This window comes from Achromobacter sp. Root170, assembly GCF_001428165.1.
GTDB classification, from domain to species: Bacteria; Pseudomonadota; Gammaproteobacteria; order Burkholderiales; family Burkholderiaceae_B; genus Achromobacter; species Achromobacter mucicolens.
In genome coordinates, this window is record NZ_LMHN01000015.1 from 55,378 (window position 1) to 110,902 (window position 55,525).

General features: G+C 65.7%; 56 protein-coding genes (2 of these 56 running past the window's edge). 36 read left to right on the forward strand and 20 right to left on the reverse strand.

What is annotated here, in order from left to right; all coding sequences use genetic code 11:
* The 5 genes from ASD87_RS14645 to ASD87_RS14665 form a co-directional block, all read left to right on the forward strand.
* Window positions 1–2,010 carry the 3' portion of a ligase-associated DNA damage response DEXH box helicase gene (locus ASD87_RS14645; protein ID WP_056322875.1) on the forward strand. It extends 453 nt beyond the left edge of the window, so 2,010 of the gene's 2,463 nt are visible here — the last part of the coding sequence; its start codon lies beyond the left edge, outside the window; the stop codon is at window positions 2,008–2,010.
* Complete coding sequence (gene pdeM, locus ASD87_RS14650) at window positions 1,994–2,665, forward strand: ligase-associated DNA damage response endonuclease PdeM (protein ID WP_056322877.1); 672 nt, start codon at window positions 1,994–1,996, stop codon at window positions 2,663–2,665. Before ASD87_RS14645 ends, pdeM begins: the two co-directional genes overlap by 17 nt.
* A 72-nt stretch (window positions 2,666–2,737) precedes the next feature.
* Window positions 2,738–3,781 carry an acyl-CoA/acyl-ACP dehydrogenase gene (locus ASD87_RS14655; RefSeq protein ID WP_056322880.1) on the forward strand — a complete coding sequence of 348 codons (1,044 nt, stop codon included), beginning with the start codon at window positions 2,738–2,740 and terminating at the stop codon, window positions 3,779–3,781.
* A complete protein-coding gene (locus tag ASD87_RS14660; protein ID WP_056322883.1) occupies window positions 3,769–4,371 on the forward strand; it encodes an SAM-dependent methyltransferase in 603 nt (200 codons plus the stop codon). The genes ASD87_RS14655 and ASD87_RS14660 overlap by 13 nt, the downstream gene beginning before the upstream one ends.
* Window positions 4,368–5,105 carry a glycosyltransferase family 2 protein gene (locus tag ASD87_RS14665; RefSeq protein WP_082586286.1) on the forward strand — a complete coding sequence of 246 codons (738 nt, stop codon included), beginning with the start codon at window positions 4,368–4,370 and terminating at the stop codon, window positions 5,103–5,105. Before ASD87_RS14660 ends, ASD87_RS14665 begins: the two co-directional genes overlap by 4 nt.
* Here the strand turns inward: ASD87_RS14665 and ASD87_RS14670 are convergent.
* Window positions 5,048–5,578: a CinA family protein gene (locus ASD87_RS14670; protein ID WP_056322886.1), complete on the reverse strand. Its 531-nt coding sequence runs from the start codon at window positions 5,576–5,578 to the stop codon at window positions 5,048–5,050. The genes ASD87_RS14665 and ASD87_RS14670 overlap by 58 nt on opposite strands.
* Window positions 5,579–6,153: 575 nt before the next feature.
* Between ASD87_RS14670 and ASD87_RS14675 the strand changes: the two genes are divergently transcribed.
* The 4 genes from ASD87_RS14675 (at window position 6,154) to ASD87_RS14690 (ending at window position 8,982) form a co-directional block, all read left to right on the forward strand.
* On the forward strand, window positions 6,154–6,900 hold the full coding sequence (locus ASD87_RS14675) for a BON domain-containing protein (RefSeq protein WP_056322888.1): 747 nt from the start codon (window positions 6,154–6,156) through the stop codon (window positions 6,898–6,900).
* Window positions 6,897–7,094, forward strand: a complete 198-nt coding sequence (locus tag ASD87_RS14680) for a hypothetical protein (protein WP_082586287.1) — start codon at window positions 6,897–6,899, stop codon at window positions 7,092–7,094. The genes ASD87_RS14675 and ASD87_RS14680 overlap by 4 nt, the downstream gene beginning before the upstream one ends.
* 34 nt (window positions 7,095–7,128) lie before the next feature.
* Complete coding sequence (locus tag ASD87_RS14685) at window positions 7,129–7,368, forward strand: hypothetical protein (protein ID WP_369818539.1); 240 nt, start codon at window positions 7,129–7,131, stop codon at window positions 7,366–7,368.
* A 222-nt stretch (window positions 7,369–7,590) separates the two neighbouring features.
* Complete coding sequence (locus ASD87_RS14690; protein WP_056322891.1) at window positions 7,591–8,982, forward strand: FAD-binding oxidoreductase; 1,392 nt, start codon at window positions 7,591–7,593, stop codon at window positions 8,980–8,982.
* A gap of 18 nt (window positions 8,983–9,000) precedes the next feature.
* Here ASD87_RS14690 and ASD87_RS14695 read toward each other — a convergent pair whose 3' ends face one another.
* From ASD87_RS14695 to ASD87_RS14715, 5 genes are all read right to left on the reverse strand, one after another.
* Window positions 9,001–10,224, reverse strand: a complete 1,224-nt coding sequence (locus ASD87_RS14695; RefSeq protein WP_056322893.1) for a PepSY domain-containing protein — start codon at window positions 10,222–10,224, stop codon at window positions 9,001–9,003.
* A 7-nt stretch (window positions 10,225–10,231) separates the two neighbouring features.
* Complete coding sequence (locus ASD87_RS14700) at window positions 10,232–12,622, reverse strand: TonB-dependent receptor (RefSeq protein WP_056322896.1); 2,391 nt, start codon at window positions 12,620–12,622, stop codon at window positions 10,232–10,234.
* A gap of 99 nt (window positions 12,623–12,721) precedes the next feature.
* On the reverse strand, window positions 12,722–13,645 hold the full coding sequence (locus ASD87_RS14705) for a FecR domain-containing protein (protein WP_056322897.1): 924 nt from the start codon (window positions 13,643–13,645) through the stop codon (window positions 12,722–12,724).
* Window positions 13,638–14,150, reverse strand: a complete 513-nt coding sequence (locus ASD87_RS14710) for a sigma-70 family RNA polymerase sigma factor (RefSeq protein ID WP_056322900.1) — start codon at window positions 14,148–14,150, stop codon at window positions 13,638–13,640. Before ASD87_RS14710 ends, ASD87_RS14705 begins: the two co-directional genes overlap by 8 nt.
* 123 nt (window positions 14,151–14,273) lie before the next feature.
* A complete protein-coding gene (locus tag ASD87_RS14715) occupies window positions 14,274–15,083 on the reverse strand; it encodes an IclR family transcriptional regulator (RefSeq protein ID WP_056322902.1) in 810 nt (269 codons plus the stop codon).
* A 131-nt stretch (window positions 15,084–15,214) separates the two neighbouring features.
* Between ASD87_RS14715 and ASD87_RS27195 the strand changes: the two genes are divergently transcribed.
* The 3 genes from ASD87_RS27195 to ASD87_RS14730 are packed head-to-tail and all read left to right on the forward strand — an operon-like array spanning window position 15,215 to window position 19,163.
* Complete coding sequence (locus ASD87_RS27195) at window positions 15,215–16,036, forward strand: enoyl-CoA hydratase/isomerase family protein (RefSeq protein ID WP_056322905.1); 822 nt, start codon at window positions 15,215–15,217, stop codon at window positions 16,034–16,036.
* Entirely contained in the window at window positions 16,033–18,138 is a 2,106-nt protein-coding gene (locus tag ASD87_RS14725) for an acetate--CoA ligase family protein (RefSeq protein ID WP_056322907.1), read from the forward strand. The genes ASD87_RS27195 and ASD87_RS14725 overlap by 4 nt, the downstream gene beginning before the upstream one ends.
* 32 nt (window positions 18,139–18,170) lie before the next feature.
* Window positions 18,171–19,163, forward strand: coding sequence for a tripartite tricarboxylate transporter substrate binding protein (locus ASD87_RS14730; RefSeq protein ID WP_056322910.1), 993 nt, complete (start codon window positions 18,171–18,173; stop codon window positions 19,161–19,163).
* A 31-nt stretch (window positions 19,164–19,194) separates the two neighbouring features.
* On the opposite strand, the gene ASD87_RS14735 is transcribed toward ASD87_RS14730, so the two are convergent.
* A complete protein-coding gene (locus tag ASD87_RS14735; RefSeq protein ID WP_056322914.1) occupies window positions 19,195–19,638 on the reverse strand; it encodes a DUF695 domain-containing protein in 444 nt (147 codons plus the stop codon).
* Between the two features lie 215 nt (window positions 19,639–19,853).
* Between ASD87_RS14735 and ASD87_RS14740 the strand changes: the two genes are divergently transcribed.
* A complete protein-coding gene (locus ASD87_RS14740) occupies window positions 19,854–20,366 on the forward strand; it encodes a hypothetical protein (protein ID WP_235512709.1) in 513 nt (170 codons plus the stop codon).
* A gap of 54 nt (window positions 20,367–20,420) precedes the next feature.
* Here ASD87_RS14740 and ASD87_RS14745 read toward each other — a convergent pair whose 3' ends face one another.
* Both ASD87_RS14745 and ASD87_RS14750 read right to left on the reverse strand, forming a co-directional pair.
* A complete protein-coding gene (locus ASD87_RS14745) occupies window positions 20,421–22,880 on the reverse strand; it encodes a cation-translocating P-type ATPase (protein WP_056322916.1) in 2,460 nt (819 codons plus the stop codon).
* A gap of 11 nt (window positions 22,881–22,891) precedes the next feature.
* On the reverse strand, window positions 22,892–23,317 hold the full coding sequence (locus ASD87_RS14750) for a universal stress protein (protein ID WP_056322919.1): 426 nt from the start codon (window positions 23,315–23,317) through the stop codon (window positions 22,892–22,894).
* A 256-nt stretch (window positions 23,318–23,573) separates the two neighbouring features.
* Here ASD87_RS14750 and ASD87_RS14755 point away from each other — a divergent pair, with 256 nt between their 5' ends.
* Window positions 23,574–23,999, forward strand: a complete 426-nt coding sequence (locus ASD87_RS14755) for an Hsp20/alpha crystallin family protein (RefSeq protein ID WP_056322922.1) — start codon at window positions 23,574–23,576, stop codon at window positions 23,997–23,999.
* Between the two features lie 15 nt (window positions 24,000–24,014).
* Window positions 24,015–24,545, forward strand: coding sequence for a universal stress protein (locus tag ASD87_RS14760; protein ID WP_056322924.1), 531 nt, complete (start codon window positions 24,015–24,017; stop codon window positions 24,543–24,545).
* Between the two features lie 31 nt (window positions 24,546–24,576).
* Here ASD87_RS14760 and ASD87_RS14765 read toward each other — a convergent pair whose 3' ends face one another.
* Complete coding sequence (locus tag ASD87_RS14765) at window positions 24,577–25,419, reverse strand: L,D-transpeptidase (protein WP_056322927.1); 843 nt, start codon at window positions 25,417–25,419, stop codon at window positions 24,577–24,579.
* Between the two features lie 243 nt (window positions 25,420–25,662).
* On the opposite strand from ASD87_RS14765, the gene ASD87_RS14770 reads away from it, so the two are divergent.
* The 3 genes from ASD87_RS14770 to ASD87_RS14780 are packed head-to-tail and all read left to right on the forward strand — an operon-like array spanning window position 25,663 to window position 27,899.
* Window positions 25,663–26,295 (forward strand): hypothetical protein, encoded by a 633-nt coding sequence (locus ASD87_RS14770; RefSeq protein WP_056324522.1) that lies wholly within the window; start codon window positions 25,663–25,665, stop codon window positions 26,293–26,295.
* Window positions 26,295–26,792, forward strand: a complete 498-nt coding sequence (locus ASD87_RS14775; RefSeq protein WP_056322930.1) for a universal stress protein — start codon at window positions 26,295–26,297, stop codon at window positions 26,790–26,792. The genes ASD87_RS14770 and ASD87_RS14775 overlap by 1 nt, the downstream gene beginning before the upstream one ends.
* 3 nt (window positions 26,793–26,795) lie before the next feature.
* Window positions 26,796–27,899, forward strand: a complete 1,104-nt coding sequence (locus ASD87_RS14780; protein ID WP_056322931.1) for an NAD(P)-dependent alcohol dehydrogenase — start codon at window positions 26,796–26,798, stop codon at window positions 27,897–27,899.
* A gap of 103 nt (window positions 27,900–28,002) precedes the next feature.
* Here the strand turns inward: ASD87_RS14780 and ASD87_RS14785 are convergent, their stop codons facing one another.
* On the reverse strand, window positions 28,003–28,902 hold the full coding sequence (locus ASD87_RS14785) for a LysR family transcriptional regulator (RefSeq protein WP_056322933.1): 900 nt from the start codon (window positions 28,900–28,902) through the stop codon (window positions 28,003–28,005).
* 212 nt (window positions 28,903–29,114) lie between these two features.
* Between ASD87_RS14785 and ASD87_RS14790 the strand changes: the two genes are divergently transcribed.
* From ASD87_RS14790 to ASD87_RS14825, 8 genes are all read left to right on the forward strand, one after another.
* Window positions 29,115–29,789, forward strand: coding sequence for an RraA family protein (locus tag ASD87_RS14790; RefSeq protein WP_056322936.1), 675 nt, complete (start codon window positions 29,115–29,117; stop codon window positions 29,787–29,789).
* Window positions 29,786–31,003: an aminotransferase class I/II-fold pyridoxal phosphate-dependent enzyme gene (locus ASD87_RS14795; protein WP_056322938.1), complete on the forward strand. Its 1,218-nt coding sequence runs from the start codon at window positions 29,786–29,788 to the stop codon at window positions 31,001–31,003. Before ASD87_RS14790 ends, ASD87_RS14795 begins: the two co-directional genes overlap by 4 nt.
* Window positions 31,004–31,051: 48 nt before the next feature.
* Complete coding sequence (locus ASD87_RS14800; protein ID WP_056322942.1) at window positions 31,052–31,879, forward strand: ABC transporter substrate-binding protein; 828 nt, start codon at window positions 31,052–31,054, stop codon at window positions 31,877–31,879.
* Between the two features lie 28 nt (window positions 31,880–31,907).
* Entirely contained in the window at window positions 31,908–32,609 is a 702-nt protein-coding gene (locus tag ASD87_RS14805; RefSeq protein ID WP_056322945.1) for an amino acid ABC transporter permease, read from the forward strand.
* Between the two features lies 1 nt (window position 32,610).
* The gene (locus ASD87_RS14810) at window positions 32,611–33,327 is read left to right on the forward strand and encodes an amino acid ABC transporter permease (protein ID WP_056322947.1); all 717 of its coding nucleotides are present in this window, start codon (window positions 32,611–32,613) and stop codon (window positions 33,325–33,327) included.
* Window positions 33,324–34,049: an amino acid ABC transporter ATP-binding protein gene (locus tag ASD87_RS14815; RefSeq protein ID WP_056322950.1), complete on the forward strand. Its 726-nt coding sequence runs from the start codon at window positions 33,324–33,326 to the stop codon at window positions 34,047–34,049. Before ASD87_RS14810 ends, ASD87_RS14815 begins: the two co-directional genes overlap by 4 nt.
* Before the next feature lie 61 nt (window positions 34,050–34,110).
* Window positions 34,111–34,848 carry a hypothetical protein gene (locus ASD87_RS14820; RefSeq protein ID WP_056322952.1) on the forward strand — a complete coding sequence of 246 codons (738 nt, stop codon included), beginning with the start codon at window positions 34,111–34,113 and terminating at the stop codon, window positions 34,846–34,848.
* Between the two features lie 129 nt (window positions 34,849–34,977).
* Window positions 34,978–35,874 carry an oxidoreductase gene (locus tag ASD87_RS14825; RefSeq protein ID WP_056322954.1) on the forward strand — a complete coding sequence of 299 codons (897 nt, stop codon included), beginning with the start codon at window positions 34,978–34,980 and terminating at the stop codon, window positions 35,872–35,874.
* A 124-nt stretch (window positions 35,875–35,998) separates the two neighbouring features.
* On the opposite strand, the gene ASD87_RS14830 is transcribed toward ASD87_RS14825, so the two are convergent.
* The 4 genes from ASD87_RS14830 to ASD87_RS14845 all read right to left on the reverse strand — a co-directional run bounded on the left by ASD87_RS14830 (window position 35,999) and on the right by ASD87_RS14845 (window position 38,952).
* Complete coding sequence (locus ASD87_RS14830) at window positions 35,999–36,634, reverse strand: hypothetical protein (RefSeq protein ID WP_175236381.1); 636 nt, start codon at window positions 36,632–36,634, stop codon at window positions 35,999–36,001.
* A gap of 48 nt (window positions 36,635–36,682) precedes the next feature.
* The gene (locus ASD87_RS14835; protein WP_056322956.1) at window positions 36,683–37,189 is read right to left on the reverse strand and encodes a hypothetical protein; all 507 of its coding nucleotides are present in this window, start codon (window positions 37,187–37,189) and stop codon (window positions 36,683–36,685) included.
* Between the two features lie 144 nt (window positions 37,190–37,333).
* Window positions 37,334–37,921: a TetR/AcrR family transcriptional regulator gene (locus ASD87_RS14840; RefSeq protein ID WP_056322958.1), complete on the reverse strand. Its 588-nt coding sequence runs from the start codon at window positions 37,919–37,921 to the stop codon at window positions 37,334–37,336.
* 161 nt (window positions 37,922–38,082) lie between these two features.
* A complete protein-coding gene (locus ASD87_RS14845) occupies window positions 38,083–38,952 on the reverse strand; it encodes a LysR family transcriptional regulator (protein WP_056324524.1) in 870 nt (289 codons plus the stop codon).
* A gap of 147 nt (window positions 38,953–39,099) precedes the next feature.
* Between ASD87_RS14845 and ASD87_RS14850 the strand changes: the two genes are divergently transcribed.
* The 6 genes from ASD87_RS14850 (at window position 39,100) to ASD87_RS14875 (ending at window position 45,867) form a co-directional block, all read left to right on the forward strand.
* Window positions 39,100–40,554: an MFS transporter gene (locus ASD87_RS14850; RefSeq protein WP_082586292.1), complete on the forward strand. Its 1,455-nt coding sequence runs from the start codon at window positions 39,100–39,102 to the stop codon at window positions 40,552–40,554.
* Between the two features lie 79 nt (window positions 40,555–40,633).
* Entirely contained in the window at window positions 40,634–41,374 is a 741-nt protein-coding gene (locus tag ASD87_RS14855) for an SDR family NAD(P)-dependent oxidoreductase (protein ID WP_369818552.1), read from the forward strand.
* A gap of 303 nt (window positions 41,375–41,677) precedes the next feature.
* Window positions 41,678–42,562 carry a LysR substrate-binding domain-containing protein gene (locus tag ASD87_RS14860; RefSeq protein WP_056322962.1) on the forward strand — a complete coding sequence of 295 codons (885 nt, stop codon included), beginning with the start codon at window positions 41,678–41,680 and terminating at the stop codon, window positions 42,560–42,562.
* 148 nt (window positions 42,563–42,710) lie between these two features.
* Window positions 42,711–43,928, forward strand: coding sequence for a CaiB/BaiF CoA-transferase family protein (locus tag ASD87_RS14865; RefSeq protein WP_056322965.1), 1,218 nt, complete (start codon window positions 42,711–42,713; stop codon window positions 43,926–43,928).
* 15 nt (window positions 43,929–43,943) lie between these two features.
* Entirely contained in the window at window positions 43,944–44,804 is an 861-nt protein-coding gene (locus ASD87_RS14870) for an enoyl-CoA hydratase-related protein (protein ID WP_056322967.1), read from the forward strand.
* Between the two features lie 79 nt (window positions 44,805–44,883).
* A complete protein-coding gene (locus tag ASD87_RS14875) occupies window positions 44,884–45,867 on the forward strand; it encodes a tripartite tricarboxylate transporter substrate binding protein (RefSeq protein WP_056322970.1) in 984 nt (327 codons plus the stop codon).
* A gap of 58 nt (window positions 45,868–45,925) precedes the next feature.
* Here ASD87_RS14875 and ASD87_RS14880 read toward each other — a convergent pair whose 3' ends face one another.
* The 5 genes from ASD87_RS14880 to ASD87_RS14900 are packed head-to-tail and all read right to left on the reverse strand — an operon-like array spanning window position 45,926 to window position 50,150.
* A complete protein-coding gene (locus ASD87_RS14880; RefSeq protein WP_056322972.1) occupies window positions 45,926–46,951 on the reverse strand; it encodes a tripartite tricarboxylate transporter substrate binding protein in 1,026 nt (341 codons plus the stop codon).
* 56 nt (window positions 46,952–47,007) lie between these two features.
* Window positions 47,008–47,781, reverse strand: coding sequence for an SDR family NAD(P)-dependent oxidoreductase (locus ASD87_RS14885; RefSeq protein ID WP_082586293.1), 774 nt, complete (start codon window positions 47,779–47,781; stop codon window positions 47,008–47,010).
* Window positions 47,778–48,497, reverse strand: a complete 720-nt coding sequence (locus ASD87_RS14890) for an SDR family NAD(P)-dependent oxidoreductase (RefSeq protein ID WP_056322975.1) — start codon at window positions 48,495–48,497, stop codon at window positions 47,778–47,780. Before ASD87_RS14890 ends, ASD87_RS14885 begins: the two co-directional genes overlap by 4 nt.
* Before the next feature lie 12 nt (window positions 48,498–48,509).
* Complete coding sequence (locus ASD87_RS14895; RefSeq protein WP_056322978.1) at window positions 48,510–49,406, reverse strand: oxaloacetate decarboxylase; 897 nt, start codon at window positions 49,404–49,406, stop codon at window positions 48,510–48,512.
* Between the two features lie 21 nt (window positions 49,407–49,427).
* The gene (locus ASD87_RS14900) at window positions 49,428–50,150 is read right to left on the reverse strand and encodes a GntR family transcriptional regulator (protein ID WP_056322981.1); all 723 of its coding nucleotides are present in this window, start codon (window positions 50,148–50,150) and stop codon (window positions 49,428–49,430) included.
* Window positions 50,151–50,447: 297 nt separating this feature from the next.
* Here ASD87_RS14900 and acnA point away from each other — a divergent pair, with 297 nt between their 5' ends.
* The 4 genes in view from acnA to ASD87_RS14920 are tightly spaced (at most 33 nt apart) and all read left to right on the forward strand, a layout consistent with a single transcriptional unit that may run on beyond the window.
* Window positions 50,448–53,141, forward strand: a complete 2,694-nt coding sequence (gene acnA, locus ASD87_RS14905; protein WP_056322983.1) for an aconitate hydratase AcnA — start codon at window positions 50,448–50,450, stop codon at window positions 53,139–53,141.
* Between the two features lie 30 nt (window positions 53,142–53,171).
* A complete protein-coding gene (locus ASD87_RS14910; RefSeq protein ID WP_056322986.1) occupies window positions 53,172–54,533 on the forward strand; it encodes a dihydroorotase family protein in 1,362 nt (453 codons plus the stop codon).
* A 33-nt stretch (window positions 54,534–54,566) separates the two neighbouring features.
* Window positions 54,567–55,295: an isochorismatase family protein gene (locus tag ASD87_RS14915; protein WP_056322987.1), complete on the forward strand. Its 729-nt coding sequence runs from the start codon at window positions 54,567–54,569 to the stop codon at window positions 55,293–55,295.
* Between the two features lie 22 nt (window positions 55,296–55,317).
* Window positions 55,318–55,525: the 5' portion of a GTP-binding protein gene (locus ASD87_RS14920; protein ID WP_056322990.1), read on the forward strand. It continues 794 nt past the right edge of the window; 208 of the gene's 1,002 nt are visible here — the first part of the coding sequence; the start codon lies at window positions 55,318–55,320; its stop codon lies beyond the right edge, outside the window.

The following is a 55,525-nucleotide window of genomic DNA, read 5'->3' on the forward strand; positions in this document are numbered from 1 at the left end:
TTTCGCGCGTTGCGCTGCATTGTGGTGGACGAATGGCACGAGCTGCTGGGCAACAAGCGGGGCGTGCTGTTGCAGCTATGCCTGGCGCGCGTTCGGAAGCTGTCGCCGGCCGCAAGGACCTGGGGGCTGTCCGCCACGCTGGGCAATCTGGAGCAGGCGCGGGCGGTGCTGCTGCCGCAGGCGCCGGACAGCGCGCTGGTGGCGGGCGCCAAGCCGCGCAAGATCCAGATCTCGACCTTGCTGCCGGAACGCAGCCGCGCGCTGCCTTGGGCGGGCCACCTGGGGCTGTCGCAGCTCGAACGCGTCTTCAAGCGCCTGTTCGACGTGCGCGCGACGCTGCTGTTCACGAATACCCGGGCGCAGGCCGAGCTGTGGCATCGCGCGCTGGAATCGATCTGGCCGGAAGCCCCGGGCACGCTGGCCCTGCATCACGGCTCGCTGGATCCCAAGCTGCGCGCCGGGGTCGAGCAAGGGCTGCGCGACGGCACGGTGCGCTGCGTGGTCGCGACGTCCAGCCTGGATCTGGGCGTGGATTTCCCGGCGGTGGACCAGGTGCTGCAGATCGGCAGCCCAAAGGGCGTGGCGCGCCTGTTGCAGCGGGCCGGCCGCGCCAAGCATCGGCCGGGCGAATCGGGCAACGTCGTCTGCGTGCCGGCGCAGGCGCTGGAACTGATCGAATATGCCGCGGCCCGCCAGGCGATTGCGCGCGGCGAGATCGAATCGCGCATGCCGCCCATCGGCAGCCTGGACGTGCTGGCCCAGCACGCCGTGACGCTGGCGCTGGGCGGCGGGTTCGACGCCGCCGAACTGTACGAGGAAGTTCGCGGCACGCATGCCTACGCCACGCTCGACGCTGCAACGTGGCAGGCCGTGCTGGACTTCATCGTGCAAGGAGGGCGCGCGCTGGCAAAGTACCCGGACTACCACCGCGTGGTGCGCGACGAGGATGGCTGCTACCGCGTGCACGACCGGCGCATCGCCTTCCGTCATCGGTTGTCCATCGGCACCATTACGTCCGACGGCGCGGTGGCGGTGAAGTATCTGCGGGGCGGCAGTCTGGGGTCCGTCGAGGAAGGGTTCCTGGCGCGTCTGCGGCGCGGCGACCGCTTTCAGTTCGCCGGCCGCACGCTGGAGCTGGTGCGGCTGGAGGGCATGGTCGCCTACGTGCGCCGCGCAAAGGCCGGCGACGGGCCCGTCGCGACGTGGCAGGGCGGCCGCATGCCCTTGTCGACGCAGTTGGCGAGCGAAGTGGAAAGCCTGTATTCCCATCCCGGCGACCATCCAGAAATGCGTGCGGTCGGGCCGCTGCTGCGGATTCAGGAAGCGGCCAGCGCGCTGCCCGACCACGGCCGGCTGGTGGCCGAGCTCATCAAGACGCGGCGCGGCACGCATCTGTTCCTGTTTCCGTTCGCCGGCCGCGCCGTGCACGAGGGCATCGCCGCGATGGTCGCGCTGCGCTGGGGCCGGCGCCAGCCCAACACGATTTCCTACACCGTCAATGACTACGGCCTGATGCTGACCTTGGCCGAACCCGCCGCGCTGGACGACGCGCTGCTGCGCGCGCTGCTCAGTCCCGACAACATGGCCGAGGACCTGCGCGAGGGCGTGAATCTTGGCGAAATGGCGCGCCGCCAGTTCCGGGAGATTGCCCGCGTTGCCGGCCTGCTGACGCCGTCGTTGCCGGGGCAGGCGGCGCGCTCGCTGCGGCAGGTGCAGGCGTCCAGCGGTCTGCTCTACGACGTGCTGCGCCGCTACGATCCCGATCACCTTCTGCTGGCGCAGGCGGAGCGCGAAGTCTTTGAATTGCAACTGGAGGCGCCGCGCCTGCTGGCGGCGCTGCAAGACTGCCAGCGCCGCGATCTGGCCTTGTGCGAACCGCGCGCGCTCACGCCGCTGTCGTTCCCGCTGTGGACCGAAAGCCTGCGTGGACAGCTCAGCACCGAGACTTGGCAGGCGCGTGTCAAGCGCGCCGCCGAGCGACTGGAGAAGCGTTATGCACGCGTCGCCTGACGCAGGCCTGGCGATGGCGCTGGCGGGCGAACGCGTCGTCCTGCTGGGCGCGCGCGCCATGCACTGGCCGGCGCGGTCCCGGCTGGTGATTGCCGACCTGCATCTGGGCAAGAGCCATGTCTTTCGCCAGGCGGGCATCGCCGTGCCGCGCGGCGCGACGATGGATGACTTGAATCGCTTGTCGGCGCTGATCGCGGCGACGCAGGCGGCCGAGCTGCTGATCGTGGGCGACGTGCTGCACGGCCCCGCCGCGCAGGCCGCCTGGCGCGATGCGTGGATCGCGTGGCGCGAGGCGCATGCGGGCGTGGACGTGGCGGTGCTGGCCGGCAACCACGACCGGGCGCTGGACGCGCCGGCGCTGGGCATGCGCCAGCTTGGGCAGGCGTGGGCCGACGGCCCATTTCTTTTCCGGCATCTGCCAACGCCGGACACGCAGGGCCGGCACGTCATTGCCGGCCACGTGCATCCGAAGACGCGCGTGCCGGGCGTGCCGCGCAGCTGGCCGGCCTTCTGGCTGCGCCCCGGCATCACCGTCCTGCCGGCGTTTTCCGACTTCACGGGCGGACATCCGGTGCAAGGCGGGCAGGGCGCGTCGTTAGTCGCATGCGTGGAAGGCGATGCGCTGGCGCTGGGGTGGTCCCCACCCCGGCCGTGACGCCCCGCCGTGACGGGCACGACGCTTGCTGAACAGGGCGCATCTTCTCGCGCACCTTGTGTCCCAATCTTCATGACAGACCATCACGGCCCTGCCGCTCAGCCGTCCTGCCTGCACATCCTCGATCAGGCACTTTCAGATGCCCATGCGCCGCTCGATCCCGGGCGGTGGCTGCGGATCCTTGTCGACCAGGGTTGCGGCCGGTTGCCGCTGCCCGCCTCGGGCCGCACGCGCGAACGGTGGCAGGCGCTGGCCCGCGTGGCGGCAGCGGATCTCAGCCTGGCCAAGCTTTTCGAGGGCCACACCGATGCGCTCGCCATCCTGGCGGAGTTACAGGCGTCGCCCGCGCCCTCGATGGCGAATAGCCGCTGGGCCGTGTGGTGCGCCGAACCCCCGGATCACCGCGTCCAGATCACGCAGCGCGCCGATGGTTCGGCGCTGCTGCACGGCGTCAAGGCCTGGTGTTCCGGCGCGGCATCCGTGACGCACGCGCTCGTCAGCGGTTGGAATCCGGCCGGAGAACCCTGTCTGGTCGCGGTGGCAATGGATCAGGATGGCGTCAAGGTGACCGATGCCGGCTGGCACGCCGTGGGCATGCGCGCGTCGGCCAGCGTCGACGTGGCCTTCAGTCACGTGCCGTGCACGCTGGTAGGCAAGCCCGGCGCCTACGTGAATCGCCCCGGTTTCCTGCACGGCGGCGCCGGTGTCGCGGCGTGCTGGTATGGCGGGCTGGTGCACATTGCGCAGTCGTTGCGCGCGGCGTTGCCGGTGACGTCCGCCGACCCGCATCGCCTCGCGCATCTGGGCGCCGTTGACGTCGCCCTGGCGCAGGCGCGGGCAGTGCTGCGCGAGACCGCTGCCGAGATCGATGCGCATCCGCGCCAGTCGTGCGCGATGGCTTGCGCGCGAGCCCGCTTGGCCGTGGAGGCGGCGGCGGCCGTGGTGGTGGAACGGGCGGCGCGCGCGCTGGGCGCGGGGCCGTTGTGCCGCGACGCCGGCTTTGCGCAGGTGATGGCCGATCTGCCCGTCTTCATCCGTCAGAGCCATGCCGAACGCGACCAGGCCGCGCACGGACAAGCGGTGCTTAACCACGAGGGCGCGCCATGGGCGCTGTAGCCGCGGATCACTTCGAACGGCTGTACCGCGCCGACGCCGACCCGTGGCGCGTGGCAAGCGCTTGGTACGAACGCCGCAAGCGCGGCCTGCTGCTGGCGGCGCTCGGCCGCGAACACTATCGCCACGCCTTTGAGCCGGGTTGCGGCACGGGGGAGTTGACCCGATGCCTGGCGCTGCGGTGCGCGCAGGTCTGCGCCGTCGACGTCGCGCCTGCGGCAGCCGCGCGTTGCGGCGAGCGCATGGCGGGCGAGGGCCTGGACCACGTCGCGGTGCTGCCCTTGGACCTGCCGCGGCAGTGGCCTGACGTGCCGCCGGACGGCTTTGACCTCATCGTGCTGTCGGAAGTGGCGTATTACCTGGACGACGCGGCGCTTCGCGCTTTTTTGCATGGCGTGGACGCGTCGCTGGGCGCCGGCGGCGAACTCGTCGCCTGCCACTGGCGCCCGGACTTCGATGACCGTCTCCAGCCCACGGATGCGTTGCATGCCGCGCTCGGCGCGCTGCCCGGCCTGGTGTGCACGGCGCGGCACGAAGAGCCCGAGTTCCGCCTGGATGTATGGCGCAGACAATCTCAAGGAAGCGATTCATGATCGGCGTGTGTATTCCGGCGCACAACGAAGAGCGCCATATCGAGGACTGCCTGCGCGCCGTACTGCGCGCCTCGCGCCATGCGCGGCTGGGCGGCGAAGCGGTGCGGATCGCGGTGGTGCTGGATCACTGCGTGGATCGCACTGCGGGAATCGTCGCCGGCTGGCCGGTGGATCTGTTGACGGTCCACGCGCGCAACGTGGGCGTTGCGCGTGCCGCCGGCGCGCATCATCTGCTGGATGCCGGCGCGCGGTGGCTGGCCTTCACCGATGCCGACACGAACGTGTCGCCCGATTGGCTGGCCGACCAGCTTTCCTTGGACGCGGAAGTGGTGTGCGGCACGATATCGGTCGCGGGATGGGAAGCGCACGGCGCGTTTGCGCAGCGGGCGCGCGGTGCGTTCGCCGCGCATTACCAGGACCGCGATGGCCACCGGCATGTGCACGGGGCGAACCTGGGCGTCGCGGCGCACGTGTACCGGCGCATTGGCGGTTTTGCGGCGTTGACCTGCAGCGAGGACCAGGCCCTGGTCGACAAGCTGGAAGCCGGCGGCGCGCACATCGCATGGTCTTGCCTGCCGCGCGTGACCACCAGCGCCCGGCCGTATTCGCGCGTCGAAGGCGGATTCGCGACCGCGCTGCGCAGAGGGTGGGACGCGGCGGCAGGCGTCGAGGTCGCTCAGCCGGACCCGGAGCCGGACGGGGAGGCCGGAACGCCGTTCTGCCACTGCTCGTGATAGGCAATCATCCTGGCCAGCGCGTGCTGCGCGCTGGCCCGCCGGATCGCGTTGCGGTCGCCTTCGAAACGCGTCGTCTCGGTGTAGACGGCGGGCGCGCCATCGGCGGGGCCGGCCTTGAATACCCATGCGTAACACTGCGTGCCGGCGGGAATGTCGGGGTCGGTGCCGTCGGTGACGCCCGTGTTTGAGATTGCGACGTTCGCCGGACTGTTGCGGGCGGCGCCCAGCGCCATTTCCCTGGCCACCGCTTCACTGGTCAGATTGTGGCGCTGCAGCGTACGCGCCGCCACGCCCAGGCACTTCTGCTTGGCCTGCGGCGAGTAGGTCACGAACGCGCAGTCCAGCAACGCGCCCGCGCCCGGTATGTCGGCAAGCGTGGCGGCAATCAGCCCAGCCGTGCACGACTCGGCCGTCACCAGTTGCAGCGAGTGCTCGTGCATGTACGCGGCAACTCGTTCGATGGCATTCATTCGCGTCCCTCCTGGCGTGAATGCCCGGGCGGCCAGCAAGCTGCGTGCCGCCCGCGTGCCGCCCGCGTGCCAACTGCCTGCCCCGTCACCTGTCAGGCGGTTTGTGCGCCACCGCCACCCCCACCGACCCGCACGGCAGCCGGTATTTTCCTCCCCCCAGCCACGTGACGGGTTCGCCGGTCGGAAGGGTGCAGACGTAGATGGGGACACCGGATGCTTCTTGCGTTCTCCTTGCGATCAAACGCCGTTCTACGCGGCAGGTGGAGCGATCGGGGAGTTTTACGATTACATCGGACAGCCTGGATCCTGAAGCCATATTTCATCTCCTGAATGTCGTGTGTCGTGTTGCCGGATGCGGTTGTTGGGCCTTGCCACGGCGTTCTGACCGCATGCTCCATTCTTAGCACCGCGACTGCCTTTGGCCTATCGGCCATACAGCGTGGACCTTGTGCGGTCAGACGGGCTGCGTCCGTCCGGCACAGCACTTGCTGCCCTGACCAGGCGGGCGGGCGAGGGCGCGCAGTTGCCCCCGAAGCCGGCCCGCTTGATGTGCAACTTGCAACGGGAGAGACGATATGAGCAGAGACCCGAGGAACACGTCGGCATTTCGCGGCGAGCGGGAACCGTGGCAGGATCCCGCGCCTTCGTTCGGATACCAGAGCGAAGGCACGCGCCAGGGCGGCGCGCGCGAGACGCGAGAGCCTGTGCGCAGCCGCAGCGCGGATCCTGGCCAGAGCAGCTACGGCGGATTCTCGAACGAAGATCCCTCGTTTCAGCGTCAACAGGTGGTTGAGGGGCAGGGTCGCGGGCGTGGCGGCGATGACCGCCACCATGACGCGCGAGACCGATATGGGGATCAGCGCCGCGGCGCGGGCGGCCAGGGCCGCGATCAGGGCGGTCGGGACCGCGCCTACGGCCGCGATCAGTCCTACGACGGCCCCACGTCCTTTGGCGACGACGAAGGCGGCTATTACGGCGACCGTCCGGCCTGGCGCGAGGAATCCATGTCCTTCGAAACCGCCGAGCGCGGCGGGTACAACCGTGGCCCGACGGCGTGGCGCGACCGCGCATCGCGCAGGACCGATCCCAAGGGCTACATCCGTTCGGACGACCGGATTCGCGAGAACGTCTGCGAGGCGCTCGCCCATAGCGGCCTGGACGTGAGCGACGTGTCGGTTTCGGTCACCGATGGCCGGGTCGTGCTGGAGGGCACCGTCCCCAACCGCCGCATCAAGCATCACATCGAGGATTGCACCGTGGAGTGCGCCGGCGTCAACGACGTCGACAACCGGATCCGCGTCAATGAAAGGAGCAAATCATGACCAAGCAGATGGACGACAAGCACAACGAGACCGGCGCGGACCGCACCCAGGACGATACGCCCCGGCAATCGCAGGCGAGCCACGGCGACACGCAGAACCGCACCAAAAAGGAGGGCCATACCACGCAGATCGGGACTGGCCAGGACCAGCAGAGCCAGCGCAACCGCGGGCAGGGCGCGCGGTCCAAGCCTTGATCCTGTCCTGTGCATTGAGCAGGAACCGTAGCCGATGACGCTGGACGCGTTGTGGGACTTCCTGCAATGGCCGGCCATGGCGGCGTCGCTTGCCGCCGCCTGGCTGGTCGCCTCGCGCAGCCCTGCCCGGCGCACGGCCGGTTTCTGGGTATTTCTTGCCAGCAACGTGTTGTGGGTGGCCTGGGGGCTACACGACGACGCGTGGGCGCTTATTGCGCTGCAACTAGGATTGGCCGTGCTCAACGTGCGCGGCGTCCTTAAAAACGATTCATAGGGCGCCTGACGGCCGGGCCAAAGGCCTATACTTTTTCCATCACGCACGCTCCGGCGCACGACACAGGGCGTCTGCCGCCTTCCCCCCGCGCGGCGTTCGCCGGGCATTCATGTGCACAGGGTCATGGCCCCTTTTCCAAGGAGGCAATTCCCATGTCGCGCCCCAGCAGATAGACGGCTTTACACGCGGTTTGTAAAGACATCGCCATCAAGGAGATGTGTGATGAACAACCTGTCCAGCAGTAGTTTGGACGATCTGCGGGCGGCGGCCCGGGGTCAGATCCTGTCGGCCGGCGATGCCGGTTACGACGAGGCCCGAAAAATCTGGAACGCCACGGTGGACCGGCGGCCTGCCGTCATCGCGCGATGCGCCGGGCCGGCCGACGTGCGTCGCGCCGTGGATTACGCGCGCGAACACGGCCTGGTGATTTCGGTGCGGGGCGGCGGCCACAATATCGCGGGCACCGCCGTCTGCGACGGCGGCATGATGATCGACCTGTCGCCCATGAAATCGGTGCGTATCGATCCGGCGCGCGCCAGGGCCTACGTGGAACCGGGCGCCACGTTGTCCGACCTGGATCACGAAGCGCAGGCGTTCGGCCTGGCGGTGCCCTTGGGCATCAACTCCACGACCGGCGTGGCGGGCCTGACGTTGGGAGGCGGTTTTGGCTGGTTGACGCGCAGGTTTGGCTTGACTATCGACAATCTGGTGTCTACGGATGTCGTCACCGCCGACGGCCAGATGCTGCGCGCCAGTGAATCGGAGAACCCGGATCTGTTCTGGGCGCTGCGCGGGGGCGGCGGCAATTTCGGTGTGGTCACGATGTTCGAGTTCCAGCTTCATCCCGTGGGCCCCGAGGTTTACGGCGGTCTGGTGGTGATGCCGCTCGAGCAGGGCCGCAAGGCGTTGGCGCGCTACCGCGACGCATTGCCATCGATGCCGCCGGAGCTGACCGTGTGGGCCGTGCTGCGCCAGGCGCCGCCGCTGCCGTTCTTGCCGGCGTCCGTGCACGGAAAGCCCATCGTCGCCTTCGCCGCGTGCTACACGGGCGGGGTGGACAAGGGGCCGCAGGCGCTGGAGGCGGTGCGGGCCTTGGGCGAACCCTATGGCGAGCACCTCGGGCCGATGCCTTATGCAGCCTGGCAGAAGGCGTTCGATCCCTTGCTGACGCCCGGCGCGCGCAACTACTGGAAGTCTCACAACATCGGTGAGCTGCAGGACGGGCTGATCGACGCCGTCGTGTCGGCGGTCCAGAACGTGCCGTCACCGCAATGCGAGATTTTTTTCGGCCACATTGCCGGCGCGGCGATGCGTGTGCCCGTTTCCGCCACGGCCTATCCGCACCGGTCCGCGCAGTTCGCCATGAATGTGCACGGACGTTGGGACGATCCCGGAGACGATGCGCGGTGCATCGCCTGGACGCGCGACATTTTCAAGGCGACCGAGCCCTGGTCGCAGGGCGGTGTGTACGTCAACTTCCTGACGCAGGACGAGACGGCAAGGGTGGGCGCGGCCTATGGTGAAAACTTCGACCGGCTGGTGCAGGTAAAGACCCGCTACGATCCGCACAACCTCTTCCGGCACAACCAGAACATCAGGCCGTCCGCGCCTTGAGGCATGCGGGGCGGCGTGTCAGCCCGGCCGGCGCATTGCGGCATGCGACCGGCCCCGCTGCTTGCGCCGCCAGATCAGCACGCCGGTCACGGACAGCATGACGACGATCAGCCCGAGCAGGCAGGCGAAGATCCGATAGGGCAGGCCGAAGACATGCGCCATGTGCAGCGCGCCCAGCCAGTTGCTGAAGGTGTCGCCCCATGCGCCGCGCGTGGGCAGGTACATGCCGCGCCGCTCGCCCGTGTTGGCGTCGATCAGGATGGCGGTGTTGCCCACGTGGCGACGCAGGTCGGCGTCGCTATGCGCCAGGTACGCGTACACGCCGCGCCGCCGGTCCAGCATCAGCGACTCCTCGCCATCCACGGTAAAGCCGCGCTCTTTTGCCAGTTCGCCCATCGCGCGGCGCGCGGCCGCAAGGGCGGCCGGGCCTTCCAGCGCGGGCGTGGAAAGCGGCTGCGGCAGGACGGGCGCGCCGCGCCACGATGTGTCGAACGGCATGATGACCGACATCACCGGCTGGTACACCTGGGCCCGCAGGTTGAACATGACGCTGGACCATGCATACACCAGCAGCAGGGCCCACAGCCAGAGGCCGAAGGCGCGGTGCAGATCCAGCGTGACGCGCGCCGCCGAGGCGCCTTGCTTGACCGACCAGGCGGGCCGCCACCCGCGCCAGAATCCCGCGCGCTTTGCGCCCTTGGACGGCAGGGTCAGGTAAAAGCCTGCAAAACAGTCCAGCGTCCAGATGAGCGCGATCATGCCGTACAGCAAGCGGCCCCAGACGCCGGGCAGCGTCAGATCCAGATGCAGCCGGTAGATGAAGGGCAGCAGGTTCTCGCGCGCGAGCGACACCGCACCCTCGTTGCGCCAGCCCAGTACCTTGCCGCTGTAGGGATCCGCGAAGGCATGCGTGGCGGGCAGCGGCAGCATGCGCCCGGTGGCCGCATCCTGCCGCGGCGTCAGCCGAAAGACCACGGCCCGGTCCGCCTCGCGCCGCAGCGGCACCTGCTCGATGCCGGCCCACGGCAACTGCGCGCGAACCGTGTCGCGCAGGACGAAGGGATCCAGCAGCGCGCGTCCCTCGGCGGGCGCCAGGAACAGCTGCGGATTCAACCAGAGGTCCAGGTCTTCCTTGAACGCCAGGATGCTGCCCGTCAGCCCGGCCACGCACAGGAACAGGGCGGTGGCCAGCCCCGCCCATCGGTGCACGCGGACCCAGAACGGGCGCGCTGCGATCGCCATGCCGCGCTCAGTACTTGGCGCGCAGCGTCAGCAGGAAGGCCTGCGGCTCGCCAAAGATGTTCTGCGAGCGCGGCGAGCTGATGGTCGCGTAATACTTGCGGTCGAACAGGTTGGTGACGTTGAGCGCCACATCCAGGTTGCGGTTGATCTCGTAGCCGATCTTCATGTCGACCGTCGCATAGCCACCTTGCTCCAGCCGCGCGCCGTTGTACTGCGGCAGGGCAACGTAGGTGCCGCTTTGCACGTTGACGCCGCCGCCGATGGTCCACCGGTTTGCCACGCCCGGCAGCCGGTAATCCGTCCACAGCCGCAGCAGATGGCGCGGCGCGACGGCGGTCACGTTCGAGTCGTACGAGGCGCTTTGGTCCACGCGGGTCTGCAGCCACGTGTAGCCGGCGTAGATGTTCCAGCCCGGCTGGATCTCGCCGTTGACCTGCAGTTCGAAGCCGCGGTTGCGCGTCTTGCCGTTGGCCGTGTAGACCGTGGTGGAATCCGGCGAGAGCGTGGCGCGGTTCTCGTCGCGGATCTCGAACACCGCAAACGAGGCATTGAGCGCGCCGTCCAGGTATTCGCCCTTGATGCCGGCCTCGATCTGCTTGCCTTCCAGCGGCTTGAGCATGCTGCCGTCCGCCGTGGTGTATCCGTTCTGCGGCAGGAAGATCTCGGAGTAGCTGGTATAGACCGAATAGGTGTCGTTCAGGTCATAGATCAGGCCCAGGTTGGGCGTGAACTTGCCGTCGTAATTGGCCTGCTGCGCCTTTTCCGCGGTGAGCGTGCGCTGGTTCGAAGTCAGGTCCCACCAGCTGAAGCGCCCGCCCGCCACCAGCGTCAGCGGCTCGGCCAGACGCAGGCGCAGGTTGCTGTAGAGGCCCCATTGCTTGGTGCGCGCGTGGTTGCTGTTGTTGAAGGCATAGTCCAGGCGGTCGAAGTCCGAGCGCGGGTTCGTGATGTCGATGCGCGGCGCCCAGTTCGGCGTCGGATAGTTCCACGCGTTGTCAAAGCGCGAGTCGGTGTAGTTGGCGCCCAGCGTCAGATTGTGCTGGCGGCCGAACAGCTGGAAGGGGCCGTCGGCGTAGGCGTCGTAGGACGTCTGCGCCTGCCGCGTCGGACCCTTGGCCGACAGCAGCTGGATCAGGTTGTTCGAGGTGTTGGCCGGCCCCCAGCCGTACGCCTGCTCGCGGTCCAGCTTGTTTTCGGCGTAGCGGCCGGACAGCTTGGCGGTCCAGCCATTGTCCAGGCGGTGCTCCACGTCGGCGAAGGCTTCGGTGGACGTGAACTGGTCACGGTTCCAGTCGGCGCCGATGAAGGTGGAGCGCTTGATGTCGGCCAGCGAAAAACTGGGCTGGCCGCCGGGGCCCACGGTCATGAGCGCCGGGATCGACCACATCGACGCGTGGATGTCGCGTTCCTGGCGGCCGCCGCCCACCGTCAGCGTGGTGCGCGGCGTGAAGTCATACGCCAGCGCACCGTACAGCACGGAATGCTGCTCGTTGGTTTTGTCGTAGAAGAAGCGGCGGTCCTGGTAGACGCCAACCAGCCGCCCGCGTAGCGAGCCGTCCTCGTTCAGGCCGCCGGTCAGGTCGACCTCGGAGCGGTAGTTGTCCCACGAGCCGGCCGAGACGCTGCCTTCGAAGCCGAATTCCTTTTGCGGGCGCTTGTGGACCAGGTTGATCGCGCCGCCCAGCCCGCCGGCGCCGTTGTACAGGCCTGCGGGGCCTTTCAGGACCTCGACGCGGTCGTAGATGGCAAGGTCCGTCGAGGACAGCATGCGCCAGTCGTATTGCGTGGGAATGCCGTCGATCTGATACGACGTCATGTCAAAACCGCGCGAGTGGAAGATCGAGCGGCTGTTGTCGCGGCGTTCGACGGTGACGCCCGCCGTGTTGCGCATCGCATCGTCCAGCGTCTGCATGGCCTGCTGGCGCATCCGCTCTTGCGTGACCACGCTGATCGACTGCGGAATCTGGCGCTGCGTGAGCGGCGTCTTGGAACCCACCGTGGTCGGCGGGTTGTAGCGTTCGGCCGCCGAGTCGCCCGTCACCGTGACGGGGGCCAGCGTGCTGACCGACGGTGCAGCGGGCCGGATGACGAAGTGTCGTTCGCCCGTCTGCTCGGCGACCAGGCCGCTGCCTGCCAGCAGCGCCGCAAAGCCCTCGGCGATGGCGTAGGGCCCGTGCAGCGCCGGCGCCTGCCGGCCCGTGGTGAGCGACGGATCGAACGACAGCGTCACCCGCGCCGACGCGGCGTACTGGTTCAAGGCGCTCTCAAGCGGCGCGGCGGCCTGTTCGACCGTCACGCGCGCGGACTGGGCATGAACGGCGGGGGCAAGCGCCAGCGCGGCGCATAGCGGAAGCAGGCGCAGAAGGCGCGTCGGGGTGGGGCGGGCAGAGCGGGACATGACGTAGGCGATCCTGGTTCAAACGGGGGTTGTCATTCCCTATGTCGAACGAGGTCGCCAAAACCCGTAAACGGAATCGCCAAAAAGTTGTAACGGCATTCAGGCGGGCAGCACGCGGGTCCACAGGCCCGCGTAGCGCTCGATCCGCGTGGGCAGCGCGCGGGACAGCGTATTGAGCGCGCCCGGCAGGTCGTCCAGCAGGAAGACGCCCGACACCCGCAGATCGGCCACGGCGGGATCGCAGCTGATCCAGCCGCGCTGATAGCGCGACAGTTCCTGCAGGAAGTCCGCGAGCCGCATGCCACGCACGGTCAGCACGCCGTCGGCCCAGCTATCGGCGTCAAACGGCGCGGCGGGTTCGCGCCGTGCATCGCGGTCCGTCACGCGGTAGCGCCCGCCGGGCTCGGCGCGCGATTCGGCGCCGTGCAAGGGGGCAATGCGCAAGTCGCCGCGCTGCATGTCCAGCAGCGTGGCGTCTTCGATCGTGCGCAGCAGAAAGCGCGCCTGCGTGGCGGTGAAACGCGCCTGGCGCGTGCGCACTTCCCACGGGGCGGGCGCCGCGCCCGTGTCCATGCGCAGCTCGCCGGCCAGCAGGGTAAGGCGCCGGCCGCCCGGGTCGGTCCGCACGGCGCTGCCCGTGTTCAGCCACAGTTCGGCCCCGCCCTCCAGCGCGAACCGGCGACGCTCGCCGACGCCGCTGCGGTAGTCGGCGGTCATGCGATCCCAGGCGCCGTCGCGCCACGCCAGCGTCGCGCCAGCGCCCACCGTTCCCAACGCCAGCATGGCAAGGACGCGGCGGCGGCCGCGGGCGGGGGCGGCTCGCAGCGCGGACGCCGCCGCCGAGCCGGACACTGCGCGCAGATCCGTCTCGATCGCCTGCAACTGGCGCCAGACCCGTTCGTGTTCGGCGTCGGCCTCGCGCCAGCGGCGGCAGGCCTCGTGCTCGGCGGCATCGGCGTGGCCCGAGTTCAGGCGCACCGCAAAGGAAATGGCGCGATCCAGCACCACGGCGCGATCAGCCATAGCGCAGTTCGTAGCAATGACGGATGGCGGCGGCCATGTATTTTTCGATGGAGCTCACCGACACGCGCAAGGTTGCCGCGATGTCGGGATAGGTCATGCCGTCCAGCCGGGACATCAGGAACGCCGCCTTCGCCTTGGCGTTCAGGCCGTCCAGCATGCGGTCGATGCGCACCAGGGTTTCGAGCAGCAGGGCGCGGGTTTCGGGAGAAGGGGCCTGGGCTTCTGGCAGCAGGGCCAGCTCGTCGAGATAGGCCCGCTCCAGCTTGCGCCGGCGGATGTGGTCCACGGCCAGGCCGTGCGCCAGCGTCGTCAGGTAGGCGCGCGGCTCTTGCAGGCCGCGGGCGCGCTCGGGCGCGGCCAACAGCCGATGAAAGGTGTCTTGCGCGATATCGGCGGCGTCAAAGCCGCACCCCAGCTTTCTGCGCAGCCAGTTCACCAGCCAGCGATGATGGTCCACATAGAGTGCGCCCACATGATGGTGATCCGGCGCCAGGCTGCGAGTCATGGAAGTGCGGCGAAAGGGGAGACGTTGGCAATCCCGGACGGAAGGTGTCGAGATTGAGAATGGTTCTTATTGTATCAGCGGTTTGCGGGGGGCGGCATCAGGGAATCCGAGGGGGGGCAGGTGTCAGGCGGGACGCTGGCTTTCCAGCTCGTGCTCGATGCCCGCTTTCAGCGCCAGCAGATCCGGGGCATGCCGCTGCGCCACCGCGGACGGCGCGTCGTCGGTGGTGAGGCTGATGTTCAGCGCCATTGCCGGGCCGCCCAGCGGGCGTAGCGGCGTGGACAGCGCCACCACGCCCGGCTGCCACGACGCCACGCAATATCCGCGCGCCGTCACCTTGGCGATGGCGCTGTCGATGTCCGCGCGGATCGGCTTCCAGGTGGCGCTGCGATAGCCCCGCCGGATCTGGTCCAGCAGGGCGTCGCGCGTGTCGGCGTCCAGCGTCGCCAGGTAGGCGCGGCCCAGCGACGTCAGCTCGATCGGAACCCGCTGGCCCGCAACGATGGTGCGCAGGGACGCCTTGCGGTTGTAGCGGATGGATTCCAGGTAGACCATGTCGGCCCGGTCGGCGCTGGCCAGGCCCACGTTCAGGCGCTGCTTGACGGACACCTCGCGCATCAGCGGCGTGGCCGCGCGCAGCACCGGCGACGAGGCGTGCATGGCGTGTCCCAGGCTGAGCACCGGCGCGGCCAGGCGATAGGCGCGCGCACGCCGGTCGTGTTCCAGAAAGCCGCTGGTCACGAGGGTCTGCGTCAGCCTGCTGACCGTTGCCGCCGACAGGCCCGTGCGTTCGGCCAGATCGCCATTGCCCAGCAGGTCCGTGCCCGGCTTGAACGCGCGAAGGATCTCCAGGCCGCGTTCCAGCGAGCGGTTCTGGCTGACGCCGGTGAAGCGGCGGCTGGCGGCGGTAGCGGATTCGGTTGCGGCGGGCATGGTTGAAGCAATTCCACTAGATGGAAATGGGGCGGTGCATTTGCACACTGTAGCGCCTACCTTGTCGGTGTTGCCAGCCCGGCAGCCGTTGTGGATTCCGGGGCTGGCCCCGGAAACGACGGAGCACGGAAATGGCTGACTACGAATTCATCAGACTGCAGACGCGGGACGGCGTGGCGACGCTGACACTGAACCGCCCCGACAAGCGCAACGCGATCAGCGACGCAATGCGCAGCGAATTGATCCAGGCGCTGGAGCACGTCGCACAGGACCGCGCGATCCGCGCGCTGGTGCTGACGGGCGAGGGCAAGGGATTCTGCGCAGGGGGCGACATTGCCGGCATGCAGGGCAGGATGGACGCGCCCGCCGGCGAGGTCGGATTCAACGGATGGTCGCGCCAGCAGCGCGTGCATCACGCGCAAGGGCTGCTGTTCAACATGCCCAAGCCGACGATCGCGGCGGTGAACGGCGCGGCGGCGGGGTTGGGGGCGGATACGGCGCTCAGTTGCGACTTCATCGTGGCGTCCGACAGCGCCTCGTTCACGTGGAGCTACATTGCACGCGGCCTCATTCCGGACGGTGGCGGCATGTATTTCCTGCCGCGCCGCGTCGGCCTGGCGCGCGCGAAGGAATTGATCTATTCCGGGCGCAAGGTGGCGGCGCAGGAGGCCCTGCAACTGGGCATCGCCGACCGGCTCGTGCCGGCCGGTACAGAAGTGGAGGCGGCCCAGGCGTGGGCGGCCGAATTGAGCCAGGGCTCGGCCACGGCGCTGGCGCTGGGCAAGTCGATCCTGGACCAGACGTTCGAACTGACGGCCGACCAGGTGTTTGCCATGGGCAGCCAGGCGCAAGGCATCTGCTACACCAGCGCCGAGCACCGCGACGCCGTGGCCGAGTTTCTGAAAAAGATGGCGCAGGCGCAGGCAGCCCGCGCCCAGGGAGAGAAGCCGTGAGCGCCCTGGACAAGCTGCTGCGGCCCCGCAGCGTGGCAGTGGTCGGGGCGTCGGCCGACCCCGCCAAGACCTCGGGCCGGCCCGTGGCCTACCTGCGCAAGCACGGGTTTCAGGGCAGCATCTACCCCGTCAATCCGAAGGCGTCCGAGATCGACGGATTGCGTTGCTACCCCGACATCCGCTCGCTGCCGCAGGCGCCCGACGTCGCCATCGTGGTGCTGGGCGCCGAGCGCACGCAGCAGGCCGTTCGCGAGCTGTCCGCCATCGGCACGGGCGCAGCCATCGTGCTGGCAAGCGGATACTCGGAAAGCGGCGAGGAGGGCGCGCGCCGCCAGCAAGCGCTGCGCGAGGCCGCTGGCGCCATGCGCATTCTGGGACCGAACACCATCGGCCTGGTCAACCTGACCGACCGGGTCACGCTGTCGGCCAGCGGCGCCCTGGAAATCGACGACCTGCAGCCCGGCGCGGTGGGGCTCGTCTCGCAAAGCGGCGGCATCCTGGGGGCGCTGCTGTCGCGCGCCGCCGCCCGCGGCGTGGGCCTGTCCAAGCTGATTTCGACCAGCAACGAGGCCGACCTGGAACTGGCCGACTTCGTGGACGCGCTGGCCGACGACCCCGCCACGCGCGTCATCGCGCTGTACGTCGAGAGCATTCGCCATCCCGCCAAGTTCCGCGCCGCCGCGCGCAAGGCGCGGGCCGCGGGTAAACCGGTGGTGGCGTTCAAGATCGGGCGTTCGGAATCGGGTGCGCGTGCGGCAGCGTCGCACACCGGGGCGCTGGCCGGCGCCGACGCCATGTACGACGCGCTTTTCGAGGATGCGGGCGTCATCCGGGCGCAGACCTTTTCGGACCTGCTGGATATTCCGGCTGCGCTGGCGCACGCACGCAAGCTCCCCGGACGCCGCGTTGCGATCCTGACATCGACGGGCGGCGCCGGCACGCTGGTGGCGGACTGCCTGGGCCTCGCGGGGTTCGAGCTGCCGGCGCCTGACGACGCCACCGGCGCGGCGCTGCGCGCCCTGCAACCCGGCACGCCCGCCGCGCTGGACCGCAATCCCATCGACGTCACGCTGGCGGGCCTGCAGCCCGAACTGCTGCGCGGCGCCATCCGCATTCTGCTCGACAGCGGCAGCTATGACGCGCTGGTGGTGATCGTCGGTTCGTCCGGCGTGGCGCAGCCCGAACTGATGGCAGGCGCGTTGAAGGACACGTTGGCTGGCGCCACCAAGCCCGTGATGGCCTACATCAGCCCGCACGCGCCCCGCGCCGCCGAGGTGCTTGGCCGCTACGGCATACCGGCGTTTCACACGCCCGAAGGCGTCAGCGCGGCCATGGCGGCGATGTGGCAGGCACAGGCGCGCGTTGAGGCGGACAACGCGGCGCTGCCGAACGCCGGGTTGCCGGACGGCCTGGAACTTGGAGAAGGCGGATCGCTGGACGAGGCGCAGGCCAAGGCGCTCTTTGCCCGCTTCGGGGTGCCAAGCGTCAAGGAAATCGTCGTGCAGGACGAGGCGCAGGCCTCGCAGGCCGCAGCCGCGCTGGGCCCGCGGGTCGTGCTCAAGCTGCTGTCGCGCGACATCACGCACAAGAGCGACGTGGGCGGCGTGGCCGTGAACGTGGCGCAGGAGGACGTGCCCGCACGGCTGCGGCAGATGCGCGAGGACGTCCTGCGCCATACCGGCGACACGCCTCGCGCCTTCCTGGTCCAGGAGATGGTGACCGGTGCGGCGGAAGTGATCGTCGGCCTGCACCGGGATCCGCTGGGGTCGGCCATTCTGCTTGGCATGGGGGGCGTGGTCGCCGAACTGGTCCGGGATACGACGCTCTTGATGCTGCCCGAAGACGGGACCGGCCTGTCGCCGGCGCAGGTGATGGCCGGGCTGCGGCGGCTCAAGACCTGGCCCTTGCTGGACGGCTACCGCGGGCGCGAGCGCGCCGACGTGCCGGCGTTGGTCGCCGCCGTCGTCGCGTTCTCACGCATGGCGGGCGCGTTGGGAGACGTCCTCGTCGAAGCCGAAATCAATCCGCTCTTCGTTCGGCCTGCGGGCCAGGGCGTTTGCGCGGCGGACGGCGTGGCCGTCCTGCAAAGCCGCTTGAACTAGTTCAGGCGGGTGGATAAAAACAGGAGACAACCATGAAACAGCAAAACTTCTTCACGCGTGGCGGCATCGCCATGGCCGCGGCGGTACTGGCGCTGGGCGCATTGGCCGCGTCGCAGGCGCGCGCGGCCTACCCCGACAGGCCCTTGCGCATCGTCGTGCCGTTCACGCCGGGCGGCGGCACCGACCTGATCGCGCGCCAGTTGGCCAAGGGCCTGACGCAGGAATTGGGGCAGACCGTGGTGGTGGAAAACCGCCCGGGCGGCAGCACCATCATCGGCACGGAGAACGTGGCCAAGAGTCCGCCTGACGGCTACACCTTGCTGATGGCCACGTTTGCTCATGCGGTGAACCCGGCCATTCACAAGAAGCTGCCCTACGATACCGAGCGGGCCTTCGCGCCGGTCGCGATGATCGGCAAATCGCCCAACGTGCTGGTGGTGCCGCCGAACTCGCCGTTCAAGAGCGTGCAGGAGATCCTTACCTATGCGCGCGCCCATCCCGGCAAGCTGACGTTTGGATCCTATGGCAACGGCACCTCGGCCCATCTGGCGGGCGAGCTCTTCAAGAGCCTGGGCAAGGTGGACATCCTGCACGTGCCCTACAAGGGCGCCGGTCCCGGCATCAACGACCTGATCGGCGGGCAGATCGACATGATCTTCTCGACCTCGGCCAGCGTCAGCGGCCACATCAAGAGCGGCCAGCTGCGCGCACTGGCCGTGACCACGAAGCAGCGTTCGCCGGCCTATCCCGATGTGCCGACCGTCGCGGAAGCGGGCGAGGCGGGATATTTCGTGGATAGCTGGTATGGCGTGTTCGTGCCGAACGGCACGCCGCCCGCCGTCATCGACACGTTGAACGCGGCAATCAGGAAGGCGTCCGACGACCCGGATTTCCGCGCGGCGCTGGAGCTGGAAGGCCTGGCGCCCGATGTGGGCACGCCCGCCGCGCTGGGCGAGTACGTCAAGGAGGAAGAGGCGCGCTGGAGCCGGATCATCCAGGACGCCGGAATCACGGACAAGCCCTGAGCGGGCCTGCCCGGTGTTCGCGGGCGTGCGTTCAATGCAGCTGGTCGGACCCTTCCGGCTGCAATTCCGACAGCGCCTTCCAGTCCGGATCCTGGAACATGCGCAATTGAATCGGATACACGGGATGCCCCGCCAGGCACTTGTTGAACGCATCCAGAAACGCCTCGACATTCGGCGTGTAGTAGCGCCACTCTTTCTGATGATTGCCCGTCAGGCAGGCCACCTGCACGCCGGCGTCCGAATTCTCGAAGCCCTGCTCGACGGCCTCTTCGAAACGGTTGGTGCGCTGCTTGTCTTCATCATTGGGCATGCCCGATTCGATGCCCTCGTACGGCCACGTGATGATGATCAGGTTCTCGTTGATCTGGCGGTCGGCCTCGGCCGGCAGACCGTTGCGAAAGCGGATGACGACCGGCAGTCCGTTGACGCGGGCTTCGCCCACCGCCCAAAGATCGCCTGGAAAAATGCTGGGCATTGCTTGAACTCCTTTTCACTACTTCGTCGAAACAGGCCACGAGTCTATCGCAAGCGGTCCAGACGGGCCGCGGTGCCCTTGCAGCGGCCCTGCGCAGGGGCCTCGGGGATGTTGACGATTGTCAATTTCGGGGTTTCTGGCCGATCTATGCTGGCGCTGCGCAGGCGTTGCGCGCAGTGAACCTTGTGCGATTGGCAATCGGGTGGAGATCGATCATGAACATGAAGACTGCGGCCATTGCCGCAATGCTTGCCTTGTCGGCCCCTGGCCTGGCGCTTGCCGCGCCGCCCAGCGACGCGCCCGCGCGCCCGGCCCAGCCGGCCTCGCCGGGCGGCAATGTCCAGAACTTCGACAAACAGGCTGCGCAAGTCAGGGAGAATCTGGAAAACATGCAAAAGCAGATGGATGAGATCCAGAAGACCACCGATCCGGATGCGCGGCAGAAGCTCTTGCTTGAGCATCGGCAGCTCATGCAGAACACCATGGGCATGATGCGCCAGATGTGGACGGGCGGCATGGGACCTTGCTGCGCGCAGGGGGGCGGCGGCCCGCATCATCGGGGAGGCCCGATGATGGGGTGGAACGCCATGAGAGGCAATTACTCCGGACTGACGCCTGAACAGGTCCGGGAACATCAATACATGCGCGACCAATACATGGGAATGCAGCAGCGGATGATGGAGCAGATGCTGCAGCAGCAACTCAATTCGGCCACGCCACAACGGTGACCGCCGCGGTGCGCGCGTGCGCCTGGCAGTGGCGACGCCAGTCGCGTCGCGGCGTTATCGAGCGGCTCCGCATGGCAGCGCGCCTGCCGCGCTCAGCGGCCGGCCCAGCGGCCGCAGTCCACGCGCCACCGGCCACACTGTCACTGCGGCCAGCAGTGCCGCCGTCCATTCCCGGATGCCCAGGGGGCCGAATTCGAACAGCCCGCGCAGGGCAGGCCATTGCAGCGTCAGGGCCAGCAGCGCCAGCGTCGCCGCGACCGCCAGCCGGGTGGCGCCGTCCCATGTGCCGGCATGCCGCTGATGGGGCGAGCGGTTGTTGACCATCAAGGTCAGATTGCCCAGCACCAGCGCACAGAAGGCGGTGGCGCGCGCGGTATCCGCGGGCGTCTGGGTCTGCTGCAGCCAGGCGTAGAGAACGCCGGCGGATGCCAACAGCGCCAGCCCCTGGGCCAGGCCAATCAGGAAGGTTCGTAGTGAAAACAGCGGCTTCTCGACGGGCAGGGGAGGGCGGCGCATCAGGTCCGGCTCTGCCGCGACGGACTCGAAAGCCAGTCCGCACAGGGGGCCGATGACGATCTCCAGGAACGCCACATGGGCCGGGCGCAGCAGTTCCGGCCAGCCAAAGAGCAGTGGCAGGATCACCAGCCCGGCGATCGGCACATGCGCCGCGACGATGTAGACGATAGCCTTGGACAGGTTGTCGAACAGGCGGCGGCTTTGCCGGACCGCGTTCAAAATGTCGGAGAAATCGTCGCGGGTCAGGACAAGGTCGGCGGCTTCGCGCGCGACATCGGTGCCACGCGCGCCCATGGCGATGCCGACGTGGGCCGCGCGCAATGCGGGGGCGTCGTTGACGCCGTCTCCCGTCATCGCAACGATGGCGCCTTGCCGCTTGAGCATCTGGACCAGGCGCAGCTTCTGTTCCGGCTTTACGCGCGCGTAAACGCAGGTGCGGCCGACCAGTTCGGCCAGATGCTCGCCGCCTTCCCGCGCCAGCACATCGCCTTCAGCCACGTAGTCCGCCGGAATGCCCGCCTGGCGGGCAATGGCGCGGGCCGTCTCCGGATGATCGCCCGTCAGCATCAGCACGCGTATGCCCGCCGCATCGCACGCGGCGACCGACTCGGCCACGCCTTCCTTCAGCGGATTTTCCAGGCCTACCAAGCCCGCGAACTGCAGCGGCAGGTCGTCGGGCTGATCGGGAAGCCGCCCGTTCGGCCAGCGCCCGCTGGCAGCCGCCAACACCCTCAGCCCCGCCGCGGCCATGCGCTGGACCTCGGCCTGCAGCTGCGCCGTGCGTGCCGGCGACAGCTGGCAAAGCTTGAACACCGCCTCCGGCGCGCCCTTGCACGCGAGACGGGCGTCATCCGCTTGCGCTGTAGTCCAGACGTGGATCACAGCCAACCGTGCGGACGAGAAGGGATAGGCTTTAACCAAGGCAAGACCGCCCGCCGGCGGATGCCTGCCAAGCGACGCGGCAAAAATGCGAAAGGCGTCCTCCATTGCATCCCCGGAATCGGGCACGCTCGCCAGCGCAAGCGTTTCGGCCAGGGTCATGGCCTCGGCCGCGCAATCCGCCGCCGCGCCCGCGAGATCGGCGGCATCGATGCGCACTGAGCCAGCGTAAAGCGCGCGAACGACCATGGTGTTTGTCGTCATGGTGCCCGTCTTGTCGGCGCACAACACGGTGGTCTTGCCCAGGGTTTCGACCACGCTCAGCTTGCGGACAAGCACGCCTTCGCCCGCGATGCGCCGGGCTTCCAGCGCGGAGAAGATGGTCACGATGACGGGGAAATCCTGCGGAAGCAGACTCATCGCCAACGCGATGCCCGCCAGCATTCCTTCGAACCATCCTCCCCGCATGTAGACGTACAGGGCCCAGGTGGCCAGCGACAGGAAGAACCCCACCCACATGAACCGCAGGATGAAATGGCGGGTCTGCAGTTCCAGGGGCGCGCGTTCCGGCGTCAGTTGCCGAATCGACTGGCCCAGCGCGCCCAACCGCGTGTCGTCTCCCACGGCAAGAACGCGCAGGGTGCCGGTTCCTGACAGCACCAGCGTCCCGCTCAGCACGTCGGCATCGCCCTCAACCGTGCCCGATGGCCGCTTGTACACGGGCTGGAACTCGCCGGTAAGCGGCGACTCGTCCACCAGCAGACCCTCGCCGTCCGTCAACCGGCCGTCCGCGGGGACGCGGTTGCCTTCGGCAAGCAGCACCGCATCGCCCGGCTTCAGTTCGGCCGACGGCACCCAGTGCCGCTTGCCGTCGCGCAGCAGCAGGGCGCGGGGCGCCGCCAGACGATCCAATGCGTCAAGGGCGCGTGCGGTACGTAATGACTGCGCCACCGTCAGCGCAAAAATGACCAGTACAAAAAGCAGCAACAGCGCCGCTTCCTGCCAGGCGCCCAGAAGCGTGTACAGGCCGCCGCCGGCCAGCAGCAACGCGAACATCGGATCCTTGACCAGATCCAGGCTGATCGAGGCCAGGGTGCGCTGATGGTCCGGCGAAGGCATGGCGCATCGGCCTAGGTGATCAGCACCACCGGAATGTGAACCGTGTGCAGCACCTTCAGCGTGGTCGATCCCAGAAACAGGCTGCCGGCCGCGCCCAGTCCTCGCGACCCCATGACGATATGGTCGCAACCCTGCTCGGTGGCGTGGGCCTTGATGCATTCGGCAATGTTGCCCACCCGCGTCGCCTTTTGATAGACGATGCCCGAGCGGTCCAGCAAGGCCTCCGACTCCGCGAGGGCGGCCTTGGCTTCGTCCTCATAGAATTCCTCGATGGCATCCGGCTCAAAGAATGCCGATATCGTGCCGGAAGCAATGGGCGGCTGCACATTCAGCAGGTGGATGGCGCAAGGGCCATGTTCGCGGACCTGGTCGACCACATAGCGCACGGCGCGCAGGGAATTGCCCGATCCGTCAACGGGGATAAGCACGTTTTTCACAACCCCTCCGATAGCAGTGTCCGCCCGGGCCGCATGGCTCGGGCGTGATGCCATCATCGCGCCGATGCGGTCGTGGAAGTTGACGTCAGTCAAGCTTTCGCCCGATCGCCTGGACGAGCGCGGCCAGGTCTGCGCGGGGCCCGACGTTTGTCCCCGATTTCTGCATGACAAAGGTCAATTTGGCGATTCCGGACGGGGGCAACATGGAGAGGCGGGCGAACCTCCCGCGTCTCATCCTCACGATAAGGAGATAGCCATGTCGCGCTTGACGCAATACAGCCCATTTTCGAGCGAACCCTTCGCGGACGTTTTCCAGGCGTTCCTGCGGCCGATCCGGCAGAACGGGGAGGATCAGGCCCCCCGGATGGACATCGATGTCACCGAGGCAGGCGACAAGTACGTCCTGAAGGCCGACGTGCCCGGGATCGACAAGAAGGACATCACCGTGCAGATCGATGGCAACACGGTGATGATCTCGGCCAACAAGGAAAAGCACAGTGAAACGAAAGAGGCGGGAAACGTCATCCGCCGGGAGCGTTTCTGGGGCCAGGTTCAACGCTCCGTGTCGCTGGCCAGCCCCATCGATGAAGCGGCCGCCAAGGCGGTCTGCGAGAACGGCGTCCTGACCCTGACACTACCCAAATCGGCCGGAAGCCGGAACAAGACGCTGCAGATCGAATGACGGCGGTTTACAGCCATGTCCCTGTATAGACGGATCCTCATTCCCATCGACGGCAGCCAGACCGCCGAACTGGGGCTGGACGAAGCCATGCGTCTGGCCGTGTGCAACGGCGCCCGCATTCGATTGATCTGCGTGGTCGGGGAACTGCCCTTGTCCTCGCGGATCGGCGCGGATTGCTATTCCCCAAAAGAGGTGCGCATGCTGTCGCGCGAGCTTGGCGTTCAAGTGCTGCGCAACGCCGCGCGCCGGGTGCGCGCACGTTGCATCCCGGTCGATAGCGCGCTGTTCGAGGCAGGCGAACAATCCTTCGAGGAGCGCGTGGCCCAGGAGGCCGACGCGTGGGGCGCGGATCTGATCGTCATGGGCGCTCGCGGGGGGGACGGCTTTAATGCCATCCCCCGGGGCGCCGGAGCCAGGAGCGCCCGCCGCGCCGCGCCCATGCTGCTGGTGCACGAATCGGCGCGAAAAGCGCAACGCCTCTCAGTGCACGGCGGGCGTCAGGCCGAAATCGCCTCTAGGCTTGCGTATCGCGTCGACTCGTCCTGAATCCACCAGGCAGGCGGATCGGACCGGTCAATCAACGTGCGGCAGCGCGCGCCGGCACGGCCCAGCCCGGCCGGCTCTCGCGTTCGGTGTCGACGATGATCAGATAGCGTCCAGCGCCATTTGCTGGCGTCCTGCCGGGTTGCAGCACCCACGGCGGCGCGATCAGATCGGCCGCGAGCTCGTAGTCGGCGTCCAGCAATCCGTAGCTGTCGAGCAAGCGGTTCAGGGTTGCCGGAATGCGGATGCAGCCTTTGGATTGCGGCGTTCCCAGCTTGGACTCCAGCAGGACGGGATCGGTCGCGTGCATCTGCAGGCGCATCGTGCTGACGCCGCCATTGCCCCATCCCCGCAATGCCTGCTGCCAGCCGAAGTCATAGACCCGCATGCCCTTGGCGCCGTAGCCCAGGATGCCATTCGCGTTCTTCGTGCCCTGGGCGCGGAAGTCCGGATTGGCCAAGGTATGCGGGTACACGCCCGTGGGCGTTTCAAAGTGATCGAACTGGCCGATCCTGCCGGTAGACACCGGCGCCGCGCCCACATGGACGGGCATGCCGATGGCGGGCAGCCAAAAGAGGAAGACCGCCTGTACCTTTGGATTGCGGTCGACCACGAGGGCGTACTGGGGGCCCAATAGGCCGAGCCCCGCTTCCTTGAGCATCCCCAGCGCCAGGCTTGCATAGCGGATCTGCTCGTCGGCCGGAACCGTCAGCGCGGGCGCAACGCGCAGCGCAAAGGTCTGCATGACGTCCTGCGGCGTGACCTGAGCCGGTACCGGGCTGGTCATCATCGCCGACAGGACGGCGCACCACACGGCAGCCCGGGCGGTGGCGGGGCCATGGCCCGATCTCCCAACGGAACTCGGCTTGTTTTTCATGGTGTCTCCGGCGCTTTCGCGTACCAGGCCGCGGGCCTGGCCATGCAAGCATGATCGCGCGGCTGCCGCGGACGCGATTGACGCCGGTCAATCTCTCTTCCAATTGCGACGTCCGTGCCGGCCAGGATGCGGCACGCGTGCGAAGGATCGTTCGACCAAGCCCCACCGCAAGGGCCGCCGGTCAGCGTCGAATTCGTGATTTTGGTCAACAAGCGCTTGCCAGACAGGTTCAAGATGAAACCCATGAAGACAAGCGTCCTCGCCGTGTTGCTTCACCTGATTCTGGCTCTGCTGCCGGCTAGCGCCGCGCTCGGACAGCCGGCGGATTCGTTGATGCCGGTACCGCCCGGCCTGTTGAACCGCGTTGATCAGGAAGCCGAGGCCACGCTGTCGCGGCTCTATCGTCTGTCGCCCGCGGCCAAGGCGCTGGTTGGCCGGTCATTTGGCGTGCTGGTCGTGCCGGCCTTGCACGCCGACGGAAGCATCCTGGGGATGGCCTATGGGCGCGGTGTACTGATCGACGCCGCCGAGGGGCGCTATTACTACAACGTCATCGCCAGTCCGCCGGGCTCGGTGCTTGGGCTGAACGACAAGGCGCTGATCCTGGTCTTCTCGTCCTATGCGGCCCTGCGCGGGTTCCAGGCCGGGCCGGGGTGGGAAGAGGGCGCCAGCGGAACCATCCAGATCCTGGACGAAACCGTCATGGCCGCGCGCGAGCTGGTCGTCGAACCGATCGCGGGCTTCATCCTGTCGGCAACCGAACTGGTTCGAGGCCTGTCGCTCCAGGGCATGCTGTTCGTCAAGGTCCCGGTTTACATGTGCGCCGATGAAGCCGATGCCTGCCGCGGAAAAACCGGAATTCCCTTCCAACCTTGATGCTCTCGGCCATGTATAGACGGATTCTCATACCGATTGACGGCAGCTCGACCTCTGAATCGGGGTTGGATGAGGCAATACGCCTGGCCTTTCTCCATGACGGTGTCATTCGGCTGATCTGTATCGTCCAGCCTCGGCCGTCGTCCGGCGCGCTAGGCGCAAATTGCTATTTCCCGGCGGAAATTCAGGCGCTATTGTTTGAGCATGCCGCCGAACTGCTGCGCAATGCGGCAACAAAGGTGCGCGCCAACTGCATTGCCGTCGATAGCGCGCTCGTCGAAGCAGGCGAACGCTCGTTCGAGGAATGCCTGGCGGCCGAGGCCCGGGCCTGGGAGGCCGATCTGATCGTGATCGGGGCGCACCGGTCGCGCGACGTGCGCAGGATGCCGATGGCCAGCCCGGCCCCGAACCTGCCGCGCGGCGTGGCCGTCCCCTTGCTGCTCGTGCGCGAGGCTGCGCCAAAGGCCGTTCAACCACTCGTCAACAGTTGGAGGTAGGGCATGAATACCACCATGAAAGCAGTCGTCTTTGCCAGCCCGGGCCGCATTGAAATACGCGAAAAACGCATTCCGGACGTCGGGCCCAATGACGCGTTGATCAAGATCACCACCACCACCATTTGCGGCACGGATATCCACATTCTCAAGGGCGAGTATCCGGTGCAGCCGGGCCTGACGATCGGCCATGAACCCGTCGGCGTCATCGAAAAGCTGGGAAGCGCCGTGACGGGTTATTCCGAGGGCCAGCGCGTGATCGCCGGCGCGATCTGCCCGAATTTCAATTCCTACGCCGCGCAGGATGGTGCGCCTTCGCAGGACGGCAGCTATCTGGTGGCCAGTGGCATGTGCGGATGTCACGGCTACCGCGCCACCGCGGGGTGGCGCTTCGGCAACATGATCGATGGCGCCCAAGCCGAATACCTGCTGGTTCCCGACGCGCAGGCCAATCTCGCGCCCGTGCCAGACGGCCTGAGCGACGAGCAGGTGCTGATGTGCCCGGACATCATGTCCACCGGATTCAAGGGCGCCGAAAACGCCAACATCCGCATTGGCGACACGGTCGCCGTGTTTGCGCAGGGCCCGATCGGACTGTGCGCGGCGGCGGGCGCCCGGTTGCTGGGCGCCACCACGGTCATCGGCGTGGACGGCAATGCGCGGCGTCTGGAAATATCTCGCCAGTGGGGCGCCGATATCGTCCTGAACTTCCATGATTGCGACGTCGTCGAGGAAATCCTGCGTCTCACTGGCGGCAAAGGCGTGGACTCGGCCATCGAAGCGCTGGGCCAGCAAAGCACCTTTGAATCTGCCCTGCGCGTATTGAAGCCGGGAGGCACGTTGTCCAGTCTGGGCGTCTATTCCGCCGACTTGAAGATCCCGGTATCCGCGTTTGCCGCCGGTCTGGGCGACCACAAGATCAACACGGCGCTCTGCCCGGGCGGCAAAGAGCGCATGCGCCGGCTGATGAACGTGTTGCAGTCGGGCCGCCTGGATCTCGCAAAAATGGTCACGCATCGCTTTGCGCTGGACCAGATCGAGGACGCGTACGACCTGTTCGCCAATCAGCGGGATAACGTGCTGAAGGTTGCGATCCGGCCGGGGGCCTGATTCCTCTACAAGCAGCCCCGGCGGCGCCGTGGCGCGCCTGGGCGGCCGTCGTGGCGGGCCGCATCCTCGGCTGGCCTGGCCAGGTGCTGGTTGCGCGCGCACTTCAACGTAATCGCCAACCCACGGAAAATTCGCAGCAACTTTCCGCCAGTTCGGCCACGCTCTCGCAAAACGCCACGTCCGCATCCCGGCGGAACATCGCGCTGTACACCGATTGCGGCGGCGCCACGCTGGTGCGCGCAATGACGAGCTGCCGCGTGCTGACCATCTCGGCAAAATAGTCGCGCGGCAGGCAGCTCACGCCAAAGCCCGCGGCGGTCAACCCGGCCATCGCGATCAAGCTGTTGATGGTGAAAATGTTGCTTTGCGCCGTGTGGGGGCGCAGCCATTCGTCATAGATCATGTTCAGGCCGGACTCGCGGCTCTGACGCAGCAGCGGCAGGCGGGCGATGTCGGCCGGCGTGTAGACGTGGCTCGTGTCGATCAGGTCGGGACTGCCCATCCACGCAAATTCCAGGCGCTGCAACGCCACGACCTGCAGGTTCGGCTCGGCGAATTCGCCGTGCAGAAAGGCCATGTCCAGCTGCCCGGCCAGCAGCCGCTTGTGCAGGTCGCCGCCCAGATCGATATGGGGCTCCAGCGTGATGCGCGGATAGTGGACGCGCAGCAGACGGATGAGCGCGGGAAGCCAGGTCATCGCGGTGATCTCCGTGATGCCGAAGCGGAAGGTGCCCGTCAGGGTGTGCTGCCCCTTCAGGCGCGCCAGCAGGCGGTCGCGGTGACCCAGCATCTGCTCGGCCAGCGCGTAGATCTCGTGACCCCGGGCCGTCAGCTCGGCGCGGTGGCCCGACCGGTCAAAGAGCGCGATGTCGAAATCGGCTTCCAGCTCCTGGATGCGCTTGGTGATTGCCGATTGCGTGGTGTGCAGCTTCTGCGCAGACGCGGAAAACGTGCCTAGCCGCACCGTCCAATAGAGCGCCTCGATTTGCTTGAAAGTCAGCATGCGGCGCCCATGAGATCGGCAGAGTTCATTCCGAATTTTCCCTTAAGGGGTAACCCCTATATTCTGAAAAGTGATGAAGTTCGCTGAAATTTAATCCCTTTTTCGGAATCGCAAAAGCTCGCACCATTCGCTCTGACTTAATTCCTGCCGACCGGATCCGCTTCAAAAAGCCGGAGAACGAGCGGCCTTCGATTCAGGACAAGCAGATCGTCATGGCTACCATTTCCACCGGCGCACGCATACTGCCGGCTTCTCCCGTCGCGCCCGCCGCCATCCTGCAAGCGCTTGCAGGCATCGTCACGCCGCATCTGAGCGACAACCTTGCGCGGCGCGAGGGCATCACCGGGCTGCGGCGCTACAACCGAGCGGGCAAGCTCGTGGGCACGGCGCTGACCGTCAAGACCCGCCCCGGCGACAACCTCATGATCTACAAGGCCATGCTGCAGATCCAGCCGGGCCACGTACTGGTGGTGGACGCCGGCGGCGATCTGTCCAACGCCGTGCTCGGCGAAATCATGAAGCGCTATCTGCAGATCCACGGCTGCGCGGGCGTGGTCGTCGACGGCGCCATCCGCGACGTGGCAGCGTTCGAAGCCGACAGTTTCCCTTGCTACGCGCGCGGCCACATCCACCGCGGTCCCTACAAAGACGGTCCCGGCGAAGTCAATGTGCCCGTCTCGATCGGCGGTCAGGTCATCAATCCCGGCGATATTCTGGTGGGCGACGAAGATGGGCTGGTCAGCTTTGCCGCGTCGGACGCCGACGCGCTGATTGCCGCGGCCCATGCGCACGCCGACAAGGAAGCGCGCATCATGGCCGAAATCGCCACCGGCGAGAAAACGCAGAGCTGGATGCAGGCCGCGTTTGCGGCAAAGGGGCTGGCATGAACGCCGTCACCCCCGAATTCCTGGCGCAACGCGCGCGCGCCATCAAGCCTTCGCCCAGCATGATGGCCAAGAGCCGCGTGGATCAACTACGCGCTCAGGGCCGCGACATCATCGATTTCACGGTGGGCGAGCCGGATCTGCCCACACCTGCCCACATCGTGCAGGCCGGCATCGACGCGCTGAACAGCGGCGACATTCGCTACACCGCGTCGGTCGGCGCCAAGCCGCTGCTTGAAGCGGTGCGCGCCAAGTTCCGCCACGAGAACGGACTGGACTACGGCCTGGACGAACTGATCGTCGGCGTGGGCGCCAAGCAATTGATCTTCACCGCGCTGGCCGCCACTGTGCAGGCCGGCGACGAAGTCATCATTCCGGCGCCGTACTGGGTGTCCTATCCCGATATGGTCCTGGTCAACGACGGCACGCCGGTCGTGGTGGCCTGCCCGGAGGCCGACGGATTCAAGCTGACCCCCGACGCGCTCGAGCGCGTCATCACGCCGCGCACCAAGTGGCTGCTGTTGAACACGCCCAGCAATCCGACTGGCGCGATGTACGGCGCCGACGAGCTGCGCGCGTTGGCGCAGGTGCTGGCGCGTCATCCGCAGGTCTGGCTCCTGACCGACGAAATCTACGAGCACCTGGCCTATGGCGGCGAGGGCCACGCGTCGCCCGCGGCCGTCGAGCCGGCGTTGGCCGCGCGCACGTTGACGATCAACGGCGTCTCCAAAGCCTACGCAATGACCGGCTGGCGCCTGGGGTACGCAGGCGGCCCGAAGGCGTTGATCAAGGCCATGGCCACCCTGATTTCGCAGAGCACCAGCTGCGTCAGCGCCATCAGCCAGTCGGCCGCGCGTGTTGCGCTGACGGCCGACCAGCAATGCGTGCGCGATGCCGCGGCCCTGTTCCACGACCGGCGCGACCGCATTGTGGCGCTGCTCAACGAGGTGCCCGGCATCCGTTGCCCGGTTCCCCAAGGCGCGTTCTACGTATATCCGTCGGTCGAAGGCCTGCTTGGCAAGACGACGCCCAACGGCCGCAAGCTGGAAAGCGACCTGGACGTCGTGATGTTCCTGCTGGACGAGGCCGGCGTCGCGGGCCTGGACGGCGCGGCCTACGGACTGTCGCCTTACCTGCGGCTCAGTTTCGCGACGTCGATGGAAAACATCGAAGAAGGCTGCCGCCGCATCCGCGAAGCCTGCGCCCGGCTGGCCTGAAAACCGGATTTTTAAGTAGCACCCATACCTACACATCAAGGGAATCCCATGAAGACGTTCATCTCCTCCTTCGTTGCCATCGTCGGCCTGGCGGCCACGCTGGCGCCCGCCGCCAATGCCGACACGCTGCAGGACATCAAGGCCCGCGGCAAATTCATCTGCGGCACCATGGGCACCGCCGAGCCGTTCAGCTTCCAGGATCCCAAAACGCGCGGCATCGTCGGCTACGAAGTGGATGTCTGCCAGGCGCTGGCCGACAGCCTGGGCGTGCCGCTGGAGCTCAAGCTGATCGCCGTCGAGGCGCGCATTCCCGAACTGATCGCCGGCCGTGTGGACGTCGTGGCCGCCAACCTGGGGTGGTCGCCCGAACGCGCCAAGCAGATCGATTACTCGCACCAGCACTTCGTGAGCCCGCAGAAGATCCTGTCGCGCGAGTCGGACAAGGACCTGAAGGCGCCGGCCGACCTGGCGGGCAAGCGGGTCAGCGCGGTGCGCGGATCGTCATCGGAGCAAGGTGCGCGCAAGAACATCCCGAACGTCGATCCCGTGACGTTCAAGGATCCCAGCGGCGCGTTCCTGGCGCTGCAGCAGGGCAAGGTGAGCGGCTTTGTCGGGTCCGAACTGATGCTGGTCAAGCTGCAACACCAGGCCGCATCCAGCGCGGTGCCCGTCAAGATCCTGGAGCCGGCGCTGTTCATCGAACCGTGGGGCGTCGGTGTGCGCAAGGGCGACACGGCGATGCTGAACCAGGTGAACAAGGTGCTGGACGGCATGGAGGCGTCCGGACAGGCCGCCAAGACCTTCGACAAGTGGTTCGGCCCCGGCACGCAGTTCAACATCAAGCGCGACTTCCGCATCGAAGAAATCAAGGGTTGACGCGCCAAGCGTCCTGGAGCCTGGTTCGATGCACTACATCTTCGACTTTGGCGCCATTTTCCAGGGCGAGTATCCGGACTGGCTGCTCAGGGGGTTGATCACCACCCTGGCGCTGGCCGGGCTTGCCTGGATCCTGGCGTTCGTTGTGGGCAGCCTGTTGGCGGTGATCCGCCTGACGGGCTCGCCCATTGCCAATGGGTTGATCGCGACGTACGTCGCGTTCCACCGCAACGTGCCCATGCTGGTGCACATCATGTTCTGGTATTTCGGTGTGCCGGCCTTGCTGCCGGCCCCCGTCACGGACTGGCTCAACAGCCACGGCAGCGAATTCATCCTGTCGTGCATCGCGATCGGGCTGGTGATGTCCGCGTATGTCTGCGAAGACCTGCGCAGTGCGGTGCGGGGCATTCCGCCCGGCCAGGTAGAGGCCGCGCGCGCGCTGGGCCTGAGTTTTCTGAAGACCATGCGCAAAGTCGTGCTGCCCCAGGCTTTTCGCATCGCCATTCCGCCACTCTTGAATCAGACCCTGCTGCTGCTCAAGAACACCAGCCTGGCGATGGCCATCGGCGTCACCGAACTGACGGCGGCCGCGCGCGAGATCGAGAACAACACTTTCCGCACGTTCGAGGCCTACGCGGTCGTGACGGTGATCTACCTCTTGCTCTCGTTCGTCATCATGGGCGGGGGCGCAATGCTGCAACGACGCTATCGTCCGCTGGGAGTCCGCTGACATGTGGGACATACTCAAAGACAATTGGCTGCTGCTTCTGATCGGCCAATATCCGCATGGACCCATCGGCGGGCTGGTGGCCACGCTGGGCCTGGCCGCGATCAGTCTTGCCTTGGCGCTGCCGTGCGGCGTGCTGCTGGCGCTGGGCCGCATCAGCCCCTATCGCATCTTTTATTGGCCTTCGTCGGCCGTGGTCTACCTGGTGCGCGGCCTGCCGCTGCTGATGTTCATCTTCTGGGCGTATTTTTTCGTGCCCCTGATCATCGGCCGTCCCGTGGCTGGCACGACGACCATGGTGGTCGCGCTGGTCTGCTACGAAAGCGCCTATCTGGCCGAGATCATCCGCGCCGGCATCCAGGCGCTGCCGCCCGGTCAGCAGGAAGCCAGCCGCGCGCTGGGCTTGTCCTACATGCAGACGATGCGCCGGGTCATCCTGCCGCAGGCGCTCTACAACATGCTGCCCAGCATGCTGAGCCAGTTCGTGTCCACGGTAAAGGAGACGTCGTTGGCCTACGTGATCAGCGTGCAAGAGCTGACCTACGCCGCCAACCAGATCAACAGCGTCCTGCTGACCAAGCCCTTTGAAGTCTTCGGGCTGCTTGCGCTGACCTATTTCGTCCTGAATTTTGGCCTGAGTCTTTTGGTGCACCTGACCGAACGCCGCATTGGCCGCCGGCGCGCCGGACCTGCGCCTACCCAGAAAGTGGTGCCCACATGATCCGATTTTCCGAAGTGCAGAAGTGGTATGGCGATTATCAGGCGCTGGCCGACGTGACCGCGCAGGTCGCCCGGGGCGAGGTCGTGGTGGTGTGCGGACCCTCCGGGTCCGGCAAATCCACGCTGATCCGCACCGTCAATCGGCTGGAGCCCATCCAGAAAGGGGTGATCGAAGTCGACGGCAAGGACATCTACGGCAAGGACGTGCACCTGGACGCATTGCGCAGCCATATTGGCTTTGTGTTCCAGCAGTTCAATCTCTTCCCGCATCTGTCCGTGATGGAAAACCTGATGCTGGCGCCGCTGCAACTGAAGCGCGCCCGCCGCCCAGAAGCGCGCGAGCGCGCGATGCAACTGCTGGAACGCGTGGGTCTTGCGCACAAGGCCGATGCCTTCCCCGCGCAACTGTCCGGCGGCCAGCAGCAGCGCGTTGCCATTGCGCGCGCCCTGGCCATGAGCCCGCCCGTCATGCTGTTTGACGAGCCCACCAGCGCGCTCGACCCGGAAATGGTGGGCGAAGTGCTGCAGGTGATGAAAGGCTTGGCAAAGGACGGCATGACGATGGTCTGCGTGACGCACGAGATGGGCTTCGCCCGGGAAGTGGCCGATCGCGTCTGGTTCATGGACGCCGGCCGCATCGTCGAAACCGGCACCCCGGACGCGTTCTTCAACCGGCCGCAAACGGCCCGGGCGCAGAAATTCCTGGCGGAAATCCGGCACTGAAGCCTGAGGTTGCCGTGCGGCGGGCGTTACTATCGCCAGACCACAAGCCGCAAGGAAGGGAATGAATCAGAAGCCGCGCACGACCAAACGCCGCCGCATTCCGCGCAAGGTCTGGGCCCTGGGTCTGGCCATCGCCGCAGGCGCGGCGGTTTATGCCTGGCATGAATCCCCGCTGGGTCCGGGCCTGACCGAAAGCAAGATACACAAGATCCTGGTCGACGCCATGGCGACGCCCACCAACGCGCCGGGCAGCGCCTGCGTCAACGTGGTGGGTGTGCGTCCCTTGCCGACGGATGTCTATACCGTCTTCCTGCAAGAGCAGGACAAGATCGTGCAAGGGCTGATCAAACACCAGCTCATCACGGTCAAGCGCGTCAGCGCCGACGGCGACGGTTCACCGCCCAAACCGGGCGAGAAACCCGAAGACGCCACCAGCCACATGACGCTGACCGAAAAAGGCCGCGCGTACTACACGGACGGAGAGGCGCACATCGGTTCCAAAGTGCTCTACACCGCGAAGTTCTGCGCGCCCGGCCTGCAAGTGGGCAAGATCCTCAACTACACCAAGCCGGGCAAGAATCCCTTCGACGACAACCCCAACGCGGTTTCGGCGGTCAAGTTCGAATGGCGGCTGGATCGCGCCACCGCGGATTGGGCGGCGGACCCCGCCTTCTATCCTCAGATAAGCGGCTTTCCCCCCAAGGACCAGCCGGACGAATGGCAGACCCGCCACATCATGCTGGAACGAAAAGACGGCGTATGGGGGCTGGGAGACAGGCCCTACACGATTCGCTGGTAAGCGGGCCGGCACCCAGGGCGGGGCGGCCTATTGACGTGCCAGCAGCCTTGGCAAGCACGCTTGCCTTCAGGCGGCAGACAACGTTTTCGCTTTAAGGTGTCGTTTGCAAGCCATTAAGGAGGCCATGCCATGACACCCGCAACAGACACCGCAATCGCCATCGTTGGTCCAGGCGCCATCGGCACAACGGTTGCCGCCGCGCTGCATCAGGCCGGCCGTACGCCGCTCTTGTGCGGCCGCACGCCCCGGGACCGGCTGACGCTCCTGGATGGCGATCGCCGCGTTGACGTTCCCGGCCCTGTACTGACGGATCCGGGTCAGGCCGGCCGCAAGATGGACCTCGTTTTCCTCGCGGTCAAGGCGACGCAGACCGAGGCTGCATCGGGATGGCTCGCGGCATTGTGCCGGCCAGATACCGTGGTCTGCGTGTTGCAGAATGGCGTCGAGCAATTGGAAGCGGTTGCAACGCATGCGCCACCCGCGCGGATCATCCCCGCTGTGGTGTGGTTCCCCGCTCAGGCGCAAGCCGACGGCTCGGTACGCTTGCGCGGGGATGCGCGCCTGAGCCTGCCCGACATGCCGGCCGCTCACGTGGTGGCCGAGGCGCTGCAGGGGACTCAGTGCGCAGTGGATATCAGCGACGATTTCCAGTCTGTGGCTTGGCGCAAGCTGCTGCAAAACGCAGTCGCTGGCCTCATGGCCCTCACGCATCGCCGCGCGGGCATGTTTGCCCGGCCGGACATCGCCAAGCTCTCCTTGGCGTATTTGCAAGAGTGCCTGTCTGTCGCGCGCGCGGAAGGCGCAAAACTGGGGGACGAGGTCCCGCAGGAAATCCTCGCCAAGTTTCAAGCCGCGTCCCCCGACCTGAGCACGTCCATCCTGACGGACCGCGAAGCCGGCCGGCAACTGGAATGGGAGATACGAAACGGCGTGATCTCGCGTCGTGCACAGGCCCATGGCCTATCCACGCCGATCAGCGACATCATCGTGCCCTTGCTGGCTGCGGCGAGCGACGGGCCGGGTTGAACGTGGCCTGGGCGGCCAGAGTTCGCGCCAACGATCAACGCGGTCCGAGACTTTCGCGAATGTCCGACGACGCTGTAGACCAGCGCATTCCCATACCACGCCACTCGCCACGGTGTTCATGCCGTCAGTTTGCGCTGCTGCGAGCGGGAAAAAGGAAGCGCGAGTCAGGTGTACGGCGCGCGGCTTTCGCGGCTCGGTCGAGTTCACGGCCATGCGCTTCATCCGTGCTGCTACGCGCTTTCGCGGCTGCGGCGACGGGGCCGACCCTGTCCGGCGCAACGAATGCGGCTGCGCTCATCTGCTCTGCAACGACCGGCGGGACGCCCGCCGCGTACCGGTACGCTTGCTGAGGCAAGAGGCCCTGTATCGTGCCGAGGTCATTGGCCGCGTTCGTGCGCGCCTGCTGTTTGGACATTTCTTCTTGGGCGGCCCGGTTTGCCGCCTGCGCATGCGCCACTTGCCTGGCCTGCTGCGCGTGATAGGCCTCGATGGCGAGTTTCAGGCAATGCGCCGTGTACGCCTCGCCCAGCGGATTGATGGCAGAGCGAGTCTTGGTAACGGGTTCGATGGGCAGCTTGGGGGTTGAGGCTATAGCCTCCGATGCGGCGTTACGCACGGCCGGTAGCGGTATGAACCGCGGCGCCTGTGATCGCGCCGCACGCTCTGTGTGCGTCTGGGCGCGCAGGCGCTCAACACGGTAAGGATCGCTGGCGTCGTCGGCGCGGGCCGGCGCCAGCGGGTTTAGGGCAGCTAAGCGCAAGAGAGCTCCTGGTTCAGGCGTCTTAAAGTGCATTGGTGGTTGGGACGGCTACGACCGCTGTCCGAGGACGCGCCGCTGCGATCGAATCCAGATCAACTGGGACACGGCCCCCACGACAAATACAGCCAGCCATCCCGCCAGCGCACTGCGAACCAAGTGAGATTGCGGCCCGTCGGCAAGCGGATGGGACACGGGAAGTCGCGTCAACGTTTCCGCGATTCCTGGGACCCACAGCAGGAAGAAACTGAATGAGTACCCCAATTGCGACAGATAAGGCCGCGCACGCAAAAGCAATGACGTGCGCGAGATGAGCAGGGCGGCTGACACCGACAGCAGGGCCAGGATGCCGAGCGCATGTCCGGCGTTGAACCCGCCGGAGCTGGACAGCCCAAATGATGTCAGGACGGCGGCCACCAAGCCGCCTAGATATAGCTTGCCGGCGCGAGTGGCTGCATTGATTTCGCGATAGCGTGCAAAGCTGTACAGCCCGGCTATAGCGGCTGCCAGACTGATAAGGGTGTGGGTGACGCCGAGCGCGGAAATGGGGTGTGGCATGGCAATGGTCCTTGTGGTTTATGGATGAGGGTTCATCACGAGACAGGCTGCATGGCTGCGGCAGCATTGGGCGAATGAACCAACTAGTTGGTCGGTTATGGGCGCAAAAAAAGGGCACACACCGGGGTGCGCGCCATGGTTGTGTCAGGGGGGGTTGGTCAGTTGACGGAGGGCAGCCCGCGAAATGGCCGCGAATGCCTGGGGGTCTCCACACGCTCGCGCAGTCAGCATGGCGCCGTACACGGTGGACATGAAGGCTTGGGCTTCGGCCTGCACGTTGTCACGGAGCTGAAATTGCCCTTTTGCCGCGCCGCTCTCGAGCACTGCCGCGATCCAGGCGGCCAACTCACCGAAATAAGCGCGCACCTCGTCCGCGATCGTCGTGGGAATCATGGGCAGTTCCGCCGCCAGCATCGCGCAGATACAAAGGGGCATCGTGCCCTCGCGGATGCACTGGGCCCAATACTCGGTGTAGGCCGTCAAGCGGCCGAGCGGATCAAGAACCCGCTGGTCCAGTGCCGCCAAGCCTTCTCGCGACTGACTTCGGTGCTGGACAACGACGGTGAGGACCAGGTCCGCCTTGCTGGGGAAGTGGTGGTGAATACTGGGTTTGCCAATGCGGACCCGTTCGGATATGTCGGCATAGCTAAACCCGTGGTAACCCCCCGCAGCAAGCAGTTGCTTGGCCTGTTCGACGATTTCGGCGGCACGTGGGGACAGCTCGAGGCTCATTTGGGTGGGACCTTGAAAAGGACGGCGTGCAGGGTGAAAGAGGCGCGTCCTTGGACGACTGCCGACCAATCTACTAGTTGGACGGTAGAGTGTCAAGATTTCGTTGGCCAGCCCATTGAGAGAAGGTATTCCGCGTCCAGCTCAATGGCCGCAGGAAGCGTTCAAGGCGTGGGAATGATGGAATTCGATAGCATCGCGTCGGCGATATCCAGCATTACCCGCAAGCGATCCATGTGGCGCAGGTCCTGGTGGTAGCCAACCCATATATCCCGCGTAGGCGGCTGATCCGGCGTGTCCAGGCGCTGCAATCCGGAAACTGCATCGCCCAGCGGCCTTGGCAGTACGGCGATGCCTACGCCCCGCAAGCACATCTGCGCCTGCACCGAGCGATTCGTGCTGGTAAACGCGCGCCGGCAGTGCGGAAACCTTTCCAGCACCCAAGCCACATCGGGGAAATGCGACTGTGCGGTGTTCATCAGAATGACACCCACGGATGCGGGGTTGTCCTGCAAGGCCTGGGCGGTCGCCGCCGACGCATACACCCCATATGACATGCGCATCAGACGGCGCTGGACGATATCCGGTTCGCTGAACGGCACGATGCGAAAGGCCACGTCGGCCTCCCGCCGTGAGAGATCGAGCAAGCGATGGCTGGCAATCACTTCCGGCACGACAGCGGGATGGCGGTGTGTCAACTCGACCAGGACCGGCGCCAGGACATAGCCGGCGAACCAATCCGCTGAAGAGATTCGCAGGATGCCTTCAAGACGCTGGTCGTTGCCGGTCAGACGCCTTTCCATGGATAGCGCGGAATCCTCCATGGACTCCGCCAGCGCCCGCACAGTGTCACCGGCATCCGTGAGCACCAGGCCATCCTTTGTTCTCCGAAAGAGCGCCTGCTTGGCTTCCTCCTCAAGCACCTTGATTCGGCGACCCACTGTCGGATGACTCACGTTCAGCGCACGGGCTGCGCCGCCCAAGGATCCGCTGCGAGCGACCGCTAGAAAGATGCGAACGTCGTTCCAATCCATGCCCGTCCCACCGTACAAAAATGTACGGAAAATATACATTGATGTCAGTGGTGGAACAATATTGTTCAGAGCATCATGCGCTTCATGAAATGTCCTGGCGAACCTTCGCGCCCACGCTCAGGCACATCTGATTTGGAGCCTCAAGCTATGAATGTTCAACCCCGGCACGTCGCAGGCGCGCTCGAAGCCGCGCTGGCGTCATCCGAACACGCCGCTGGGAAACCAGCCCCTGACCCCCGTCGCTGGCTCGCTTTGGCCGTCCTGTTGACCGGCACACTGCTGCCACCTTTGGACTTCTTCGTGGTCAACGTGGCGCTACCTGCGATCAGGACGGACCTGCAAGCTTCTTCCGACGTCTCGCAATTGGTGATATCGGTGTATGCCGCTGCCTACGCCGTCACATTGATCTTGGGCGGTCGTCTGGGTGATCTGTATGGCCGCAAGCGGGTATTTATCGCTGGCATGCTCGGATTTGGCGTCGCGTCGGCGTTGTGCGGCCTGGCGCCGTCACCGGGCGTGCTTGTCACCGGCCGGCTGCTGCAAGGGATATCTGCAGCGGTCATGGCGCCGCAATCGTTGGCATCGATCCACGCCATGTTTCCGCCAAGTGAGAAGAATCGCGCGCTCAGCCGATACGGCGCGACCTTTGGCTTGGCCTCCGTGGGCGGCCAATTGCTCGGCGGAGTGCTGGTTTCCACCAGTCCTTGGGGATTGGGGTGGCGCAGTGTGTTCTTGATCAACCTTCCGATCATCATCGTTGCCATTCCAGCCGCAACAAAGTTGCTGCGCGAAAGTCGCGCCGAACATTCGCCCCGCTTGGACGTACGGGGGGCGGTGCTGCTGGCGATGGGCTTGCTGGCGCTCGTGGTGCCACTGATCGAAGGGCAGCAACATCGATGGCCGTGGTGGTGCATCGTGCCGCTGGCGTTGAGCATGCCGTTGTTATGGCGCTTCTGGCAGCACGAAAAGGCAGAGGAGAGCGCCGGCAGAACGCCGCTGGTTCTGCCATCGCTTCTTGCCGGGCGCGGGTTGCGACGCAGTCTGGCATCCACGTTCCTCTTCTATGCGCTCGCCGCGTTCTTCCTGGTATTCGCCGTGTACGAACACGCCGGCCTGGGGCACGATGCGTTGACAGCCGGCCTGGCCATCCTGCCGCTTGGCGTCGGGTTTTTCCTTGGCCCTTTTTGCAGCCCGCACATCGCTCGGCGAATGGGCTCACGAACCGCCGGCGTTGGCATGGTCATGGAGGTGCTCGGTCTGGTCATGGTCGCAGCGCTGGCGTTGGCCGGTGCGTCGTCGTGGTTGACGTTGCCCTTGTTTCTGATTGGCGCAGGACAAGGTATCGCCCTACCTGCGCTCGTGCGCCTGAACGTGGACCATGTGGAAACACGCTGGGCCGGTCTGGCCTCGGGTTTGGTAAACGCCACCTTGCAGATCAGCGCCGCAGTGAGTGTTGCCTTGTTCGGTGGCCTATTCATCGCGATCGCCCCGGATGGGGCAAGCGCTCAGGACGTTCAGCGTGGGTTTGCCGTGGCTTCATTGGCGATAGGCGCGTCGCTGGCGCTGGCCGCAGCACTAAGTTGGAGACGCCAAGAACCATGAGAATTCGACATTCCTTTTGCATCGTGGATGCATGCTTTCAAGAGAACACGCCGTCATGAACAATGCCTTGAAAAATCCCTTGCCTGGTCTCGCCCATAAACGCGCGCTTGTAACGGGCGCGGCGCGTGGCATCGGCGCGGCCATCGCGCTCAAGCTGGCCGAAGAAGGCGCGGACATTGCTATCACGTACGAAAAATCGGTTGAGAAGGCCGAGGCGCTGGTTGCCGAAATTCGCGCCCTCGGCCGCGAAGCTATCGCCATCCAAGCCGATGCGGCAAGCCCCGATGCCGTGAAGGCCGCGGTTGCGCGCACCGCGGAAGAACTTGGAGGGCTGGACATCCTTGTCAACAACGCTGGCGTTTTGATCTCAGGCCCATTCTCCGAACAATCGCTCGAGCAGATAAGCCGGCAACTGAACGTCAACGTGCGAGGCGTATTCATGACCACCCAGGCCGCGCTGAAATATCTTCCCGATGGCGGCCGCATCATCACGATTGGCAGCAATGCCGGCCTGTCTGTGCCATTCGCGGGCATCGCGGTCTATGCGGCGACCAAGTCGGCGATGGAGAGCTTCACCCGTGGGCTGGCGCGTGAGCTGGGTCACCGTCACATCACCGTTAACCTGGTTCGTCCTGGCCCCATCGACACGGACATGAACCCCGCCGAAGGTCATCTCGCCGCCTCCATCCTGCCAAGTCTGTCTATTGCCCGCTACGGAAAGACCCGAGAGGTCGCCGAAGCCGTCGCCTTCCTGGCGGGACCTGGCGCTGCTTATGTCACCGGGTCGGGAATCCTCGTCGATGGCGGCATAAGCGCGTGATACGGAAGATCTTGACTGGCGAGCTTGCCCGCCGAGGCCGGATAACGCTCTGGGGGTGACGCTTGTTCGAGTCATCACTTTAGCCGCGATGCCGAGGTCAGGCTCAGTCGTGTAGGCCTACACACGCGATGTTGTCCGGACGCGCCGCTTGTCTGGCGATATCGAGGCGGCATGATGCTCTTGAACGCCGGCTCGGTTGACACCGCTTCTGTGCCTTTCGGCGGCGTCAAGCATTCAGGCTACGGTCGCGAGGGTGGGCTCGGCGCTATAGTAGCGTCGCGTCAACGTAAGACTCTCACTGCCATGGCCCGCCGCGATCTACTTCCGCCACTGAATCCCGCCCGAGCGTTCGAAGCCACTGGACGCCTGCTTAGCGTTTCCAAGGCAGCCGATGAATTGTGCGTGACGCCTGCGGCGGTCAGCAGGCAGGTGCGTGCGCTGGAAAGCTTTCTGGGCACGCCGCTGCTTTTACGCACACGCGGCCGCCTGGAGTTGACGCCGGCGGGCGCACGTTATCTGTCGGACTTGATTCCGTTGTTCGCAACCTTGCGCGAAGCCACGCAGGCGGTTTCCGGCAGCAACGTGGGCCGGGATACCTTGCGCATCAGGTCGCCCGCCACCTTTGCCGTACGATGGCTCATCCCGCGACTGGCGAGTTTTCATCAGAAGCATAAAGACATCGACGTTCAAGTCATGACCTCGTTCGCACCACTGGATTTCCAGCGCGAAGACATCGACGCAGGCATACAGCTGGGCGATGGCCGCTGGCCGGGGATGCGCACCCTGCAGCTTGTGCGCAACGAGTTGGTTGCTGTGGTGGCGCCCACGCTTCGGCTGTCGCAAAGGAAACAACTGGCGACGCAAACCTTGCTGCATTCGATGGCCCGGCCCGACGATTGGATGCTATGGCTGCGCGCCGCAGGTTTGCGCAACGTCAACCCCGCGCAAGGCATGAAGTACGAAACCTCCTTGCTTGCCTACCAGGCAGCCATCGAAGGTCATGGCGTTGCCATTGCCCAAAAGGCCCTGATCGAGAAAGAGCTGGCGGACGGAACCTTGGTGGCGCCGCTGGATCGCATGCTGGATCGTGAGGATTACACGTATTACTTCGCCTGGCCTACAGGCAAGCCTCAATCCAGGGCGTTGCGTCTATTCCGCGATTGGCTGGTCACCCTCGTCGCCCTCTGAGCCGCGCGCGCCTGCACTGACCTCTTTACAAAAAGTCAAAGCGTCCTGCCGATAAAGTCGTTTGCCGGCTCGATCGGCCCTGCCTATTCTGCCCGCATGACAAGTGATCACGACCACCTATCAGGCCGTGTCGCGCAGGAGCCAGGATATGTTCAAACGCAGCTTGCAAGGTGTGCGAGTCGTGGATTTCTCGCACGTACTCGCGGGGCCCGTCTGCACCATGATGCTCGCAGATATGGGTGCGGAAGTAATCAAAATCGAGCCGCCGGGCGGGGAACTCGGGCGGCAGATCGGCCCTCCCTGGATCGCGGGAGAAAGCGCCGTTTATTTGAGCGTGAATCGCAACAAGCGCGGCATGGCGCTGGATCTGAAGTCCGACGGCGGCCGAGAAGTCGCCCGTCGCTTGATCAACCGTGCGGACGTGGTGGTCGAAAACTACCGGCCGGGCGTCATGCAATCGTTTGGGCTGGACTACGACACGCTGGCCGACAGCAACCGCGGATTGGTGTACTGCTCGATCTCCGCGTATGGCCAAACCGGCCCGCTGCGAGGCCGGCCTGGTGTGGATGGCATCATCCAGGCCGCCAGCGGCTTGATGAGCACCTTGGGCATCGCGGGCGGAGAGCCGGTAAAAGTCGCAACGCCCGTCGCCGACATGGTCACTGCCTATATCGCGACGATTGCGATTCTGGCGGCGTGCAACGCGGCACAGCGCAGCGGCCAAGGCGAATACCTGGACATCAGCCTCTACAACGCTACGCTGATGCTGCAGCAGATCGGGTACGCATCGTTCTTCGCCTCGGGCGCTGTACCCGCCAAGGCTGGCAGCGCCGCTCCCTACGCCGCACCCAATGAGGCCTACCAGACCCTCGATGGATGGATCATGGTGGCCGCCTACCATCCCCAGCGCTGGCAGGCGCTGTGCGCCGCCTTGGGGGCGGCCGAGCTGGAACATGATCCGCGCTTTGCCAGTAATGAGTGCCGTGTCGCGCATCGCGAAGAACTGCGCCGGGTGCTGACGCCGTTGTTTCGGCAGCGAGCCACCGAAGCGTGGGTAAGTCGGCTGTCCGGACTGGACATCCTGTGTGCGCCGGTAGCGAACTACGACGATGTCGTCCGCTCGCAGGAATACGCCGCTAGCGGAATCGACAGTTGGGTTGACCATCCTGTTGCTGGAAAAGTGCGCATGCCGGGCTTTGCGCCTGGGCCTGCTCACGCGGCAAGCGCGCACGACCCCATCACCGCCGCGCCAACGCTGGGCCAGCACAGCCGCCAAATCCTGAATGAATGCGGCTATGACACAGCCGAGATAGACGCCATGTTCAGTAGCGGCGTGCTGGGTAAGCCCGAACGATTTTCTACATAAGCCAAGGAGACACCGATGAAAACCAATGAATCCAGCGTCTCGGGAAGTGCCTGCGTCCCGGGTGATGTGCTGATCCGGCAAGATGTCGCCGACGGCGTTCTCACATTGAGCCTTAATGACCCGGACTCAGGCAATGTCATGTCGGTGCGCATGGCTGAGGCCCTTGCCGAGGCACTGGAGCAGGCCAATACGCTGCCAGACGTTCACTGCGTATTGCTGCGCGCCAATGGCAAGTACTTCTGCACGGGCGGCAATGTGAAAGACATGGCTCGAGGATCCGACTTGATGCAGGGGTCGGTCACAGAGCTACGCGCCCGGCTGAAATCGACGCTGCATCGAATCACGCATGCAATGCAAGCACTGCAGGTGCCGTCCATTGCCGCGGTCAACGGCGCCGCGGTTGGAGCCGGCTGCGACCTGGCGCTCATGTGCGACCTGCGTGTGGCCAGCGAACGCGCGACGTTTGCCGAGAGCTTCCTGCGGCTCGGCCTGGTATCCGGCATCGGCGGCGCCTGGTTCTTGACGCGCATCGTGGGGAGGGCAAAGGCGTTGGAGCTAACGCTGACCAGCGAGTTCATCGATGCCCAGACCGCGCTGCAATTAGGCATGGTTTCCCGTGTCGTGGCGCCGGAAGCGCTAGACGAGACAAGCGCCGCCTTGGGCCGCCGCATCGCATCGAACCCACCCCAGGCCTTGCGCATGGCCAAGCGCCTGGTATTGGATGCCGCCGAATCCACGTTGCCGATGGCGCTGGAGGCTGCAGCCGCCCTGCAGGCGATTTTGCTCTGCGGCGATGAACACAAGACCGTCGTGCGCGAGTTTCTGGCAAAACGCGCCCGACGCGATCTCCAGCCGAAACCCGCTGGCGTGCGTTGACAGCGCAACCGCGGACGGTGGCATACGCAACGTGCGGGTCCTCGACGCCGGCACGGACAAATCACAGGAGACAAAAATCATGATCCGCATCACTGCTTTTATGATCCGCGTGGCGGCGTCGTTGTCGGCCGCCCTCGGTCTGGCCTGGGCCGTACCGGCGCAAGCGGCTGATTACCCTGCAAAACCCCTGACGTTTGTCGTTCCCTTCGGCGCGGGCAGCGCGACCGATTTGCTGGCACGCGCATTGTCAGCGTCGCTGACGCAACAAACGGGGCAGGCTGTCGTCGTGGAGAACCGACCCGGCGCGAGCGGCATGATCGCCGCGCAGCATGTTGCCCGAGCTACCCCCGACGGCTATACGGTGTTAATCACCAGCAATACGACGCAAGCCGCCAATCCGCACCTCTTCAAGAAGCTCCCCTATGACCCGGTGGGGGATTTCACGCCGCTGACAGGATTGGGACGGGGCGGCCAGATTCTGGTGGTGAAAGCCGATTCTCCGTATCGCACCGCCGATGAGTTGATTCGCGCGGCACGGCAAGCCCCGGGAAAATTGAGCTTCGGCAGCGGGAATTCGTCCAGCCGCATGGCAGGCGAAATGCTCAAGCAACTGACCGGCACCGATATCGTCTGGGTCGGCTACAACAGCAATCCCAATGCGCTCAACGATCTGCTGGGTGGTCACATCGACATGATGGTGATTGACACCGTGACGGGCTTGTCGCAGATCGAAGCGGGCAAACTGCGTCCGCTCGGCGCGTCAACCCTTGAACGCCTGCCTCAACTTCCAGAGTTGCCCACGCTGAACGAGGCCGGCATCAAAGGTTATGACATGGGCTATTGGTTCGCCGCCTACGTACCGACCGGCACACCCGCGCCGGTGGCAGCGACGCTTAGACAGCTACTGGTCAAGGCGGTCGGGAGCGACGGCGCGCAGACGTTCTTTCGGAACTCGGCAACCCAGGCGTGGACGACGACCCCCGACGGGTTGCGACAGTTTCAGGCTGCCGAGATTCAAAAATGGGGCAATGTCATCAAGGCGGCTGGAATCGAGCCGGAATGAGCTGCCACTCCAACCCAATTGCCCAGCCCCGCGCTTGCGGGGTGGGCGGGATGCTGCATTAGTCGATGCGGGCGCCGGAGATCTTGACCGCCTCGGCCCACTTCGCAATTTCCTTCTGCACGAAGGCCTGGAACTGTTCCGGCGTGCTAGGCGTGAACTCGCTACCGGCGGCGATCATCTTTTCCTTCGCCTTCGGGTCGGACATCGCTTCGCGTATGTCCGCCGAGATCTTCTCCACGAGCGGCTTGGGCGTGCCCTTGGGTGCAAAGAAGCCAGACCAGGGCGGCGCGGCATAGCCCGCAAAGCCCTGCTCAGCAACGGTTGGGTAGTCTGGGGCGCTTGCAAAACGCTCAGCCGTGGTCAGCGCCACGATCTTCAGCTTGCCGCTCTTCGCGTAGGCTTGCACGGCGGGCAGGCCGGTGATGCCTACCTGGATCTGACCGCCCAGCAGGTCGGTCACCATAGGCGCACTGCCGCGATAGGGAATGTGCGAGAGCTCGAACTTGCCCTGGCTCTTGATCAGCTCCATCCCCAGGTGCGAAGCGGTGCCGTTGCCGTCGGAGCCATAGGAATAGTGCGCATCGGGCTTTTTCAGCAGTGCGATGAGTTCTTGCAGGTTGTTGGCCGGCACGTCATTGTTGACGATGATGGCATTGGGATAGAGCGTGGCTTGCGTGATGGCTTCGAAATCCTTGATCGGGTCGTAGCGCATGTTCTTGTAGAGCGAGGTGTTGATGCCGTGTGACCCCGTAACGCCCAGCACAAGGGTGTAGCCATCGGGCGCTGCGCGCGCGACGTATTCCGAGCCAACGTTGCCGCCCGCGCCAGGCTTATTCTCGACGACGACGGATTGCCCCCATTTTTTGGACAGACCTTCGGCTACCAGGCGCGCGGTAAGATCAGTGGCGCCGCCGGCCGGGAACGGCACCACGATCGTGACCGGTCGCGTTGGAAAGTTGTCAGTACCCTGCGCAAAGGCAGGGGCGGCGACAAGCCCGACGGACCCGGCAAGCGTGACCAGCAGGCCCAGGGCTCTGCGGCGCGACATGCGCGTGTGCGTTGCGGAAGTAATCGAGTGCGTCATGATTCAAGCCCCTTGTTATGTGGTGTAAGCACTGCGTGAATAAGACGGTGACCGCGCTACTGCGCGGTGTAGCCGCCGTCGGCACGAATGTCCGTGCCGGTGATGAACGAGGCATCCTCGCTGATCAGAAAAACTGCGGTCCTTGCAATCTCTTCCGCGGTGCCAAGCCGCCCGACCGGATACTTGGTGGCTAACGCGGCGGTGGCAGCGTGTTCGCCCCCGTAGCGATCCACTAAACGGCTGGTCAATACCGCGCCGGGCGACAAGCTCAGCGCACGGACTCCGTCGGCGGCATGGTCCACGGCAATGGCGCGCGCCAGCGCGATCATGCCTGCCTTGCTCGCGCCATAGGCGCCGCGCCCTGGCGCGGCCACGCTTCCTAATTGCGAAGCAATGTTCAGCACGACGCCGCCGCCATTGCGCGCCATATGCGCAATCGCCCACTTGCTCATCAGCCATGCGCCGGTCAGGTTCACGTCCAGCGCGAGCCGCCATTGTTCAGGTGTCAGGTCAGCGACCTTCGCGCCTGGCGTGACCGTGGCGGCGTTGTTTACCAGCGTGTCGATGGCGCCCCAGTGCGTAGCGACGCGTTCCACGGCCGAACGCGAGGCGTTGGCGTCCGCGACGTCGCAGCGCAGGGCCAGGATTCGGGATGGCGCGACGGCCAACGTCCGGCAGCATTGCGCCAGCATGTCCTCATCCCGATCCAGCAAGGCCACGCGGGCGCCGGCATCCAGACAATGCTTGGCGATAGCTTGGCCTAGCCCGCCGGCGGCGCCGGTCACAATCACGATCTTTCCGTCCAGCACGAGTGCGTTCGCTGTTGTCATGCCGTCATTGCCCCCAACGAGGCGCCGCCGCAGACGTAGAGCGTCTGCCCTGTGATAGCTCCCGCCTCGTCGCTCAGAAAGAAGGCGATGGTCGCGGCAACTTCGCGCGCGTCAATCAGGCGGCCCAGCGGCAGGTCCACACTCGGCGCGGCCCCGCGCTTGGGATCATTCAGCATGGGGGTGTCCACCGCGCCGGGCGCGACGACATTGACCGTAATGCCGCGCCCGACGAGCTCCGCTGCCAGGCTTCGGGCCATGCCAATCTGTGCGGATTTGGTGGCGGCATACGCCAAGCGGTGCGCGCGACCCAGCACGGCGCGGCTGGACACCAGCACGACGCGGCCGCGGCGGTCTGGGAGTTGCGGCGCCAAGGCCTGGACCAGCGCCATCGGCGCTGCGCCATGCAGGCGCCAGAGCAGCGCTGCGTCCTCCGGTCGCGTGTCCAGCGCGCCGCCCGTGCGCACCAGGCCGGCGCAGTGCACCAGCGCAGTCGGGGCGCAATCGCCCAGACCCGCGCACAGGGCGTGCAGCGCGGCCGGGTCGGACAGGTCGCAAACGTGGTGGCAGTACTGGGCGTTGTCGTGGACGGCGGCGGGCGCAATGTCCACGCCGGTCACCCGCCAGCCCGCCGCCAGAAGCCGCTCGGTCAACGCAAGACCGATGCCGGATGCCGCGCCTGTCAGGACGCAATGCGCCGACGCGCTACGCTCGATCATGTCAGTGCCTGATTAGTTGTCCAGCGTCGTCAGGCGCTTTTCCATCGCGCGCATCTGCTCGTAGCCCATCAGTTGCATGATGTCTTCGATGCCGACCAGCAAATCGGGGCGATCCGCGGGTTCGCCCGTGGTGATCACACCTTGCATGACCTGCAGGGCCTGGCGCATGCCGTAGATGGCGGCAGCGGGCAACATGCGCGGAAGGCTGATGCGCTTGACGCCGATCTCCTTCAGGCGCGGCAGCGGAATCAGCGGCGTGGTGGGGCGGTTGCGGATGCCGAAGCCCATGTTGATGCTGACGGGGATGCCCGCGGCGTCGACAAGCCGCTTGATGTCGTCTTCGGTGCGGACCGCATCGGGGAACAACATGTCCGCGCCCGCCTGGGCGTAAGCGCGGGCACGCTTGACTGCGCCTTCAATGCCCTCGATGGCGAGCGAGTCCGTGCGGGCGATGATGACGAAATCGTCGTCACGTCGTGCGAGGCAGGCAGCCTCGATCTTCTTGACCATCTCGGCCTGGCTGACGACGTCTTTGCCGGGCATGTGACCGCAGCGCTTGGGGCTGACCTGGTCTTCAAGGTTGATGCCTGCAACGCCGGCTTCCTCGAACATCTGCACGGTGTGGTAGACATTGACGGGGTTGCCGTAGCCGGTATCCGCGTCGGCAGTAAGGGGGATGGAGACGGACCTTGCCAGGTGGCGGCAGTGGGTAACGTTTTCGGCCAGGCCCATTACGCCGATATCGGCGATGCCAAGCAGCGCATTCGACACGGCCGCGCCGCTGGTGCAGGCGGTCTTGAAGCCCGCAGCTTCAACCAGGCGAACGCTGTATCCATCGTAGACACCGGGGGACACGAGAAAAGGTTCGTTCTTCAGCAATTGCCGGAACTGGTGGCGCGGGTTGTTCATGTCGTGCTGCTCCAAAGGGCGTTATGCGGCCGAGACGGGATGTCCGGCGATGCCGGATGCCCCTTCTGCCAGGTGTTCAAAAAGGTGTTGTGCTGCGCGTTCGATGTGAGAGCGCATGAGCGACTCAGCCAGCTCAGGATCGCGCGCGCGGATGGCGCGCAAGATCTGCCAGTGTTCGGCGTAAGCGTCGTCCTTGCGTTCGAGCACGGTGCCCGAGTGCCGGCGATAGACGCGCAACAGGTGATAGAGGTCGCCGCACAGGGCATTGATGATGCGGTTGTTTCCGCTGGCCAGCACGATGCGCTCGTGAAAGTCGAAGACACGCGGAGCGGGCGCGCCGCCGCTGGCCGCGGCCAGGCGGCGCTGCCGGTCCTGTTCCAGTTCGGCGAGCAACTGCGCGATTTCCTCGTCGCTCATTCGGCGAGTGGCCAGGTTGCAGGCTACGCCTTCCAGCGCCATCCGCATTTGGAACAGTTCCAGCGCGGACTCCGCGGACAGGGTCACCACGCGCGCCTTGATGTAGGGCTCGCGCGTGACGAGTTGAATGCCTTGCAGGCGCCGCACCGCTTCACGAACCGGGCCGCGGCTGACGCCGAACTCCTGCGCCAGCGCCACCTCGTTGATGACGCTGCCCGGCGCAAGCCGGCCTTGGTAGATCGCTTCCAGCACTCGGTCAAACACCACGTCGGCCAACGGGCCGGAGGCGTCTTCCTTGGGAGTGATGGGGGCCGTGGAGATGGTCATAGTGTTAACAGCCTATCAAGGGAGTTATAAAAGTGTCAACTCTTTGGAATGAACGATCGGTTGATTAAATTCCGGGTTGGCGGGGTATTTCTACAGCGATCAGAGGATTTTACGCATATTTATCAGGGTCTTCCCTAGGTGGGAAACAACGGATCGGATGTTGGCACTTTCGATGGGGGGTGATCGTCGCACTATTAAGCTTGCTGACGCTTTGCGTATTCTCGGCGCTAGTGTTGACACTATTGTTTTCGAGGCCGTAAGATGGCTTCAATTGATATTCTCGCGATTACGATTGCCATGATCCAGTCTTTCTCCTGTAGCGGCAGGGTGCTGCGCTACGCGGATCTGTCCGTTGCCGCCCAATCGGAAGGGCGCGACATCCAGACGTATCCTTATGTCATCCGCGTGCTGCTGGAGAATCTTCTGCGGCACCGAGCCTGGGGCGCGGCCGTATCGGATGCGGAAATCCGCAGGCTGTGGAATTGGGGAACGCACCCTGGGGCGGATTTGCCGCTGCATGTGGCTCGCGTGATCCTGCCGGACTCCAGCGGGCTGCCGGTATTGCAAGACCTGGCGGCGCTGCGCGACGCGGTCGCCCAGGCTGGCGGAGATGCCTCGCAGGTCGACACGCGAATTCCGGTGGATCTGATCGTGGATCATTCGCTTCAGGTCGACTATTGGGGCGAGTCGGGGGCGATGCAACGCAATCTGCGCCGCGAATTCGAACGTAACGACGAACGCTACCGGTTCCTGAAGTGGGCGCAGCAGGCCTTCAAGGGACTGCGCGTCATCACGCCTGGCATCGGGATCATTCATCAGGTCAACCTCGAGTATTTGGCGCCGGTGGTCGCGCGTCAGTCACGACAGGACGGCGAATGGGTCTACCCGGATTTCGTGATCGGCGGCGATTCCCACACGCCCATGGTCAACGCGCTGGGCGTGTTGGGTTGGGGCGTGGGCGGCATCGACGCCGAGGCGGCCCTGTTGGGCCATGCCTACACCTTTCCCATTCCGGAGGTGGTTGGGGTGCGGCTGCACGGCGCCATTGAGGCGCCAGCCCTCACGACGGATGCCGCGCTGCTGGTGACACAGCGACTTCGCGCCGCAGGCGTGGTGGGCAGCATGGTCGAATTCTTCGGCCCCGCGGTGGCGGCGCTCAGTGTGCCCGAGCGAGCCACGATCGCCAACATGGCGCCCGAGTATGGCGCCACCTGTGGCTTCTTTCCGATCGACGCGCGCACGCTGGAATACGCGCGCATGACCGGGCGCAATGAAGAACAACTCGCGCTGATCGAAGCCTACGCGCGCGTCAACCTGTTGTGGGGTGACGCGTCGCAAGCGGCGCCCGCCTATAGCCGGGTGATCGACATCGACTTGTCGGCGGCCCGCCCAAGCCTGGCTGGTCCGCGCCGCCCGCAGGACCGCATGGATGTGTCGAATGTTGCCGCAGACTTCCTAAGCCGTCTGAGCGTGCCGCAGTCGGAAGGCGGGTTCGATGTGACCACGGACGCCGCGCGTCCGGCGAGCCGGGACGTCGTCGGCCATGGCTCGGTGGCGCTGGCGGCGATTACCTCTTGCACCAATACCTCCAACCCCAGCGTGATGCTGGCGGCCGGCCTGATCGCACAGAAGGCGCTGGCGCTTGGCCTGACGCCGCCCGCCTGGGTCAAGCGATCGCTGGCGCCCGGCTCGCGTGCAGTTACCCGCTACCTGGAAGCCGCAGGGTTGCTGACGGCGCTGCAAGCCCAAGGCTTTCATGTGATCGGCTACGGCTGCACGACTTGCGGCGGCAAGTCAGGCCCCCTGGTTTCCGCGGTGGCAGACGCTATTGTCGAACGCGGCCTGGTCGCCGCCGCCGTGCTGTCAGGAAATCGGAATTTCGAAGGTCGAATCCACAAGCTGCTTCGCGCCAACTACATCGGGTCGCCGGCGATGGTGGTGCTGTACGCGCTGGCGGGCCGCATCGACCTGGATTTCGAGCACGAGCCGCTGGGGCCGGGCGCGGACGGTGCACCGGTCTATCTGCGCGATGTCTGGCCCAGCCAGGAAGAGATCGCGGCCTTGATGCCATTTGCTTCGGCCCCTTCGCTGTTTGCCGAAGTCTATGATCCCGCCAGCCTGGACAGCGCGATCTGGCAAGACTTGTCCGCGCCGGCCGGCTTACGTTTTCCCTGGGACCCAGACTCGCAATACCTGGTCGAGCCTCCATTCTTCAAAACCGAACCGGGCCGCGACGCGCTGGACGACTTGGCGTGCGCCTTGGCGCGCGGACGGGTGCTGGCGGCGTTCGGCGATTCGTTGACCACCGACCATATTTCGCCCAGCGGTGAAATTCCCGCCGACACGCCCGCGGGCATGTACTTGATCGGCAAGGGCGTTGCGCCGCGCGATTTCAACACCTATGTGGCGCGCCGCTGCAATCATCACGTCATGACGCGGGGCACCTTCGCCAACATCCGCATCAAGAACGCGCTGACGCCGGGCGTGGAAGGCGGCGTCACCCGCCACTATCCCAGCGGCAAGCTCATGCCGATTGTCGATGCCGCGACGGCCTACCGCGATGCCGGCGAGGCCTGCGTCATCCTGGGCGGCAAAGACTACGGCATGGGAAGCAGCCGGGATTGGGCTGCGAAGGGCTCGGCGCTGTTGGGCGTGCGCGCGGTGATCGCGGAGTCGTTTGAACGCATCCATCGCGCCAATCTGGTGGGCATGGGGGTGCTGCCGCTGGCGTTCGCCCACGGCCAAGGCTGGCGTGCGTTGGGGCTGACCGGCGCGGAGACGCTGCGCTTGCAGAATGTGGCGGATGGCGTATTGAAGGGGGAACCCATCGACGTGATCGCCGAGGACGGGGATCGCCAGGTGCGCTTCCAGGCCTATGCCCAGGTGCTTACGCACGCCGAACGCAAACTCATCACGGAAGGCGGCATCCCCGCCAGCGTCCTCAACGCATTCTTGACCGACACGGTGGCCGCCGACACGGCCCATTGCTGACAACGCGCATCACTCAGGAAACTCGACATCATGCTGGACCTCTTACTGACCAATGCAAGGCTGCTGCTCCCGCAGCAAGGCCTGACCGAGGGCGTGCTGGGCGTCATTGACGGCCGCATCGCCATAATCGCCGAACCAGGCGCGCCGCTCGAGGCCCGTGAAACGATCGATTGCCAGGGACTGTGGGTGCTGCCAGGCCTGATCGATCCTCACGTTCACTTCGGCTTCGGGTCTCCGGAGACCGACTTCGAGACCGAGTCGCGCTTCGCCGCGCTTGGCGGCACCACGACAGTGCTGTCGTTCCATCGTTCCGCCGACATCCGTGAATCTTTTGAAAAGGTGCGCGACCGCGCGCTGTCGCAAAGCTGTGTCGACTTCGGCTTCCATTTCGGCATCACCAGCAATCTGCATGTGGATACGCTCGAGGAAACCTCTCGCCGATTCGGCGTGTCATCCTACAAGCTCTACATGATGTACAAAGGGGCGGCCGGACTGTCCAAGGGATTTACCGACATCGACGACGGCCTGCTGTATTCGGCCTTGCGCGCCACGGCCGCCATCCCCGGCGCAATCATGGGCGTGCACTGCGAAAACGTCGAGGTCATCCCTGTCCTGAGAGACCCCCTGCGCGCGGCAGGCCGTGACGACTTGAAGGCCTGGAACGAGCAGAGCCCGGACTTCCTGGAAGCCGAGAACGTACATCGCGTGTGCTATTTCGCGGCGAAGACGGGCGCTGCGGTCAATATTGTGCACCTGAGCAGCCGCGAAGCGCTGGACGAGGCGCGGCGCCATCGCCGCACGCCTGGCGCACCGCCCATTTACGTCGAGACCTGCCCGCACTACCTCTTCCTGAACGATGAATCGCCCGCCGGGACTTATGCGAAGGTCAACCCGCCGGTGCGAGGCCAAAGCGATGTGGAAGCCATGTGGGAAGGCGTGCTGGACGGCTCCATCACCACGATAGGCACCGACCACGTGCCCCGCAAGCGGGCCACCAAGGACACCGACATCTGGGCGGCCAGCAATGGGTTCCCGGGCACCGGCCTGATGTTGCCGATCTTGCTGCACGAAGGCTATCACCGCCGTGGCGTCCCGCTGGAAACGCTGATGAAGGTCAGTGCCGAGAGCGCGGCACGCATCTATCGCATGCCGGGCAAGGGCAGCATCGAGATCGGCAAGGACGCGGACCTGGTGATCGTCGACCCCGACCTGCAACGCACGGTCGATGCGGCCACCCTGGAATCGAACTCCGACTATTCGCCTTACGAGGGCATGACCCTGAAAGGCTGGCCCATACGCACGCTGGTGCGCGGGCGCACCGTGGCGCAGGACGGCCGCATCACGGACGCGGCCCGCGCCAATCCTGGCGGCCGCTATCTCAAGCGTCTTTGAACTGAATCCATCTCCCTTCTGACGGAAATCATTATGAGCGACACCAAGCGAATCTGGGACGACTTCCTTACCGAACGCGACAAGCAAGTGCTGGCTCAGGCCGGCTACGGCAAGCGTGGCGGCTTCGGCAAGCGCCCCGCGCTGTTCATCATCGACGTGCAATACAACTTTTGCGGCGACACGCCTCAAGACATCCTGGAAGGCCTGAAGCAATATCGCACCCATTGCGGCCGCGAGGCCTGGGACGCGGTCGCGCATATTGTCCCGTTGCTGGAACTGGCGCGCGACAAGAATATCCCCGTCTTCTATACCGAAAGCGGCCGGCGCGCCGACCTGTTGGATAGTGGCGTGCAGGTAGGCAAGAACCACCGCGGCGGTGAAAAGACCGTGCTGGCAAACACCCATGCGACGCAAACCGTGGAGCCGCTGGCGCCGCGTCCGCAAGACATTCGCATCACCAAGCAGAAGCCATCCTGCTTCTTCGGCACGATCTTCATGAGCCACCTGAATTTTCTTGACGTGGACACGCTGATCCTGGTGGGATGCACGTCGTCAGGATGCCTGCGCGCCACCACGGTTGACGCCTACTCCTACAATTTCAAGGTAATCATTCCCGAAGAGGCGGCGTTCGACCGCTTCCAGGCCAGCCACGCCATGAGCTTGTTCGATCTGAATTGCAAGTATGCGGACGTGATTCCCTCTCGCGAGGTGCAGGACTATCTGCGCGGCCTGCCCGCGCCCGCCGACGCGGCCCGTGAATGATCCGGAGAAGGATGCCGACGCCATGGCCAGCAATGCCGGACCGATTCCCGTCTACCTATTGACCGGCTTCCTGGGAAGCGGCAAGACCACACTGTTGTCGCGTCTGGTGCGCAGCCCGCGCTTTGCCGATACGGCGGTGGTCATCAACGAGTTCGGCGAGATCGGCCTGGATCATATGCTGGTCGGCAAGGCGGATGACACCGATGTCGTGCTGCTGGATTCCGGCTGCC

Coding starts and splice junctions, on each gene's coding strand:
- ASD87_RS14800 (WP_056322942.1), top strand. CDS start 31,052: ATGAAGACGTTCATCTCCTCCTTCGTTGCCATCGTCGGCCTGGCGGCC.
- ASD87_RS14735 (WP_056322914.1), bottom strand. CDS start 19,638: ATGCCCAGCATTTTTCCAGGCGATCTTTGGGCGGTGGGCGAAGCCCGC.
- ASD87_RS14890 (WP_056322975.1), bottom strand. CDS start 48,497: ATGATCGAGCGTAGCGCGTCGGCGCATTGCGTCCTGACAGGCGCGGCA.
- ASD87_RS14795 (WP_056322938.1), top strand. CDS start 29,786: ATGAACGCCGTCACCCCCGAATTCCTGGCGCAACGCGCGCGCGCCATC.
- ASD87_RS14840 (WP_056322958.1), bottom strand. CDS start 37,921: ATGAGCCTCGAGCTGTCCCCACGTGCCGCCGAAATCGTCGAACAGGCC.
- ASD87_RS14690 (WP_056322891.1), top strand. CDS start 7,591: ATGAACAACCTGTCCAGCAGTAGTTTGGACGATCTGCGGGCGGCGGCC.
- ASD87_RS14900 (WP_056322981.1), bottom strand. CDS start 50,150: ATGACCATCTCCACGGCCCCCATCACTCCCAAGGAAGACGCCTCCGGC.
- ASD87_RS14705 (WP_056322897.1), bottom strand. CDS start 13,645: ATGGCTGATCGCGCCGTGGTGCTGGATCGCGCCATTTCCTTTGCGGTG.
- ASD87_RS14675 (WP_056322888.1), top strand. CDS start 6,154: ATGAGCAGAGACCCGAGGAACACGTCGGCATTTCGCGGCGAGCGGGAA.
- ASD87_RS14880 (WP_056322972.1), bottom strand. CDS start 46,951: ATGACGCACTCGATTACTTCCGCAACGCACACGCGCATGTCGCGCCGC.
- ASD87_RS14745 (WP_056322916.1), bottom strand. CDS start 22,880: ATGCCTTCGCCGGACCATCAGCGCACCCTGGCCTCGATCAGCCTGGAT.
- ASD87_RS14845 (WP_056324524.1), bottom strand. CDS start 38,952: ATGGATTGGAACGACGTTCGCATCTTTCTAGCGGTCGCTCGCAGCGGA.
- ASD87_RS14710 (WP_056322900.1), bottom strand. CDS start 14,150: ATGACTCGCAGCCTGGCGCCGGATCACCATCATGTGGGCGCACTCTAT.
- ASD87_RS14765 (WP_056322927.1), bottom strand. CDS start 25,419: ATGAAAAACAAGCCGAGTTCCGTTGGGAGATCGGGCCATGGCCCCGCC.
- ASD87_RS14815 (WP_056322950.1), top strand. CDS start 33,324: ATGATCCGATTTTCCGAAGTGCAGAAGTGGTATGGCGATTATCAGGCG.
- ASD87_RS14810 (WP_056322947.1), top strand. CDS start 32,611: ATGTGGGACATACTCAAAGACAATTGGCTGCTGCTTCTGATCGGCCAA.
- ASD87_RS14785 (WP_056322933.1), bottom strand. CDS start 28,902: ATGCTGACTTTCAAGCAAATCGAGGCGCTCTATTGGACGGTGCGGCTA.
- ASD87_RS14870 (WP_056322967.1), top strand. CDS start 43,944: ATGAAAACCAATGAATCCAGCGTCTCGGGAAGTGCCTGCGTCCCGGGT.
- ASD87_RS14875 (WP_056322970.1), top strand. CDS start 44,884: ATGATCCGCATCACTGCTTTTATGATCCGCGTGGCGGCGTCGTTGTCG.
- pdeM (WP_056322877.1), top strand. CDS start 1,994: ATGCACGCGTCGCCTGACGCAGGCCTGGCGATGGCGCTGGCGGGCGAA.
- ASD87_RS14860 (WP_056322962.1), top strand. CDS start 41,678: ATGGCCCGCCGCGATCTACTTCCGCCACTGAATCCCGCCCGAGCGTTC.
- ASD87_RS14780 (WP_056322931.1), top strand. CDS start 26,796: ATGAATACCACCATGAAAGCAGTCGTCTTTGCCAGCCCGGGCCGCATT.
- ASD87_RS14790 (WP_056322936.1), top strand. CDS start 29,115: ATGGCTACCATTTCCACCGGCGCACGCATACTGCCGGCTTCTCCCGTC.
- ASD87_RS14915 (WP_056322987.1), top strand. CDS start 54,567: ATGAGCGACACCAAGCGAATCTGGGACGACTTCCTTACCGAACGCGAC.
- ASD87_RS14655 (WP_056322880.1), top strand. CDS start 2,738: ATGACAGACCATCACGGCCCTGCCGCTCAGCCGTCCTGCCTGCACATC.
- ASD87_RS14740 (WP_235512709.1), top strand. CDS start 19,854: ATGAACATGAAGACTGCGGCCATTGCCGCAATGCTTGCCTTGTCGGCC.
- ASD87_RS14805 (WP_056322945.1), top strand. CDS start 31,908: ATGCACTACATCTTCGACTTTGGCGCCATTTTCCAGGGCGAGTATCCG.
- ASD87_RS14730 (WP_056322910.1), top strand. CDS start 18,171: ATGAAACAGCAAAACTTCTTCACGCGTGGCGGCATCGCCATGGCCGCG.
- ASD87_RS14910 (WP_056322986.1), top strand. CDS start 53,172: ATGCTGGACCTCTTACTGACCAATGCAAGGCTGCTGCTCCCGCAGCAA.
- ASD87_RS14825 (WP_056322954.1), top strand. CDS start 34,978: ATGACACCCGCAACAGACACCGCAATCGCCATCGTTGGTCCAGGCGCC.
- ASD87_RS14665 (WP_082586286.1), top strand. CDS start 4,368: ATGATCGGCGTGTGTATTCCGGCGCACAACGAAGAGCGCCATATCGAG.
- ASD87_RS14835 (WP_056322956.1), bottom strand. CDS start 37,189: ATGCCACACCCCATTTCCGCGCTCGGCGTCACCCACACCCTTATCAGT.
- ASD87_RS14695 (WP_056322893.1), bottom strand. CDS start 10,224: ATGGCGATCGCAGCGCGCCCGTTCTGGGTCCGCGTGCACCGATGGGCG.
- ASD87_RS27195 (WP_056322905.1), top strand. CDS start 15,215: ATGGCTGACTACGAATTCATCAGACTGCAGACGCGGGACGGCGTGGCG.
- ASD87_RS14715 (WP_056322902.1), bottom strand. CDS start 15,083: ATGCCCGCCGCAACCGAATCCGCTACCGCCGCCAGCCGCCGCTTCACC.
- ASD87_RS14820 (WP_056322952.1), top strand. CDS start 34,111: ATGAATCAGAAGCCGCGCACGACCAAACGCCGCCGCATTCCGCGCAAG.
- ASD87_RS14700 (WP_056322896.1), bottom strand. CDS start 12,622: ATGTCCCGCTCTGCCCGCCCCACCCCGACGCGCCTTCTGCGCCTGCTT.
- ASD87_RS14775 (WP_056322930.1), top strand. CDS start 26,295: ATGCTCTCGGCCATGTATAGACGGATTCTCATACCGATTGACGGCAGC.
- ASD87_RS14760 (WP_056322924.1), top strand. CDS start 24,015: ATGTCCCTGTATAGACGGATCCTCATTCCCATCGACGGCAGCCAGACC.
- ASD87_RS14865 (WP_056322965.1), top strand. CDS start 42,711: ATGTTCAAACGCAGCTTGCAAGGTGTGCGAGTCGTGGATTTCTCGCAC.
- ASD87_RS14670 (WP_056322886.1), bottom strand. CDS start 5,578: ATGAATGCCATCGAACGAGTTGCCGCGTACATGCACGAGCACTCGCTG.
- ASD87_RS14885 (WP_082586293.1), bottom strand. CDS start 47,781: ATGACAACAGCGAACGCACTCGTGCTGGACGGAAAGATCGTGATTGTG.
- ASD87_RS14680 (WP_082586287.1), top strand. CDS start 6,897: ATGACCAAGCAGATGGACGACAAGCACAACGAGACCGGCGCGGACCGC.
- ASD87_RS14685 (WP_369818539.1), top strand. CDS start 7,129: ATGACGCTGGACGCGTTGTGGGACTTCCTGCAATGGCCGGCCATGGCG.
- ASD87_RS14755 (WP_056322922.1), top strand. CDS start 23,574: ATGTCGCGCTTGACGCAATACAGCCCATTTTCGAGCGAACCCTTCGCG.
- ASD87_RS14770 (WP_056324522.1), top strand. CDS start 25,663: ATGAAGACAAGCGTCCTCGCCGTGTTGCTTCACCTGATTCTGGCTCTG.
- acnA (WP_056322983.1), top strand. CDS start 50,448: ATGATCCAGTCTTTCTCCTGTAGCGGCAGGGTGCTGCGCTACGCGGAT.
- ASD87_RS14660 (WP_056322883.1), top strand. CDS start 3,769: ATGGGCGCTGTAGCCGCGGATCACTTCGAACGGCTGTACCGCGCCGAC.
- ASD87_RS14850 (WP_082586292.1), top strand. CDS start 39,100: ATGAATGTTCAACCCCGGCACGTCGCAGGCGCGCTCGAAGCCGCGCTG.
- ASD87_RS14895 (WP_056322978.1), bottom strand. CDS start 49,406: ATGAACAACCCGCGCCACCAGTTCCGGCAATTGCTGAAGAACGAACCT.